Source organism: Gemmobacter aquaticus (assembly GCF_007859075.1).
Lineage (GTDB): Bacteria > Pseudomonadota > Alphaproteobacteria > Rhodobacterales > Rhodobacteraceae > Gemmobacter > Gemmobacter aquaticus.
On sequence record NZ_VOAK01000021.1, the window covers coordinates 225,349 to 281,905 of the forward strand.

Annotated in this window: 53 protein-coding genes and 5 pseudogenes (2 of these 58 running past the window's edge); 21 read left to right on the forward strand and 37 right to left on the reverse strand. The window is 63.3% G+C overall.

Annotated elements, in window-relative coordinates:
• From glnT to FQU74_RS12825, 14 genes are all read right to left on the reverse strand, one after another.
• Positions 1–13 carry the start of a type III glutamate--ammonia ligase gene (gene glnT / locus FQU74_RS12760; protein WP_146286852.1) on the reverse strand. The gene continues 1,295 nt to the left of window position 1, outside the view, so 13 of the gene's 1,308 nt are visible here — the first part of the coding sequence; it begins with the start codon at positions 11–13; its stop codon lies beyond the left edge, outside the window.
• A 29-nt stretch (positions 14–42) separates the two neighbouring features.
• A complete protein-coding gene (locus FQU74_RS12765; RefSeq protein WP_146286853.1) occupies positions 43–1,371 on the reverse strand; it encodes an FMN-binding glutamate synthase family protein in 1,329 nt (442 codons plus the stop codon).
• A 24-nt stretch (positions 1,372–1,395) separates the two neighbouring features.
• Positions 1,396–2,085: a GltB/FmdC/FwdC-like GXGXG domain-containing protein gene (locus FQU74_RS12770; protein ID WP_146286854.1), complete on the reverse strand. Its 690-nt coding sequence runs from the start codon at positions 2,083–2,085 to the stop codon at positions 1,396–1,398.
• 4 nt (positions 2,086–2,089) lie between these two features.
• On the reverse strand, positions 2,090–2,986 hold the full coding sequence (locus FQU74_RS12775) for a class II glutamine amidotransferase (RefSeq protein ID WP_146286855.1): 897 nt from the start codon (positions 2,984–2,986) through the stop codon (positions 2,090–2,092).
• A gap of 308 nt (positions 2,987–3,294) precedes the next feature.
• On the reverse strand, positions 3,295–4,734 hold the full coding sequence (locus FQU74_RS12780; protein ID WP_170246239.1) for an NAD-dependent succinate-semialdehyde dehydrogenase: 1,440 nt from the start codon (positions 4,732–4,734) through the stop codon (positions 3,295–3,297).
• Positions 4,735–4,738: 4 nt separating this feature from the next.
• Positions 4,739–5,824, reverse strand: coding sequence for an ABC transporter ATP-binding protein (locus tag FQU74_RS12785; RefSeq protein WP_146286857.1), 1,086 nt, complete (start codon positions 5,822–5,824; stop codon positions 4,739–4,741).
• Positions 5,821–6,621 (reverse strand): ABC transporter permease, encoded by an 801-nt coding sequence (locus FQU74_RS12790; RefSeq protein ID WP_146286858.1) that lies wholly within the window; start codon positions 6,619–6,621, stop codon positions 5,821–5,823. The genes FQU74_RS12785 and FQU74_RS12790 overlap by 4 nt, the downstream gene beginning before the upstream one ends.
• Positions 6,621–7,454 (reverse strand): ABC transporter permease, encoded by an 834-nt coding sequence (locus FQU74_RS12795; protein WP_146286859.1) that lies wholly within the window; start codon positions 7,452–7,454, stop codon positions 6,621–6,623. Before FQU74_RS12795 ends, FQU74_RS12790 begins: the two co-directional genes overlap by 1 nt.
• Before the next feature lie 59 nt (positions 7,455–7,513).
• Positions 7,514–8,521: an ABC transporter substrate-binding protein gene (locus FQU74_RS12800; protein ID WP_146286860.1), complete on the reverse strand. Its 1,008-nt coding sequence runs from the start codon at positions 8,519–8,521 to the stop codon at positions 7,514–7,516.
• 24 nt (positions 8,522–8,545) lie between these two features.
• The gene (locus tag FQU74_RS12805) at positions 8,546–10,009 is read right to left on the reverse strand and encodes an aldehyde dehydrogenase (RefSeq protein ID WP_146286861.1); all 1,464 of its coding nucleotides are present in this window, start codon (positions 10,007–10,009) and stop codon (positions 8,546–8,548) included.
• A gap of 11 nt (positions 10,010–10,020) precedes the next feature.
• The gene (locus FQU74_RS12810; RefSeq protein WP_146286862.1) at positions 10,021–11,058 is read right to left on the reverse strand and encodes an LLM class flavin-dependent oxidoreductase; all 1,038 of its coding nucleotides are present in this window, start codon (positions 11,056–11,058) and stop codon (positions 10,021–10,023) included.
• Entirely contained in the window at positions 11,058–12,011 is a 954-nt protein-coding gene (locus FQU74_RS12815; protein ID WP_146286863.1) for a flavin reductase family protein, read from the reverse strand. Before FQU74_RS12815 ends, FQU74_RS12810 begins: the two co-directional genes overlap by 1 nt.
• Entirely contained in the window at positions 12,008–12,805 is a 798-nt protein-coding gene (locus FQU74_RS12820) for an alpha/beta fold hydrolase (protein ID WP_146286864.1), read from the reverse strand. Before FQU74_RS12820 ends, FQU74_RS12815 begins: the two co-directional genes overlap by 4 nt.
• Positions 12,777–13,379, reverse strand: a complete 603-nt coding sequence (locus tag FQU74_RS12825) for an amino acid synthesis family protein (RefSeq protein ID WP_146286865.1) — start codon at positions 13,377–13,379, stop codon at positions 12,777–12,779. The genes FQU74_RS12820 and FQU74_RS12825 overlap by 29 nt, the downstream gene beginning before the upstream one ends.
• Positions 13,380–13,476: 97 nt before the next feature.
• On the opposite strand from FQU74_RS12825, the gene FQU74_RS12830 reads away from it, so the two are divergent.
• Both FQU74_RS12830 and FQU74_RS12835 read left to right on the forward strand, forming a co-directional pair.
• Positions 13,477–14,160 (forward strand): GntR family transcriptional regulator, encoded by a 684-nt coding sequence (locus FQU74_RS12830; RefSeq protein WP_146286866.1) that lies wholly within the window; start codon positions 13,477–13,479, stop codon positions 14,158–14,160.
• The gene (locus FQU74_RS12835; protein ID WP_146286867.1) at positions 14,157–14,453 is read left to right on the forward strand and encodes a DUF1330 domain-containing protein; all 297 of its coding nucleotides are present in this window, start codon (positions 14,157–14,159) and stop codon (positions 14,451–14,453) included. The genes FQU74_RS12830 and FQU74_RS12835 overlap by 4 nt, the downstream gene beginning before the upstream one ends.
• Before the next feature lie 52 nt (positions 14,454–14,505).
• Here the strand turns inward: FQU74_RS12835 and FQU74_RS12840 are convergent, their stop codons facing one another.
• The 3 genes from FQU74_RS12840 to FQU74_RS12850 form a co-directional block, all read right to left on the reverse strand.
• The gene (locus FQU74_RS12840; protein WP_146286868.1) at positions 14,506–14,739 is read right to left on the reverse strand and encodes a hypothetical protein; all 234 of its coding nucleotides are present in this window, start codon (positions 14,737–14,739) and stop codon (positions 14,506–14,508) included.
• Between the two features lie 49 nt (positions 14,740–14,788).
• Positions 14,789–15,436, reverse strand: coding sequence for a helix-turn-helix domain-containing protein (locus tag FQU74_RS12845; RefSeq protein ID WP_146286869.1), 648 nt, complete (start codon positions 15,434–15,436; stop codon positions 14,789–14,791).
• Between the two features lie 77 nt (positions 15,437–15,513).
• The gene (locus FQU74_RS12850) at positions 15,514–16,446 is read right to left on the reverse strand and encodes a GlxA family transcriptional regulator (RefSeq protein WP_146286923.1); all 933 of its coding nucleotides are present in this window, start codon (positions 16,444–16,446) and stop codon (positions 15,514–15,516) included.
• A 171-nt stretch (positions 16,447–16,617) separates the two neighbouring features.
• Between FQU74_RS12850 and FQU74_RS12855 the strand changes: the two genes are divergently transcribed.
• From FQU74_RS12855 to purU, 5 genes are all read left to right on the forward strand, one after another.
• Complete coding sequence (locus tag FQU74_RS12855; RefSeq protein WP_146286870.1) at positions 16,618–17,868, forward strand: sarcosine oxidase subunit beta family protein; 1,251 nt, start codon at positions 16,618–16,620, stop codon at positions 17,866–17,868.
• Positions 17,869–17,877: 9 nt separating this feature from the next.
• A complete protein-coding gene (locus FQU74_RS12860) occupies positions 17,878–18,159 on the forward strand; it encodes a sarcosine oxidase subunit delta (protein ID WP_146286871.1) in 282 nt (93 codons plus the stop codon).
• Positions 18,156–21,083 (forward strand): sarcosine oxidase subunit alpha family protein, encoded by a 2,928-nt coding sequence (locus tag FQU74_RS12865; protein ID WP_146286872.1) that lies wholly within the window; start codon positions 18,156–18,158, stop codon positions 21,081–21,083. The genes FQU74_RS12860 and FQU74_RS12865 overlap by 4 nt, the downstream gene beginning before the upstream one ends.
• A complete protein-coding gene (locus FQU74_RS12870) occupies positions 21,076–21,648 on the forward strand; it encodes a sarcosine oxidase subunit gamma (RefSeq protein ID WP_229704385.1) in 573 nt (190 codons plus the stop codon). The genes FQU74_RS12865 and FQU74_RS12870 overlap by 8 nt, the downstream gene beginning before the upstream one ends.
• A gap of 112 nt (positions 21,649–21,760) precedes the next feature.
• Complete coding sequence (purU, locus tag FQU74_RS12875) at positions 21,761–22,645, forward strand: formyltetrahydrofolate deformylase (protein ID WP_146286873.1); 885 nt, start codon at positions 21,761–21,763, stop codon at positions 22,643–22,645.
• Between the two features lie 34 nt (positions 22,646–22,679).
• Here the strand turns inward: purU and FQU74_RS12880 are convergent, their stop codons facing one another.
• Positions 22,680–24,326: a Na/Pi cotransporter family protein gene (locus FQU74_RS12880; RefSeq protein ID WP_146286874.1), complete on the reverse strand. Its 1,647-nt coding sequence runs from the start codon at positions 24,324–24,326 to the stop codon at positions 22,680–22,682.
• Positions 24,327–24,568: 242 nt separating this feature from the next.
• On the opposite strand from FQU74_RS12880, the gene FQU74_RS12885 reads away from it, so the two are divergent.
• Positions 24,569–25,585, forward strand: coding sequence for a LacI family DNA-binding transcriptional regulator (locus tag FQU74_RS12885; RefSeq protein ID WP_146286875.1), 1,017 nt, complete (start codon positions 24,569–24,571; stop codon positions 25,583–25,585).
• Here the strand turns inward: FQU74_RS12885 and FQU74_RS12890 are convergent.
• From FQU74_RS12890 to FQU74_RS12925, 8 genes are all read right to left on the reverse strand, one after another.
• Positions 25,552–27,159 (reverse strand): metallophosphoesterase family protein, encoded by a 1,608-nt coding sequence (locus FQU74_RS12890; protein WP_158635584.1) that lies wholly within the window; start codon positions 27,157–27,159, stop codon positions 25,552–25,554. The genes FQU74_RS12885 and FQU74_RS12890 overlap by 34 nt on opposite strands.
• On the reverse strand, positions 27,156–27,797 hold the full coding sequence (locus FQU74_RS12895) for a dual specificity protein phosphatase family protein (protein ID WP_146286877.1): 642 nt from the start codon (positions 27,795–27,797) through the stop codon (positions 27,156–27,158). Before FQU74_RS12895 ends, FQU74_RS12890 begins: the two co-directional genes overlap by 4 nt.
• Positions 27,794–28,639: an inositol monophosphatase family protein gene (locus FQU74_RS12900; protein ID WP_146286878.1), complete on the reverse strand. Its 846-nt coding sequence runs from the start codon at positions 28,637–28,639 to the stop codon at positions 27,794–27,796. The genes FQU74_RS12895 and FQU74_RS12900 overlap by 4 nt, the downstream gene beginning before the upstream one ends.
• 61 nt (positions 28,640–28,700) lie before the next feature.
• A complete protein-coding gene (locus FQU74_RS12905; protein WP_206665027.1) occupies positions 28,701–29,567 on the reverse strand; it encodes an inositol monophosphatase family protein in 867 nt (288 codons plus the stop codon).
• Positions 29,568–29,626: 59 nt separating this feature from the next.
• On the reverse strand, positions 29,627–30,724 hold the full coding sequence (locus FQU74_RS12910; RefSeq protein WP_146286880.1) for an ABC transporter substrate-binding protein: 1,098 nt from the start codon (positions 30,722–30,724) through the stop codon (positions 29,627–29,629).
• Positions 30,725–30,788: 64 nt separating this feature from the next.
• A complete protein-coding gene (locus FQU74_RS12915) occupies positions 30,789–31,877 on the reverse strand; it encodes an ABC transporter substrate-binding protein (RefSeq protein WP_146286881.1) in 1,089 nt (362 codons plus the stop codon).
• A 20-nt stretch (positions 31,878–31,897) separates the two neighbouring features.
• The gene (locus tag FQU74_RS12920) at positions 31,898–33,046 is read right to left on the reverse strand and encodes an ABC transporter ATP-binding protein (RefSeq protein ID WP_146286882.1); all 1,149 of its coding nucleotides are present in this window, start codon (positions 33,044–33,046) and stop codon (positions 31,898–31,900) included.
• Positions 33,046–34,869, reverse strand: a complete 1,824-nt coding sequence (locus tag FQU74_RS12925) for an ABC transporter permease (protein ID WP_146286883.1) — start codon at positions 34,867–34,869, stop codon at positions 33,046–33,048. Before FQU74_RS12925 ends, FQU74_RS12920 begins: the two co-directional genes overlap by 1 nt.
• Positions 34,870–35,161: 292 nt before the next feature.
• Here FQU74_RS12925 and FQU74_RS12930 point away from each other — a divergent pair.
• From FQU74_RS12930 to FQU74_RS19790, 4 genes and pseudogenes are all read left to right on the forward strand, one after another.
• A pseudogene (locus FQU74_RS12930) lies at positions 35,162–35,448 on the forward strand (IS3 family transposase); the annotation flags it as partial.
• Positions 35,449–35,636: 188 nt separating this feature from the next.
• Complete coding sequence (locus tag FQU74_RS19635) at positions 35,637–35,906, forward strand: dihydrofolate reductase family protein (RefSeq protein WP_229704386.1); 270 nt, start codon at positions 35,637–35,639, stop codon at positions 35,904–35,906.
• Positions 35,907–35,959: 53 nt separating this feature from the next.
• Positions 35,960–36,463, forward strand: a complete 504-nt coding sequence (locus tag FQU74_RS12940; protein ID WP_268236786.1) for a TetR/AcrR family transcriptional regulator — start codon at positions 35,960–35,962, stop codon at positions 36,461–36,463.
• Positions 36,464–36,474: 11 nt separating this feature from the next.
• Positions 36,475–36,609 (forward strand): annotated as a pseudogene (locus FQU74_RS19790) (MarR family transcriptional regulator); the annotation flags it as partial.
• 195 nt (positions 36,610–36,804) lie between these two features.
• Here the strand turns inward: FQU74_RS19790 and FQU74_RS12945 are convergent.
• The 6 genes from FQU74_RS12945 to bhcA all read right to left on the reverse strand — a co-directional run bounded on the left by FQU74_RS12945 (position 36,805) and on the right by bhcA (position 42,534).
• Positions 36,805–37,335, reverse strand: a complete 531-nt coding sequence (locus FQU74_RS12945) for a copper chaperone PCu(A)C (protein WP_146286886.1) — start codon at positions 37,333–37,335, stop codon at positions 36,805–36,807.
• Positions 37,336–37,552: 217 nt separating this feature from the next.
• Positions 37,553–37,909, reverse strand: coding sequence for a hypothetical protein (locus tag FQU74_RS12950; protein ID WP_146286887.1), 357 nt, complete (start codon positions 37,907–37,909; stop codon positions 37,553–37,555).
• Between the two features lie 249 nt (positions 37,910–38,158).
• Positions 38,159–39,121, reverse strand: a complete 963-nt coding sequence (gene bhcD / locus FQU74_RS12955; protein WP_146286888.1) for an iminosuccinate reductase BhcD — start codon at positions 39,119–39,121, stop codon at positions 38,159–38,161.
• A gap of 54 nt (positions 39,122–39,175) precedes the next feature.
• Positions 39,176–40,339, reverse strand: coding sequence for a 3-hydroxy-D-aspartate aldolase BhcC (bhcC, locus tag FQU74_RS12960; RefSeq protein ID WP_146286889.1), 1,164 nt, complete (start codon positions 40,337–40,339; stop codon positions 39,176–39,178).
• 13 nt (positions 40,340–40,352) lie between these two features.
• On the reverse strand, positions 40,353–41,318 hold the full coding sequence (bhcB, locus tag FQU74_RS12965) for a beta-hydroxyaspartate dehydratase BhcB (RefSeq protein ID WP_146286890.1): 966 nt from the start codon (positions 41,316–41,318) through the stop codon (positions 40,353–40,355).
• 31 nt (positions 41,319–41,349) lie between these two features.
• Positions 41,350–42,534 (reverse strand): L-aspartate--glyoxylate aminotransferase BhcA, encoded by a 1,185-nt coding sequence (gene bhcA / locus FQU74_RS12970; RefSeq protein ID WP_229704388.1) that lies wholly within the window; start codon positions 42,532–42,534, stop codon positions 41,350–41,352.
• Between the two features lie 196 nt (positions 42,535–42,730).
• Here bhcA and bhcR point away from each other — a divergent pair, with 196 nt between their 5' ends.
• Positions 42,731–43,552: an HTH-type transcriptional regulator BhcR gene (bhcR, locus tag FQU74_RS12975; protein ID WP_146286892.1), complete on the forward strand. Its 822-nt coding sequence runs from the start codon at positions 42,731–42,733 to the stop codon at positions 43,550–43,552.
• Between the two features lie 172 nt (positions 43,553–43,724).
• Here the strand turns inward: bhcR and FQU74_RS12980 are convergent.
• Both FQU74_RS12980 and FQU74_RS12985 read right to left on the reverse strand, forming a co-directional pair.
• Positions 43,725–44,015: pseudogene (locus FQU74_RS12980) on the reverse strand (IS66 family transposase); the annotation flags it as partial.
• Positions 44,016–44,082: 67 nt separating this feature from the next.
• Positions 44,083–44,304, reverse strand: coding sequence for an integrase core domain-containing protein (locus FQU74_RS12985; protein WP_206665029.1), 222 nt, complete (start codon positions 44,302–44,304; stop codon positions 44,083–44,085).
• Between the two features lie 187 nt (positions 44,305–44,491).
• On the opposite strand from FQU74_RS12985, the pseudogene FQU74_RS12990 reads away from it, so the two are divergent.
• Positions 44,492–45,787: pseudogene (locus tag FQU74_RS12990) on the forward strand (IS110 family RNA-guided transposase).
• A gap of 268 nt (positions 45,788–46,055) precedes the next feature.
• On the opposite strand, the pseudogene FQU74_RS12995 reads toward FQU74_RS12990, so the two are convergent.
• Together FQU74_RS12995 and FQU74_RS13000 are read right to left on the reverse strand one after the other, a co-directional pair.
• Positions 46,056–46,879 (reverse strand): annotated as a pseudogene (locus FQU74_RS12995) (IS3 family transposase); the annotation flags it as partial.
• An 81-nt stretch (positions 46,880–46,960) separates the two neighbouring features.
• Positions 46,961–47,953, reverse strand: a complete 993-nt coding sequence (locus FQU74_RS13000; RefSeq protein WP_146286893.1) for a LysR family transcriptional regulator — start codon at positions 47,951–47,953, stop codon at positions 46,961–46,963.
• A 117-nt stretch (positions 47,954–48,070) separates the two neighbouring features.
• Between FQU74_RS13000 and lysA the strand changes: the two genes are divergently transcribed.
• From lysA to FQU74_RS13015, 3 genes are read left to right on the forward strand one after another with little or no spacing between them, the layout of a single operon-like run.
• Complete coding sequence (lysA, locus tag FQU74_RS13005) at positions 48,071–49,393, forward strand: diaminopimelate decarboxylase (RefSeq protein WP_146286894.1); 1,323 nt, start codon at positions 48,071–48,073, stop codon at positions 49,391–49,393.
• 34 nt (positions 49,394–49,427) lie between these two features.
• Positions 49,428–49,940 (forward strand): L,D-transpeptidase family protein, encoded by a 513-nt coding sequence (locus FQU74_RS13010; RefSeq protein WP_146286895.1) that lies wholly within the window; start codon positions 49,428–49,430, stop codon positions 49,938–49,940.
• 5 nt (positions 49,941–49,945) lie between these two features.
• Positions 49,946–51,523, forward strand: coding sequence for a D-aminopeptidase (locus tag FQU74_RS13015; protein WP_146286896.1), 1,578 nt, complete (start codon positions 49,946–49,948; stop codon positions 51,521–51,523).
• On the opposite strand, the gene FQU74_RS13020 is transcribed toward FQU74_RS13015, so the two are convergent.
• Positions 51,520–52,446, reverse strand: coding sequence for a LysR substrate-binding domain-containing protein (locus tag FQU74_RS13020; RefSeq protein ID WP_146286897.1), 927 nt, complete (start codon positions 52,444–52,446; stop codon positions 51,520–51,522). The two genes, FQU74_RS13015 and FQU74_RS13020, sit on opposite strands and share 4 nt — an antisense overlap.
• Before the next feature lie 168 nt (positions 52,447–52,614).
• Here FQU74_RS13020 and FQU74_RS13025 point away from each other — a divergent pair, with 168 nt between their 5' ends.
• The 4 genes from FQU74_RS13025 to FQU74_RS13040 form a co-directional block, all read left to right on the forward strand.
• Positions 52,615–53,490: a serine hydrolase gene (locus FQU74_RS13025; RefSeq protein WP_158635585.1), complete on the forward strand. Its 876-nt coding sequence runs from the start codon at positions 52,615–52,617 to the stop codon at positions 53,488–53,490.
• Positions 53,491–53,537: 47 nt separating this feature from the next.
• Complete coding sequence (locus tag FQU74_RS13030; RefSeq protein WP_146286899.1) at positions 53,538–55,175, forward strand: ABC transporter substrate-binding protein; 1,638 nt, start codon at positions 53,538–53,540, stop codon at positions 55,173–55,175.
• A 70-nt stretch (positions 55,176–55,245) separates the two neighbouring features.
• Positions 55,246–56,178 carry an ABC transporter permease gene (locus tag FQU74_RS13035; protein ID WP_146286900.1) on the forward strand — a complete coding sequence of 311 codons (933 nt, stop codon included), beginning with the start codon at positions 55,246–55,248 and terminating at the stop codon, positions 56,176–56,178.
• 9 nt (positions 56,179–56,187) lie between these two features.
• Positions 56,188–56,557, forward strand: partial view of an ABC transporter permease gene (locus FQU74_RS13040; RefSeq protein WP_146286901.1) — the 5' portion only. It continues 449 nt past the right edge of the window; the window shows 370 of its 819 coding nt (coding positions 1–370); it begins with the start codon at positions 56,188–56,190; its stop codon lies beyond the right edge, outside the window.

The window sequence follows — 56,557 nt, forward strand, 5'->3', positions numbered from 1 at the left end:
GGTCTTTGACCATTTTTCATACATCCCTGTTCGTTTTCTTGTTCAGAACCCGCCGGTGCGACCGGGGATCCAGTTGGTGCCCGCAAGGGGCACGCCCGCCATCGCGGCGGCCTCGATGGTCAAGGAACACAGGTCTTCAGGTTCCAGATTGTGCAGGTGGTTCTTGCCGCAGGCGCGCGCGATGGTCTGGGCCTCTAGAGTCATCACCTTGAGGTAGTTCTTCAGCCGCCGCCCGCCGAGCACGGGGTCAAAACGGCTGGCGAGCTCCGGGTCCTGGGTGGTGATGCCGGCGGGATCGCGCCCCTCGTGCCAGTCGTCATAGGCGTCGGCGGTGGAACCAAGCGCCTGATATTCGGCCTCCCATTTCGGATCGTTGTCGCCAAGCGCGATCAGGGCAGCCGTGCCGATGGCCACCGCATCCGCGCCAAGCGCCAGAGCCTTGGCCACATCGGCGCCCGTGCGGATCCCGCCCGAGACGATCAGCTGCACCTTGCGATGCATGCCCAGATCCTGCAGCGCCTTCACCGCCTGCGGAATGCAGGCAAGGATCGGCATGCCGACATGTTCAATGAACACGTCTTGCGTGGCCGCCGTCCCGCCCTGCATGCCGTCAACCACGACCACATCGGCCCCGGCCTTCACCGCAAGCGCGGTATCGTAATAGGGTCGCGCGCCACCGACCTTCACATAGATCGGCTTTTCCCAATTGGTGATCTCGCGCAGTTCAAGGATCTTGATCTCAAGGTCGTCAGGGCCGGTCCAGTCGGGGTGACGGCAGGCCGAGCGCTGATCGATGCCCTTGGGCAGGTTGCGCATCTGGGCCACGCGGTCGCTGATCTTCTGGCCAAGCAGCATGCCGCCACCGCCGGGTTTTGCCCCCTGCCCCACCACGATCTCGATGGCATCGGCGCGGCGCAGGTCATCGGGGTTCATGCCATAACGGCTGGGAAGATACTGATAGACCAGCGTTTTGGAATGGCCGCGCTCTTCCTCGGTCATGCCTCCGTCGCCGGTGGTGGTCGAGGTTCCCGCCTCTGAAGCGCCACGCCCAAGCGCCTCTTTTGCGGGGCCGGACAATGCGCCGAACGACATGCCCGCGATCGTCACCGGGATGTCCAGATGGATCGGGTTCTTCGCAAAGCGCGTGCCCAGCCAGACATCGGTCGCGCATTTCTCGCGATACCCTTCCAGCGGATAGCGGCTGATCGAGGCGCCGAGGAACAGCAAGTCATCAAAGTGCGGCAGATGGCGTTTGGTGCCACCGCCACGAATGTCATAGATGCCCGAGGCGGCTGCGCGGCGGATCTCGGCATTGACCGCCGGGGTGAAGGTTGCCGAAAAGCGGGGCGGGGTGCGGGGAAAATCACTCATGCTGATGTCTCGATAGGTCGACGCTCAGTAGGACTGGGCATTGTCGATGTTGAAATTGTAGAGCTTGCGGGCCGAGCCATAGCGGCGGAACTCTTCGGGTCTGGCCTTCGCATCGGCCTCACCCCGCCGCAGCAGGTCTTCGACGATCAGGAAATGCTCGTCGCGCATTTCCTTCTCGATGCAGTCGGTGCCCAGCGACTTGACCTTGCCGCGCACGAAAAGGCGCGCCTCGTAAAGCGAGTCGCCAAGCGCCTCGCCTGCATCACCAAGCACCACCAGATTGCCCGATTGCGCCATGAAGCAGGACATGTGGCCGATGTTGCCATGCACCACGATGTCGATGCCCTTCATCGAAATGCCGCAGCGACTGCTGGCATTGCCCTTGATCACAAGCAGCCCGCCACGCCCGGTTGCCCCGGCATACTGGCTGGCATCCCCGTCGATGATGACGGTGCCCGACATCATGTTCTCGGCCACGCCCGGCCCGGCGCTGCCCTTGATGCGAATGGTGGCAAGCTTGTTCATCCCCGCGCAGTAGTAGCCGGTCGAACCCCGGACGGTGATCTCGACCGGAGCATCGACACCTGCGGCGATGGCATGGGCGCCCTTGGGATTGATCACCTCCCATGCCGTCATGTTGGTCTGCCCCTTCAGGGCATGTAGCGCGGAGTTCAGGGCGCGCAGCCCCTCGGCCTCCAGATCGAAGGTTTGCATGGTCTCAGCGCTCCCAGAAATAGACGGTGGCGGGCTCGGGCTCCCAGACGCGGGCGGTCTCGATGCCCGGAAGGTTGACCAGCGCGCGGTATTCGCTGCCGAAGGCGACGTATTGATCGGTTTCGGCCATGACGGCGGGCTTGCAGGCGATCGGATCACGCACCACGCCAAAGCCGTTCTTTGTGCCGACCACAAAGGTGAAGAACCCGTCAAGGTCGGTCAGCGTGGCCTCCATCGCCTCGCCCAGTTTCTTGCCCTCTTGCAGCTTGTGGCTGATGAAGGCGGCGGCGACTTCGGTATCGTTTTCGGTCTCGAAGGTCATGCCCGCCTTCTTCAGCACGCGGCGCACGCCGTTATGGTTTGACAGCGATCCGTTGTGCACAAGGCACTGATCCGCCCCGGTCGAGAACGGATGCGCGCCCATCGTCGTGACGGCGGATTCGGTTGCCATGCGGGTATGGCCGATCCCGTGGGTGCCCGACATCTTCGCCACCTCGAACCGGGCGGCGACATCCTTGGGAAGCCCGACTTCCTTGAAGATCTCGATGCTTTCGCCCGCGCTCATCACCTTGATCGCGGGACGATGCGACGCAAGCGCCTGACGGGCCGCATCAAGCTTGCCGGCGGGCAGGTCAACCACCGCATGGGTCGATTTGACCGCAACCGATACGGGGGCACCGATGGCCTTGGCCAGAGCCACGTCGAGATCTGCGAAGTCCGTCTCGGGAGAGGCAGATTGCAGGGTGAGCTTGGCCTGCCCTTCTTCCGCACCTGAATAGATCGCGATGCCCGCTGAATCCGGGCCGCGGTCGGTCATGGTGACCAGCATATCGGTCAGAAGCTGACCAAGCCGGGGTTCAAGTTTTGGGTCCTTGAGAAACAACCCAACGATTCCGCACATGGATTCGCCTTTCTGTTTGGGGATTGAGGTCAGGCTACCGACGCCACCCCCTCAATTCAACCAACAAGAAACAAATTTGACTTTTGGTGAATTTTCTTGGCGGAAATTTATGCGTGCAACACGTCCGATTGCATCGAATGCCCAAACTTTACTCAGGTGAAAATCAATTGCCGGGCAGGGGATTCGGGCGCTGCAACGCTGCGCCCGAACATGAGAAAAACCCGGACGCGCACTTGGCGAGTCCGGGGCTTCGGTTTTGGGGGCCGGTCATCTGTGCCTGGCCAAGTGGTTCCGCGATTGGTGGCGCGTCAGACCGAGAGACAGGCGTATTTCAGCTCCAGATAGTCCTCAATTCCGTGGCGCGATCCTTCGCGCCCGATCCCGGATTGCTTTACCCCGCCGAACGGGGCGACCTCGGTGCTGATCAGGCCGGTGTTGATGCCCACCATGCCATATTCCAGCCCCTCCATCACGCGCCAGACCCGGCCCATATCGCGGGTGTAGACGTAGGAGGCGAGGCCGAATTCCGTGTCATTCGCGGCGTCAATCACCTCGGCTTCGGTCTGGAACCGAAACACGGGGGCGAGGGGGCCGAATGTTTCCTCGCGGGCAACCGTCATATCGGGTGTCATCCCGGCCAGCACCGTGGGGCGGAAGAAGGTGCCCTCGATGCGCGTGCCGCCGGTCATCAGCCGTGCCCCCTTGGCGCAGGCATCCGCAATATGCGCCTCGACCTTCGCCAGCGCGGCCGGGGTGATCAGCGGACCGATCTCGGACCCGGCCTCGTCCCCCGGTCCAACGCGCAACGCGGCGACCGCCTCGGCCAGGCGGGCGATGAAGGCATCGTGGATACCCGATTGGGCATAGATGCGGTTGGTGCAGACGCAGGTCTGCCCGGCATTCCGAAACTTCGAGGCGATGCAGCCCTGAACCGCCGCCTCGAGATCGGCGTCGTCAAAGACGATGAACGGGGCGTTTCCACCAAGCTCAAGCGACAGTTTCTTGATCTGCGCGGCTCCCTGCCGCATCAGGATGCGGCCCACATTGGTCGATCCGGTGAAGCTGATCTTTGCAACCTTCGGGTTCTCGCAGAACTCGATCCCCAGGCCTACTGCATCGGTCGAGGGCAGGATCGACAGCACCCCGGCGGGCAGGCCCGCACGCTCGGCCAGCACCGCAAGGGCAAGGGCCGAGAGCGGCGTTTCGGCCGCAGGCTTCGCCACAATCGCGCAACCTGCCGCAAGGGCCGGGGCCAGCTTGCGGGCGATCATCGCATTGGGAAAGTTCCAGGGCGTGATCGCGGCCACCACACCCACCGGCTGCCGGATGACCAAGAGCCGCTTGTCGCGCTGGTGGCCGGGGATGGTCTCGCCATAGACGCGCTTTGCCTCTTCGGCGAACCATTCGATATAGCTTGCACCATAAAGAATCTCGCCCCGCGCCTCGGCCAGCGGCTTGCCCATTTCGGCGGTCAGGATCGCCGCAAGATCATCGGCATTCGCCACGACAAGATCGTGCCAGCGCCGCAGGATCGCGGCGCGCTCCTTGCCGGTCAGCGCCGCCCACCCGGGCTGCGCCGCTTTCGCGGCGGCGATGGCGGTGGCGGCATCGGTACGGCTGCAATCGGCCACCTCGGCCAGCAGCGTGCCGCGCGCAGGGTCATGCACCGTCAGGCGCGCGCTGGTCTGCACCCAGGCGCCAGCCAGATAAGCGCGGGTTTCCAGAAGGCCCGGATCATTCAGCCGCATCGCCTTAGCCCCTGACAAAGGCATGGGCCGCCTCAGGCGCCCAGCGGATATGCAACCGGTCGCCCCGCGCGATACGGGCTGACAGCGGATGGCCGAAGTTGAGCCGCACCGAAAGCGCGCCGCCCCATCCGGTACGGGCCGAAACGGTGGTGTTGTTGCCAAGGAATGTCAGGTCCTCCACCGTCACCGGCAGGCTTGCACCCTCGGGCCCTGGCTCGGGCGAAAGCTCGATCCGCTCGGGCCGCAGCATCAGCTCGGCCGCCTGCCCGGCAATGCCCCGCCCATGCAGCGGCACCGCCGCCACGGTAGAGCCATCGGCGAAGCGCAGGCCCGCGCGACCCTCGGCCACCCCGGCCAGCTCTCCTGCCAGAAAGGCGCTGTCGCCGATGAAATCAGCCACGAAATGGGTCGCGGGATTGGCGTAAAGCTCAGGCCCCGTGCCAACCTGTTCGATCTTTCCCTTGTTGAAGATCGCGATGCGGTCCGACAGGCGCAGGGCTTCTTCCTGATCGTGGGTGACATAGAGGATGGTCACGCCGGTTTCCTGATGGATGCGGCGGATTTCGAACTGGATCTCTTCGCGCAGCTTCTTGTCCAGCGCCGAAAGCGGCTCATCCATCAAAAGGACCGGCGGGTCATAGACCAGCGCACGGGCGAGGGCGACGCGCTGTTGCTGACCGCCCGACATCTTGGCGGGCATCCGGTCCTCGAACCCGTCGAGCCGCACCAGCGCCAGTGCGCGCTTCACCTTTTCGGCCACCTCGCTTTGCCCCATCCGCCGCACCCGCAGCGGGAAGGCCACGTTTTCACCCACGGTCAGATGGGGAAAGAGCGTATAGCGCTGAAACACCATACCGATGTTGCGCTTGTGCGAGGGCGTCTGAAGGATGGACTGGCCGCGCAGCTTGATGTCGCCCGATGTGGGGTCCTGAAACCCCGCGAGGATGTAAAGCGTGGTCGACTTGCCCGACCCCGAGGGGCCGAGGAAGGTCATGAATTCGCCTTCCGCGATGGAAAGCTCCACATGGTCAGTGGCCACGACATCGCCATAGGTCTTGCGGATGCCGTTGATATGCAGGAACGGGGTCATTCGGATTTACCTTTGCGAAGAACGGCGGCGGCGATCATCAGAAGCACCGTCAGCGCGACAAGCAGGGTGGAGGCTGCAGCGATCACCGGGGTCAGGTCCTGCCGCAGTGTGGTCCAGACCTTGACCGGCAGGGTCTGGAGGGTCGGCGAGGCCATGAAAATCGCCAGCACCACCTCGTCCCATGAGATCAGAAAAGAGAAGATCGCAGCCGAAAACAGGCCGTGCCGGATGCCCGGCAGGGTGACGCGCAATCGCGCCTCCCAGGGGGAGGCACCGCAGAGGATTGCGGCATCCTCGATCGCGGGATCAAAGGTTTCCAGCGCCCCGGTGATGGTGATGATTGCAAAGGGCAGCGCCACGATGACATGGGCGATGACAAAGCCCGGAAGCGTGCCGTTCAGTCCCAGCCTCAGGAAGGCTGCGTAAAGCGCCACCGCCACGATAACCACGGGAAGCACCATTGGCGTCAGGAAGAAGGCCCGCAGGACCGCCCGCCCACGGAATGTGCCGCGCACAAGTGCAAGCGAGGCAAGAAGCCCAAGGACCACCGAGATCACCATCACGATGACCCCGATTTTGGCCGAGGTGAGCGCTGCCCCGATCCAGCGTGGATCGGCGAAAAGCTCTTCATACCACTTCAGCGTCCAGCCCGGCGGCGGAAAGATCAGCCAGCGCGAATTGCCGAAAGACAGCGCGACGATGAACAGGATCGGCAGCAGCAGAAACAGGCTCATCACCGCGCAGATTGCCGTCAGAACCCAACGCCAGGCGCCCAGTTTGTGAAAATCCAGAAGCATCAGCGCCCCTCCTTCGGTTCAAAGAAGCGCAGTTGCACGGCGTAAAGGCCCAGGGTGACGAGCAGCAGCAAAAAGGCCGCAGCGCCGCCCATGCCCCAGTTCACAAGGCTTTGCACCTGTTGCGCGATCAGCTCGGCCAGCATCATGTTGGCGGTGCCGCCCAGAAGCGAGGGCGTGACGTAGTAGCCAAGCGACATCACAAAGACCATCAGCGCGCCCGAGGCGATGCCGGGTGCCGCCAGCGGAACCAGAACGCGGGTCAGCGCTTGCCATTTCGTTGCCCCACAAAGTGCTGCGGCCTGCAGGATCGCCGGGTCGATCTTCTTGATGACGCCCATCAGCGGGAGGATCATGAAGGGCAGCATGATATAGACCATGCCGATGGTCACACCGATCAGATTGTTGGTCAGCTGCAGGGGCTGGTCGATCAGACCAATCGCCTTCAGCATCCGATTGATCAGCCCGGTCTGTTGCAGAAGCACCATCCAGGCGTAGGTCCGCGCCAGAAGGTTCGTCCACATCGATAGAAGGATGATCGCAAAGACGACCGAGGCCCATCGACCTGGCATGATCGCCAGTGCCCATGCCACCGGAAAGGCGATCAGCACGGTCACCAGCGTCACGACACCGGCAACGAGGAACGTGTTGAAGAACACCTTCGCATAGGTCGTGCTGCCAACAAGTGCCGCATAGTTCTGCAGGCCCAGTTGCGGCTCTGTCACCGAGCGGGTGAGCAGGAACACGACAGGGATGACAAAGAAGGCAGCCAGCAACAGGATCGCAGACATGGCGAAGCCAAGCCCCGATCCGCGCCGGGTGGCGGCGGAAAACATGTCCGATCCTCCTCTAGACAGGACGCTCCCCGGGCCAAAGTGGCCCGGGGACGATGCGGTTACTGTGCCTGCCAGGCGTACCAGCGGTTGCCGATCTCATCGCGGTGCTCGGCCCAGTAGGCCATGTCGGCGTTCACCTGCACGGCAGTCTGCGCATCCGGCAGGGTCGCGCGGACGGCAGGATCCATCAGATCGGCCGATCCAAGATTGATCGGGGCATAGCCGGTCGCCGCGGCAAAGGCAGCCTGCCCTTCGGCGCTGGTGGCCTCGGCGATAAACTTCATCGCAGCATCCTTGTTTTTCGCGCCCTTGGGCACGACAAGCGCATCAGCCGCCGTGATGTTCTGGTCCCAGCTGACGCCGACCTCCATCCCGTCGGACTGCAGCGCAGAAATACGGCCATTCCAGAAGAAGCCGATCGGCGCCTCGCCCGAGGCGAGCAATTGCTGCGATTGCGCGCCGCCTTCCCACCAGATGATATCCGCCTTGATCGTGTCGAGCTTCTTGAACGCACGGTCGAGGTCGAGCGGATAGAGTGCATCGGGTGCCACGCCATCGGCCAGCAGCGCTGCCTCGATCACGCCCGGCGCCGACCATTTGTAGAAGGTCCGCTTGCCGGGAAATTTCGCCGTGTCGAACAGGTCCGCCAGGGTCGAAGGCTGCGCATCGGCAAAGTTCGCCGGGTTCCAGCCCAGCACGAAGGAATAGTAGAACGACCCCACCGCGAAATCCGACACAAAGCGCGGATCAAGCTTGGACTTGTCGATCACTGCAAAGTCCAGCGGCTCCAGCAGACCGGCTTTGCCCGCCTGAAGCGCCCAGTCGTATTCAACGTCGACCACATCCCAGGTGACGGCGCCGGCCTCGACCATCGCTTTGATCTTGCCATAGTCGGTGGGGCCATCCTGTACCACGGCCGGGCCACCCTTTTCGGTGAAGGGCGCGGCCCAATGCGCGGCCTGCGCATCCTGGGTGGTGCCGCCCCATGAGGTGAACACCATGTCCTGCGCCTGCGCAGCCGAGGTCAGGGCGCTGGCGAAGGCCAGCGCAATCAAGGTCTTTTTCATGTTCGTTTCCCTGTTGTCGCCTGTTCAACGCATGACGAACGGGTCCGGGATCGGATCGTCCGAAGTGCGCAACCAGACAGTTTTCACGGTCGTGTAGTCCAGTGCCGCGGCAAGGCCCCCTTCCCTGCCATGGCCAGAAAGCCCGTGCCCGCCAAAAGGCGCGATAGGGGATACGGCACGGTAAGTGTTCACCCACACGATGCCGGCGCGGATGCCCCGGATCATGCGATGGGCACGGGTCAGGCTGCGGGTGAAGACCCCCGACGCCAGTCCGTATTCGGTATCATTCGCCAGACGCAGCGCCTCTATCTCGGTGTCAAAGGTGACAACCGAGAGGACCGGACCGAAGAACTCCTCATTCAGGCAAGGCGCGGCCGGCGCATCGGAACAATCGAGGATCGTCGGCGGAAAGTAGAAGCCCGGCCCCTCTGGCACCCCACCGCCGGTGACAAGCCGCGCCCCGGCATCCAGCGACCGGGCGATCAGATCGGCGATCCGGTCGCGCTGGCGCAGGGTGCAAAGGGGTCCGACTTCGGTCTCCATCTGATCCGGTGCGCCGATGGCCACCGCTTCGGCCTTGGCCTTGATCCGGGCGAGGAAGGCATCCTTCACCCCCCGCTGCACCAGCAGGCGCGAACCCGCCACGCAACTTTGCCCGGTCGCGGCAAAGATGCCCGAGACTTGCGCATTGGCCGCGCTGTCCAGATCCGCATCATCAAAGACGATGAAGGGCGACTTGCCGCCAAGTTCAAGCGAGGTTTTCGACAGGTTCTCGGCCGAGGCGCGCACGATATGGCGCGCAGTCTCGGGTCCACCGGTGAACGCGATATGGGCGATGTGTGGATGGCTGGTCAGTGCACGCCCTGCCTCGGGTCCGCCGGTCAGGATATTGACGACACCCGGCGGAAATCCCGCCGCATGAACCAGACGGGCGAACTCCAGCAACGGGGCGGGGCCATCCTCTGACGCCTTGACGACGAGTGTGCACCCCGCCGCAAGGGCCGGGCCGATCTTCACAGCCGACAGGAACAACTGGCTGTTCCAGGGCACGATTGCCGCGACCACACCCACCGGCTCTCGGCGCAGCCAAACCTCCATATCCGGCTTGTCGATCGGCAGATGCGCGCCTTCGATCTTGTCGGCAAGGCCTGCGTAGTAGCGGTAGTATTCGGCGACATAGGCGATCTGGGCGCTGGTTTCGCGGATGATCTTGCCGGTATCGCGCGTCTCGAGTTGCGCCAGACGGGGTGCCGCTTCCTGCACCAGATCGGCAAGCCGCAGCAGAAGTTTGCCGCGCGCGGTGGCCGTCAGCCCTGCCCATTCGGGCGCATGGAACGCCCGATGCGCCGCGCGGACGGCCCGATCGACATCAGCTGCATCCGCCGCAGGCATCAGGGCCCAGGCAGCGCCGGTTGCGGGATCGAGACTTTCGAAAGCCCCGGCCCCATCCTCGAAACGGCCATCGATATAGTGCTGGAAGCGGTCCATCTGTTCCCCTGTCAGGCGAAGGCGGGCATCACATCGCGGATGAGCCGCTCCAGCGACGCCTTCTTGCGCTCAAAGCTCATGCCCGTGTCGATCCAGAAGCTGAACTCGTCATACCCAAGCGCCTCATAGCCCTTGATGCGGGCGATCACCTCTGGCGCCTCGCCGATGATCTGGTTCTTGCGCATGCCCGCCGCAGTGTAGAACGGATGGGCGGCGATTTCTTCATCCGTCAGCTGCTGGATCAGGCCCTGGGTGATCGGACGCTCGTTCTTGAACCAGGCGCCGAAGTAGCAATAAAACCTGTTGATCTCTTCAGCTGCAAGCTGGGCGTCGGCCTCGCTGTCAGCGACATAGGCGTGGCGCAGCACCATGATCTTGGGACGCGGAACCTCGGGGTGGGCCGCGCAGGCAGCATTGAAGCGGTCCATCAGGCTGACCACCTCTTCATCGCCCAGATGCAACGGCGTCACCTGCACGTTGCAGCCATTGGCGACCGCGAAATCGTGGCTGTTTGGATCGCGGGCCGCCACCCAGATCGGGGGGCCGGGCTGCTGCACGGGTTTGGGCGAAGAGGTCGTCTTTGGGAACTGCCAGTACTCGCCGGCATGCTCATAGTCGCCTTCCCACAGCTTCCTGATGGCCGGCACCAGCTCTCGCATCCGCCCGCCCGCGCCCCAGGCATCCAAACCGGGCATCAGGCGTTCATATTCAAAGTTGTAGGCACCGCGGGCAATGCCCAGATCCAGCCGCCCATCCATGATGATATCGGCCATTGCGGCCTCACCTGCGAGGCGGATCGGGTGCCAGAATGGCGCGATCACCGTGCCTGTGCCAAGGCGGACGTTCTTCGTGCGGCGCGCCAGATCAACAAGGTTCAGCAGCGGGTTCGGCGCGATGGTGAAGTTCATTCCATGATGCTCGCCCGTCCAGATGGCATGCATCCCGCCTTCGTCCGCGATACGGCACAACTCGATCATTTCATCATAGAGCTGCTTCTGGTCGTCCTCGGCCGAGACGCGCTCCATATGGATGAAAAGTGAGAATTTCATCAGTTCTGTCCTTCTGCGATACGTTGCACGCGTCCCTGTTCATGTGTGCCGAAATAGGTTCCATAGTTCCCCATGCGGGATTCCTCGGCCAGACGCTGCAACATGCTGCGCAGGGCGGGATCGGTGACATCGGCCACCCCTTCCGGCGAAAGTTCGACAAAGGCGCCTTTTGCGCATTGGTTGTTTCGGGCGGGGCAGCGCAAAGCCAAATGCTGGGTTCCCAGCCGGGCATCCTCGTAAACCGCATAGACTGACCCGGCCTCGGCCTCGACCGACAAGGTTTCCAGAAGGGCGGACAGCGCGGCCTGAACGCCCTCGCGCCCCACCCGTGTCATCGGGACCGAGAGGCCACCGCGCCCGTCATCGACCAGAAGCACCTGACCAGCAGACTGGATGATTGCCGAAAGCACCACATCAGGCCCGGCAGGCAGCTGCGCGGCCGTGGCGGCCGGGGTGACATAGGCCCCCCGATAGTAGCCAAGACCGGGATGGGCATTGGCCTCGAACGCACCGATCCGGCCCAGCAGGATCGTGTGGTCCCCCGCCGGGATCACCTGTTCCATCGTACAGTCGAACCAGCCCGAGACCTCGGCAATCAGGGGCGATCCGACCGGCCCATGGCGCCAGTAGACCGAGGCGAAACGATCCTCTGACGGCTTTGCAAAGGTGGCCGAGATGTCGCGCTGCCCCTCGGACAGAATGTTCACCGCAAATCCCTTGGCGTTGCGGAACTGTTCAAGATTGGCCGACCGGTTTGCGATCGATACCAGCAGCAGCGGCGGGTCCAGCGAAACCGACGAAAACGAGTTGGCGGTGAAGCCGAGCGGCTTGCCCTGATCATCGAGCGCGGTAACGACGGTAACGCCGGTCATGAAGCAGCCGAAGGCATCGCGCAAGGCGCGGGGATCAAGCACATTCGGGTCAGACAGACGAGGGTCAGGCGAGTTCGTCATTTCGGGACCTCCTCGGTCGCAAGCCAGCGCTTCATTTCTGCCGTGACCGCATCGGGTGCGGTCAGGTTGACCATGTGACGATGGCCCGCGATCACAACCGCGCGGCCCTGCGGTGCCATGGCTGCCATTGTCCTCGACATCGCCGGGGTCGAGTTTGCGTCGCCATCACCGGTCAGCACCAGCAACGGACAGCGCACCTGCCCCAAGCGGTCGGCATAAACCGTGTCCCCCTCGGCAAAGGCGCGATAGGCGGCGGCGTAGCCCCTGGGTGAGACGGCACGCAACCAGCCCGCGACCTGATCCCGGACGTCATCCTCATCTGTCCCGAACCAGCGGGAAAGCGGCGCCTCCACCGCGACCACGCCGGAGGCAAGTTCGTTCGCCCGGGCCATCACAGCGGCGCGGGCCGTGGCATCCCGACGGTGGACGCCATTGAGCAGCGCCGCGCGTGCAACCAGATCCGGCCGTTCAACCGCAAGCCCGCCTGCGATAAGCGACCCCATGGAGTGCCCCGCTACCGACACCGGGCCAAGGCCCAAAGCCTCGATCACGCGGGCCGCCCAGGCCACATAGTCTGGCAGTCGCGGATCACCGGGCAACGCGTCGCTTTCGCCGTGGCCTGGCATGTCCACCGCGATCACGCGATGATCCGAGGCCAGCGCCACAATCTGCGGCCCCCAGGCCTCGGCCCGCATCCCGACCCCGTGGATAAGCAGGACCGGAGCCCCCGCCGATCCGGCCTCGATCACGCGGACCGCAGCGCCATCAGACAGCCGCAGGGTTCGCGACATCATGGCCCAGATCCTTGAGATCCTGATAGCGGTCGCCGATGCGGTGATGTGGCCGCCCGCCGGTTGAGGCGCCAAGAGCCACGACGATCTCGTCGGCCGCAGGCGCGTCGGGAATCGCGAAGTGGATGGTCTGATAGTGCGACCGGCGCCCCTCATCATGCTTGTCCATAAGGGGGATCATGACAGGGGTATTCGCAGGTCCGCGCACATTCGTGAATGCAAGGTAGGTTTTGGCTCCAACCGCCTGACGGTAGTGGTTGCCAAAGCGCAAGGTGTGGATCAGGGCGTTGGCGTGCTCCAGCTCTCCGTCCAGGCCCACCACGGCTGCTTTGCCATAGCCCTCGACGTTGTCAGCGCCACCCGCAGCCTCAAGGATCATTGCGGTCAACAGGGCACCGATTTCAGGTGCGATTGCGTGGATCTCGGGCTTCAGGTCCTCGACAAAGCCACGACCAGCCCAAGGGTTCTTCAGAACGACAGCGGCCGAGATCAGCTTCAACGGCTTTGGCGCAGCGCGTCCGCCTTCGATCAGCGTTGTCTCGATATTGAGATAGGTCTTGCGAATCTGTGCAGTCACGAGCGCCTCCATTCCGGTTATCCGTAAGATGGTATACCAACATACGGCATGTCAAGAACAACTTGCATTAAACCCCGTCCACCCCTATTCTGCTCACATGGATCAGACACATGACGCCGACCTGCGCATCGCGCATCCCCCCACCACACTGCGCGAGCTCGCGGTTGAACGGCTGCGACAGGCGATCATTTCCGGGCGGTTTCCGGGCGGGGTCCGGCTGGTCGAGCGCACGCTCTGCGACCAGTTGGGCGTGTCACGATCGGTCGTGCGCGAAGCGATCCGCTACCTCGAGGCCGAGGGTCTTGTCGAAACCCTTCCCCGTAGCGGGCCAGTGGTCGCAAAGCTCGACTGGGCCCGCGCGCAACAGATCTATGATATCCGCCGCCTGCTGGAGTCCGATGCCGCCGCCGCCTGTGCACGGCTGGCCGACGATGCGGTCAAGGCGCGGCTGATCACGGCGCTTTCCCAGCTTGAGGCGGCCTTTACCGAAGCGACGCCCCCGCAGCTTTACGATGCAACGACGCGCTTCTACGAGGTCATCTTCAGCGCCGCCGGCCATGATATCGCCTGGGAGATCGTGCAGCGCCTGAACAGCCGCATCTCGCGGCTAAGGGCGCTGACGCTGGCCACGACCGATCGTCGAACCTCGGGCCCTGCCCACATGGCGCGGATCTGCGCCGCAATATGCGCAGGCGATCCCGACGCCGCTGCACAGGCCGTCCGCGAACACCTGACTGACGCCTCTGAGATCGCACGAACCCTGCTGGAGCGTGAGGGATGACCGCCTACTGGATCGCCCATGTCACTGTCACCGACCCCGAGGCATATGCCGGGTATCAGGCTCTGGCCCCGGCAGCCTTTGCGGCCCATGGCGCACGGTTTCTGGCGCGCGGCGGCACTTCCGAGGTTCTGGAAGGACCAGAGCTTTCCCGCCATGTGGTGATCGAGTTCCCATCGCTCGAGGCCGCGCGGGCCTGCTATGCCTCCGACGCCTATCAGGCCGCCAAACGCCGCCGCGACGCCGCAGCCATCGCCCATGTCGTCATCGTCGAGGGGTTGTCTAAGCCGGCTTAGCCAGTAATTGACTGCTCATTCAATTCAACCTCACGACTGATCCTTCATGAAATCAGTTATCACTATAATATCCCAGGAAAGTTCCAACCTTAACAAAAACAGGTATCACGATACCTATACCAAATCCAATTGTTAGCAAAACACCGCCAAAAAACATAAATATATGATTCCCTAAGTATAAACTGGCAACAAAAGCAATGAATGCCAATGCAAACATAGCGGCCCCAATTTTAAAATATGTAGACATTCGGGGGCTGCCTTCCCCATTCTTTGGCTTTTTGCTCATGAAAATCTTCCCTTACCGTCAATTGCGCCTGGTGTGGGCAGTCTCCATCTCAGCCCTGCGGATAGGCGATCACCGAGAGATAACGCGCAGGCAGCTTGACCAGGACCTCGGGCCCGTGGGGCGCATCGGCGTCGAAGAACAGGCTGTCGCCGGGTTTCAGCGGATAGACCTCGTCGCCGTGCCGGTAGTCGACCTCGCCCTCAAGCATGTAAAGCAACTCCAGCCCGTCATGCTGAAAGGCTGGAAAGGTGTCGCTCTCGGTCGTCAGCGTGATCAGATAGGGTTCCACCACCACGCCGGACGCGTTCGACCCGATATGGCCCAGCAGGTGATACTGGTGTCCGGCCCGCGTACCACGGCGCTCGATCTCAAGATGCTCACCCGCGCGCACATGCTGCGCCTCGCGCCGCTCTTCGTAGCTGCGAAAGAAGGCCGTCACCGGAACCGAGAACGCATGACTGAGCACCTGAAGGGTGTTGAGCGACGGAGAGGTGATGCCGTTCTCGATCTTGGAGAGCATCCCGATCGACAGGCCGGTGATTCCCGCCAGCTCCGCAACAGTCATGTTCTGCTGGCGACGAAAGTTCCTGACCTCGCGCCCGATCGCGGCCTCAAGATTGCGTTCGGCGACCTCTCGCACGCGGTGCGGGTCTTGATCGAACGAGGGCTTGCCGCGCGGAATGACGGGATCGGTCATGGGCGTCTGTTCACTGTGATGGGTTGCTTTTCACTACCGGGAAACGGGCGCCTTGGCAATCGGGCCGCCCGCTGCACCTAGGCCGCGCGACGCCGCCGCGCGGGTGGGGTTCCGAATTTCGCAGTGAAGCAGCGGGTAAAATGCGCAGCACTTGCAAAGCCGGTCATCAGCGCGATCTCAAGAACCGGCAGAGATGTCTGCTGCAGCAACTCATCCGCCTTGGCCAGCCGCAGGTCGCGGTAAAAGGCCATCATCGACATTCCGAACTGCGCCGCGAACAGCCGCTGCAACTGCCGCGCACTGCCGCCCGCGAGTGTTGAAAGCTGATCCGGCGAAAGCGGATCGCCAAGATGGCTGGTCATCAATTCGACTGCAGCCTCCAGCACAGGGTGATGCAGGTTGAACCGCTGGCCCGCGCCAGATTGCTGCGGCTCTTCGGCCGGTCGAAGGCGGGGGTGGATGAACCACTCGCTGACCTTGCGCGCGAAGGCTGCACCATGTTCGCGGGCGATCAAGGCACCCATCATGTCCATCGCCGCCACGCCGCCGGCGCAGGTATAGCGGTCACGGTCAACCACATAGAGCGCGCGCTCGATCAGCAGATCGGGGGCAGTGTCGGCCAGCGCGTCGATATGCGCCCAGTGAACGGTAAAGCGCCGCCCCTCCATCAACCCGGCCTTGGCAAGGATCGCAGATCCGCCGGATATCCCGCCGAGCCGCACCGACCGCTGGACCAACCCGCGCAGCGCCCGGATCAGTGTCGGGTCCTCATAAAGCATCGGATTGCCGCCCGCGACAACCAGAGCGAGGTCAGGCGTTCCGACTTCGGCCAACGGATGCGTCTCGAACCCGCCGCCGGAGGTTGAAGGCATGAAGCCCCCTGCAGCCGAGTAGAACAGGCAGCGATAGAGGTTCCGCCCGGCCAGATGATTGGCGGCCCGCAAGGGCTCGACCGCGGCCGCGAGCGACATCAGCGCATAGTCCGGCGTCAGCAGGAAGGCGATGGTCATCGGACGGGATGGCGCAGGCATGGGCGACATTGCGGTGATCCCTGAAAAGCACCCCGAACACCTATCAGCGATGACCGATACAGACAAGAATATGTCCGTATGGATCAAACCGCTTCCGACAGGGCGCGCTAGGCAGGAAGGAACGACGGGTCCACACAAGGATGATCGGAAATGCGCTATTCGGCGTTCCGGGTTCTGAAAGAGGCATTGACCGGCCATAAGGGCTGGCAACCGCTGTGGCGCAACCCCGATCCCAAACCGGCCTATGACTATGTCATCGTGGGCGGCGGCGGCCACGGGCTTGCCACCGCCTATTATCTGGCTCGGACCTTTCGCAAAGCCCGGATCGCGGTGCTGGAGAAATCCTGGCTCGGGTCCGGCAACATCGGGCGGAACACCACGATCATCCGATCAAACTATCTGCTGCCGGGGAACGAGCCGTTCTACGAATTCTCGATGAAGCTGTGGGAGAACCTGGAGCAGGAGTTCAATTTCAACGCGATGGTCAGCCAGCGCGGCATCCTGAACCTGATCCACACCGATGGTCAGCGCGATGCCTATCGTCGGCGCGGCAACGCGATGCTGCTGGCGGGCGCCGATGCCGAGCTGCTGGATCAGGCGCAGGTCCGCGATATGGCGCCCTTCCTGAACTTTGACAATGCGCGCTTCCCGATCAAGGGCGGGCTCTTGCAGCGGCGCGCGGGCACGGCGCGGCATGACGGCGTGGCCTGGGGTTACGCACGGGGGGCCGATCTGGCCGGGGTCGACCTGATCCAGAATTGCGAAGTGACAGGCTTTCGCATCGCGGGTGGCCGGGTGCAGGGCGTCGAAACCTCGCGCGGCTACATAGGGGCGGGCAAGGTTGGCGTAGCGGTCGCGGGATCGACAAGCCGGGTCATGGCACAGGCCGGCATGCGCCTGCCAATCGAAAGCCATGTCCTGCAGGCCTTCGTCTCTGAGGGGTTGAAGCCCACCATCCCCGGCGTGATCACCTTTGGCGCAGGTCACTTCTATGTCAGCCAGTCTGACAAGGGCGGCCTCGTCTTTGGCGGTGACATCGACGGCTACAACTCGTACGCACAGCGCGGAAACATGCCCGTGATCGAGGACGTGGCCGAGGGTGGCATGGCGTTGATGCCGATGATCGGCCGGGCGCGCCTGCTGCGCATCTGGGGCGGCATCATGGACATGTCGATGGACGGCTCGCCCATCATCGACCGGACGCCGGTCGAAGGGCTCTATCTGAATGCAGGCTGGTGCTACGGCGGGTTCAAGGCAACCCCGGCCTCGGGCTACGCCTTCGCGCATCTGCTGGCGACCGACACGCCACATGATACCGCCCGCGCCTATCGGCTCGACCGGTTCAACCGTGGCTATGTGATCGACGAAAAGGGCATGGGCGCCCAACCGAACCTGCATTGAGGTGATGCGATGCTGATCCCCCACCCGCTTCTGGGCCTGCGCGACGCACAGGAGTTCACATATCTGGGCGATGCGGCCTTGCTGAACCGCCCGGATGGCCTGACCGCTCCCGAAGCCTTCAACGACTATGTTTACCTGCGCGACAATCCGGCGGGTGTGCATCGTGAACTATGGTTCCACGAACAGGGTGATCGCAGCTGGCTGATCGTGACCCGCAACACCCTGACCCATGACATTCTGGGCGTAGAGCTTGCCCGCGATGTGGCGCTTGGCGCAAAAGGTGCGAAATGAGACTGCAGGGCGGCTTGATCGACCGCAGCAAGACGCTGCGCTTCACCTTTGACGGCAAATCCTATCAGGGTCATCCGGGCGATACGCTGGCCTCGGCCCTTCTCGCGAATGGTGTGCGGCTGATGGGGCGCAGCTTCAAGTACCATCGCCCGCGCGGCCCGCTCTCTGCCGGATCGGAAGAGCCGAATGCGCTGGTTGAATTGCGCAGTGGCGCGCGGCAGGAGCCCAATACCCGCGCAACGGTGGTCGAGCTTTTCGACGGGCTGGAGGCCGCAAGTCAGAACCGCTGGCCCTCGCTTGCGTTCGATGCGATGGCGGTCAACGACCTCTTGGCCGATTTCCTGACGGCGGGCTTTTACTACAAGACCTTCATGTGGCCGCGCGCCTTCTGGGAAAAGCTTTACGAGCCCGCGATCCGCAACGCAGCCGGCCTTGGGCGCCTGTCCATGGAGGCCGACCCGGATGCCTATGACAAGGGCTTTCTGCATTGCGATCTTCTGGTCGTGGGTGGCGGGGCGGCGGGTCTGGCGGCCGCGCTGACGGCCGCGCGGGCCGGGGCATCCGTCATCCTGGCCGATGAGGACCACAGGTTGGGGGGGCGCCTGCTGGCAGAAAGCGACCTGTTGGACGATCAGCCCGCAACGACCTGGATCGCGGATGTCGAGTCGGAATTCGCCAGCCTGCCGAACCTGCGGATCATGCGCCGCACCACCGTCTGGGGGGCGTTCGACCATGGCGTCTATGGGGCTGTGGAGCGTGTGGCAGACCACCTGCCCACCCCCGCAAGTGCCGTGCGCCAGACCCTGTGGCGCATCACCGCGCGGCGGATGATCCTTGCGGCGGGTGCAACCGAGCGCCACATCCCATTTGCCAACAACGACCGGCCCGGCATCATGCTGGCGGGGGCCATGCGCGCCTATGCCAATCGCTGGGCGGCAAGCCCTGCAGACCGCGTGGCCGTCTTTACCAACAACGATGATGGCCACCACAGCGCGCTGGACATGAAGGCAAAGGGTGTCAGCGTGGCAGCCGTGATTGACGCGCGGCCAGATGCCAAGGCGTTCGGCGATTACCGCTTGATTGCCGGGGCGCATGTGACGAGCAGCCGCGGACGCCTGGGGCTTCGGTCCGTTCAGGTGACCCATGATCGGGGGCGCGAATGGATCGACTGCGGCGCGCTTGGCGTGGCCGGGGGGTGGAACCCGAACCTGCAACTTGCCTCCCATCAGCGTGGTCGCCCGGTCTGGGACGACACGCTGCACGCCTTCCTGCCCGGTGATCTGCCCGCGGGGATGACCGTCGCAGGGGCTGCGGCAGGTCACGGCAGCACGCAGGCTGCACTGGCCTCGGGCACCAAGGCGGCGGTCGAGGCGCTGGCGGCCCTTGGCATGACGGCCCTGCCCGCCACACTTCCACGTGCCGAGGATCGCGCCTCGGGGCTGCACCCCCTGTGGCATGTACCCGGCAAGGGACGTGCCTGGGTCGATTTCCAGAATGATGTCACGGTCAAGGATATCCGGCTCGCCCATAAAGAGAACATGCGTCCGGTCGAACATCTGAAGCGCTGGACCACGCTCGGCATGGCAACCGATCAGGGCAAGACCTCGAACGTGACTGCGCTTGCGGTCATGGCCGAACTGACCGGGCAGTCGATCGCCGCGACCGGCACCACCATCTTCCGCCCACCCTATACGCCGGTTTCGCTCTCGGTTCTGGGTGGGGGCGACACCGGCACCCATTTCCGGCCCCGGCGCCTGACGCCCAGCCATGAATGGGCCCGCGCGCATGGCGCGGTCTTCGTCGAGGTCGGGCAATGGATGCGCGCGCAGTATTTCGTCCAGCCCGGCGAGACGCACTGGCGCCAGTCGGTCGACCGTGAGGTTCTGGCAACCCGCAAGGGTGTGGGCATTTGCGACGTGACCACGCTGGGCAAGATCGATGTTCAGGGCGCGGATGCGGGCGCGTTTCTGGATCGGCTTTACGCCAATCCCATGGCGTCGCTGAAAGTGGGTATGGTCCGCTATGGGCTGATGCTGCGCGAGGATGGTCATGCTTATGACGATGGCACCTGCGCCAGATTGACCGAGGACCATTTTGTCGTGACCACCACCACCGCACAGGCGGGGCCTGTCTACCGCCACATGGAGTTCGCACGCCAATGCCTCTGGCCCGAGCTTGATGTGCAGCTGATTTCGACCACCGACGCCTGGGCGCAATTCTCTGTCGCGGGGCCGAACGCACGCAAACTGCTGGAGCGTATCGTGGACGGGTTCGATCTGTCGAACGCCGCCTTCCCCTTCATGGCCTGCGCCAGTCTGACGGTCTGCGGCGGACTTCGGGCCCGGCTCTTCCGCATCTCTTTTTCGGGCGAACTGGCCTATGAGATCGCGGTTCCGGCACGCTACGGACATGCGTTGATCGCCCGGATGATCGAACTCGGCGCAGATCTGGGGGTCACGCCCTATGGAACCGAGGCGCTTGGCGTCCTGCGGATCGAGAAGGGTCACCCGGCCGGGAACGAGTTGAACGGCCAGACCACGGCGCAGATGCTGGGCATGGGGCAGATGGTCTCTGCCAAAAAGGATGCGATCGGCGCGGTCATGTCGCGCCGCGAAGGCCTGCTTGCCGAGCCCAGGGTATTGGTCGGCCTTCTGCCGGTAAACCCTGCCGACCCGGTTGTCGCGGGCTCGCACCTTTTCACCAAGGATGCAGAGCAACGAACCGAGACGGATGAGGGCTGGATCACTTCGGCCGCCTTCTCACCCCACATCGGCTCGGCGATCGGGCTGGGTTTTCTTGCCAATGGTCGCGCGCGGTTGGGGGAAGTGATCACCGCCGCCAATCCGCTGCAGGGTCAGCAGATCGCGCTGCGTGTCGTATCCGCCCATTTCGTCGATCCGGAAGGAGAACGTCTCCGTGCCTGAAGCCGCAGTTCAACCGCTCTTGGCCCTGACCGCACTTGGCGGCGCCACCCCGCGCAAGGCTGTGCATGGCGTACTGACGCTTGAAGAAAATCCCGGCCTCGCGCTCGCCTCGCTGGCCCTGCGCCGTGGCACATCGAGGCCCACGCCCTTTGGCATACCCCTGCCCGATGCCGGGGGCTGGACAGGCCGCGACGGCGTCTCGATCTTCTGGACCGCGCCGGACCAGTGGTTGGTCGCAGCCGAGGCCCGCGCGGACTCCGACTTTGCGGCAACCGTTGCGGCCGAGGCTCCGGGATGTTCCGTCACCGAGCAGACAGACGGCTTTGCCGCGTTCGAGATCACCGCATCAACCGGCGAGGCCCCGATCCTGTCGCTTATGGCAAAGCTCGTGAACCTCGATCCCCGGCGATACGGCCCCGGCACGGCAACCCGGACCGGGTTGGAGCATATGAGTGTCTTTGTCATCCGACCCGCTCCCGGCCGGCTGTCGGTCTTGGGGATGCGATCGGCGGCCGGATCGCTGTGGCATGCGCTGGAAACCGCCGTTGCGCGGATAGCTCCCTGACACGGGTGGCGGACCGGGGTTGCCCCCCGCTTGCATCGCGAAACCCAAGACCATCGGCGCCGCCTCGCTCGGGCGGCTCTGTTGACCTGACACTTCAACCAAGAGAACGCCCATGAACCGTTATGCCCTGCGCGTCATCTGCACCTCCACCCGCGGGATCGTCGCCGCAATCACCGGCTATCTGGCCGACCGCGGTTGCAACATCACCGACAGCGCGCAGTTTGACGATATCCATACCGGCCGTTTTTTTATGAGGGTGAGCTTCCGATCGGAAGAAGGGGTCTCGCTCGACTCATTGCGCGAGGGCTTTGCCAGCATCGCCACCGACTTTGGGATGGAGGTCGAATTCCTTGACGAGGCGAAAAAGCGCAAGGTCGTGCTGATGGTTTCGCGTTTCGGCCATTGTCTGAACGACCTGCTCTACCGCTGGCGCATCGGGGCGCTGCCGATCGATATCGTCGCAGTGATCTCGAACCATATGGACTATCAGAAGGTCGTGGTGAACCACGACATCCCATTCCATTGCATCAAGGTCACCAAAGAGAACAAGCCGCAGGCCGAGGCCGAGCAAATGCGCATCCTACGCGAGACCGGGGCCGAGTTGGTCGTGCTGGCACGCTATATGCAGGTGCTGTCGGATCAGATGTGCAAGGAAATGTCGGGGCGGATCATCAACATCCACCACTCGTTCCTGCCGTCATTCAAGGGCGCCAACCCCTACAAACAGGCCTATGAGCGCGGGGTGAAGCTGATCGGGGCAACCTCGCATTACGTTACCGCCGATCTGGACGAGGGCCCGATTATCGAACAGGACACGGTCCGGATCACGCATGCACAATCGCCCGAGGATTATGTCTCGCTTGGCCGCGATGTCGAGGCTGCGGTCCTGTCGCGCGCCATCCACGCCCATGTCAACGGACGCGTCTTCCTGAATGGCGAAAAGACTGACGTCTTCCCCGCCTCGCCGGGGTCCTATGCAAGCGAGCGCATGGGCTGACGCTGCACCCGACGCAGGCCACCAGCGCAAACAATCATGCCGTGCGAAGGCGGCTTTCCCGCAGCAAGCCGAGATGGTCAAGGATCGGATAGGCGACCGAGGCGAGATGGGCGTTCACCCGTTTCAGATCGCGCAGCAGATCAAGATGGATCGTGCTGGTCTCGATCGTCTCACGCCGCCCGGCCTTCATCCGCTCCAGATGGGCCTCTGCCGACTTTGCCTCAAGCTTGCGGCTGACGATCTTCTGATCAACCAGACGCCGTGCAAGCTCGGGGTCGCGCGAGAGGAAGATCGCTTGCGCCATCCGCAGGTTCTCGCGCGTGTGCTGGTAAAAGTCCGCGATCTCTGCCTGCCCCTCGGGCGAAAGGGTCAGCCGCTTGCGGGCCTTCTTGATCGCGATCTCGGCCAGACCGGTCTCGATGATGTCGCCGATATGCTCAAGGTTGATCGCGTATGAGATGATCTCGTTTGCGCGACGGGCGTCATTCTCGTCCAGTTCGGCCCGGCTCAGACGCGCGACATAGAGCTTGATCGCCTCGTGCAGCCGATCCACCTCGGACTCCAGCCGTCCCACCTCGGCGCAGGGGGCCTCATCCGCGCTGGTCAGGCTGTCGAGCGTGCGATCCAGCATTTCGCCCACCAGATCGCCAAGTCGCAGCGTCTCGCGTGCCGCAACGGCTAGCGCCATGTCCGGCATGGGCAGAAGCCCGTCATCCAGATAGCTGGGCGTCACGCTTCCGGCTTCAGCGCTGTCGGGCAGGATCATTTCGGCCAACCGCCCCACCGGACCGATCAGTGGCATGAAGATCACCAGAAGCCCGAAGTTGAAGGCCAGATGCGCCCCCACCACCAGATCGCTTGGATCGGGCAGCAGGCGCATCAAGAGGTCGGTGACCGGGCCGGCCATGATCAGCACAAGCACCGTGCCCGCCCCGCGGACCAGAAGGTTTGACAGCGCAAGCCGCCGTGCAGCAGGCCCGTCGCTCTGGACAGCCATCAAGGGCGGAATCGCGCCACCCAGGTTGGCCCCGGCAACCAGAAGAAGCGACAGTTCCGGACCGACGACGCCGCCGGCGGCCATCAGCATCACCAGCATCACCACCGCCAGACTTGATGATCCCAGGACTGCCAGACCGGCAGCCAGCAGCACTGCAAAGACCGGCGCCTGATCAAGCGCGCGAAGGACCACCACCATGGTCGGCGACTCGCGCATCGGTTCGGTCACACCGCTCAGCAGTTGCAGCGCCAGCATCATGAGCCCCAAGCCAAGGATCGCCCGTGCAAGATTGCGGCCGCGCGTTGCCCGTGCCATGCCGAAACCTGCCACACCGACAAAGATCAGAACGCTTCCCAGCCAGGACACCTCGGCCGACAGGATCAGTGCAACGACCGCTGTCCCAAGATTGGCGCCCAGCATCATGGCCTGCCCCATCCTCGGCTGAATCATGTCGCGCGCCGCGAATGAGCCGATGATCACAGCCGTCGCCGTGCTGGACTGCAGACCCAGGGTCGCGACAAATCCCCAGAATGCCGCCGCCAGACGATTGCCGGTGCCACGACCGATCCACTGTCGCAGGACTGCGCCGTAGGCCCTGAGGATACCTGTCTTGATCAGGCGCAATCCCCAGAGGAGCAGCGCCGCCGCACCAAGAAGATCGATGAGCTGGATGGTCGCGTCCAATTTCTATCCCCAAGCGCCGGACTGAAATGCCGCGCAGGATTCAGCCTGCCATCAATTGCACAGCCTTGCAACAAAACTGTTACAATTGTGCGTTATGCTTGCCATGCAATGTTCACAAGCCACAGTATCCACGTCGGATTCTTCTGGTTTTCTGTTAGTTTTCACTGAAATGCGCAGGGGCCGTTTCTACCGTGGCCAAACTGTGCAATATTGCAACAGCAGTGCAAGGATCGGGGTGGGTCTTGGCCAAGTCGAAGCGAAAACCGAAGAAGGCGTCGGTCAGCGCCAACCGGGTGGCCGAACTTGCAGGCGTGTCACGCTCGGCCGTGTCACGCACATTTACCGATGGGGCAAGCGTATCGGCAGAGACGCGGGCCAAGGTTCTCGCCGCGGCCGAACGCCTTGGCTACCACGTCAACCATCTGGCGCGCGGGCTGATCCATCATCGATCGGGCATCATCTGCCTGATCGTGGCCGAGATGCAGACCCCCTATCAGGCCGCTTTTGTCGACATGGCGACCCGACGCCTGCAGGCCATCGGCAAGGTGGTCATGGTCCTGAACGCGACCGGCCAGCCCGCCAATGTCGAGGCCGCGCTGCGGCAGACCCTGAACTACCGCGCCGATGCAACTGTCGTCGTGTCCGGCAGCCCGCCCGCGTCATTGATCGAGACCTGTATCGAGAACGGTCAGCGGGTGATCCTCATCAACCGCGACGATGCCGCTGCTGGCCCGCATGTGGTGATGGTCGACAACGACACCGCCGCACGCGAAGCCATGCTGATGCTGCGCCGGGCCGGTTGCGTGCGACTGGCCGTCATAAGCTCTACCGCAGGCACGCCAAGCATCATCGCCCGCGAGCGGGCATTCGCGGCGGCCGCGCAGGAACAGGGGCTTGAGGTGCAGATCGTACGCGCCGGTCCCACCGGATATGCCGCCGGCGCGGATGGCGCACGTCAGGTTCTGGCGCTGTCATCCCGACCCGAAGGCGTGTTCTGCACCACAGACCTTCTGGCACTCGGCTTCATGGATGCGGCCCGTCAGGAGTTCTGCCTGCGCGTGCCCGAGGACCTCTGCGTCATCGGATTTGACGATATCCCCGAGGCCGGATGGCTGGGCTACAACCTGACAACCTTCCGCCAGCCGATCGAAGAGATCGTGAGCCAGATCGCGCAAATTCTTGAAACTGAGGACGAAGAAGATACTGGCCCGCGCTGCCTTCCCGTTCAGGTGGTCTGGCGGCGCACGGTCCGCCCCTGAAGCGCAGCCACCCCCAGGTCATCGTCCAGACGAAAATCGCGGTTGGGAAGGCGGTAGAGATAGGCGTGCAGGATGCGCAGCAGAGCGGCAAAACCGCCAACAAGACCGCTCGGATCCGCATCCGGTCGTCGCAGCGTCAGCGTACGATAGAATGCCAGCCTTGGAGCGGCAATGTACGGCAGCGCCATCTCACCGCCCTTGCGCAGCCGGTACCAATCGCAGGCGAAGTCGACCATAGAGCCGTCGGGGGCGGCCGCAGGTGAATGCCCCAGAAGCACTGCAAGATCCGCCAATCGCCCTTGCCGCACAAAGGCTGCCATGCCCTCGGGCCATTCGCGCGGCAGATAGCGTCCCATGACGATATCGGCGAGATGATGGTCAAGAAAGGCCGCATGATCGGTCGCGCGGCTGGCTGCCGGCGGCTGGCGCCCCTCGCACATGGCCTCGGCACGATAAGCGCCAAAGGCACCATCATGTCCAGGCACGTCGGTCAGGGGCAGTGTGCGAAAAGTCATGCCGCAGGCATCCGCATCAAGCATCTTTAGCGCCGGAGGAAACCCGACGGGCGAAGGCACGGCGATGTTCACCAATCCGCTCTGATCCTGCGCGGTGTCGTTCACATGCAGATGCCCCGAGAAATGCACCCGAACGCCTGTCGCTGCAAAGGCCTGAGCAACCTCGGGCGGCGGGGCGCGGCGGGCGAGTCCGGTCGCGCCGAAAAGCGCCACCTCATCAGCCGAGGCACCACCGAGCGGGTCAAGCACCGGATAATGTGAAAAGGCGATCAGCCGCTTCCCGCCCTTGCGCGCCCGCTCTGCCACATCGGTCATCCACTGCAACAGGTGGGGCCGATGGCGCAGGACTGCCGACCATCCGGTGTTTGACGGATCATGAAAACTGGCAGGGTCGGCAAGATCGCGCGCCCCGTTGCGCGGCACACAGACATTGGCATCGAGCGACAGGACCCACAGGCCCTCGATCGGCTCAACCAGATATGAGGCGTCGATTATCGCACAGGACGACAGGCCATCGGCGCTGACAACATCATGGCGACGCGCTGACCAGTCCGGGTCGGGGCCAAAGGGCGTTTCCCAATGCAGATCGCCAGGTGCGGGAAGATAGCCCAACCCCTCCATCATCCGCAAAGCAGGTTCCGCGCCAAGGGTCGCCGCATCTAACAAAGTTGCGCTATCCACGATCACGGCGCCGCCCATTGCGTCAACAAAGCCCTTGATCTGCGGCCGACCTGCGACGGCAAAGAAATCGTGGTTCCCCGGCGTTGCAAGAAACCGCATGCCGTACCGTGTGCGGTATTCATCCAGCAGCGCAAGGGCCGCGCGAATGTTGGGCGCCTGACCGTCATCCGTCAGATCGCCCAAAAGCAGCACAAGCCGCGCATCCTCTCGCGCCGCACGGTCAAGCGCAGCACGGAACGCCGGCAGGCTTTCATTGAATACCCGCGTCGAGGCTGACGTCTCGGCGTAGCTGCGCACGGCCAGCCGCAGCCCCGACCCAGATGGCGACCAGTCACAGTCATGCACATGCGGATCGGCGATCAACGCAATCCGTGTCACGCCCGCAGCGCCCCGGCCGCAGGCTGCCCAGCCCGATCTGCCTCGATCAGTCGCACCCAATGGGCGGTGCGTTCGGCAGCGGCGACAAGCATGGGCTTTGGCGTCTCGTGCCATTCGTCCGGGCGCAACTCGCGCCTGATGCGCAGCAGGTCTATCGCATCAGACAGCGCCGGAAACTCTTGCGGAATATGCAGGTGCAGGAACAGCGCGGTCAGCACGACCGAACGCGAGCGCCCGGCGCGACAATTGACCAGAAGATTGCCACGGTCGCGGATCGGATAGCTGGGCTTTTCCGGCATCACCTGATCTAGCGCGCCGCGCAACTGGTAGAAGCCCGCCAGCATCATCGTGTCAGGATTGCCCGGCCCGTCGACGATGCCCAGCTTGTAATAGCGGATCGGCGCAGGCCCATAGCCGACACGGCTGTCATGCGAAACCTCATCGGGCGTGGCAACATAGTTGAAATCGAGATTGACCGCGCAGTTCAGCACGGTCGTGATCCCATGGGACCGCAAGAGCCGCACGTCCGACGCTCCCTCGCGCCCGCCCACGTAAAGATCGACGCCATAGCCCGGCAGGTTTTCATAGACCTTGCTGATGAAAGGCCGGTCATATCGAGGGGTGGATTTTTCGGTCATGCGCTTTTCAGGATCGGATCAGAGGGTTGCGTCAGAAGATCGGGGCCAGTCAGCAGTGGAATGCCGGTCGCATCGGCCAGCACCCCGGCGACAGCAGGGGTTGCAGCCAGCACCGCCCCGCCACGGAGCAAGCCGCCCTCCGAAAGGAAAGGCCCGGTTACGCCACCCGCCTCGCGCACCAGCAGCAAGCCCGCCAGGCAATCCCAGGGGTTCATGTGCAGTTCGGCATAGCCGTCGCTGCGCCCGTCCGCCACATAGGCAAGCCCCATCGCCCCCGATGCTGCCCGCCGCACATTGCTGCCCGCGCGGAACAGTCCTTCAAGTGCCGCGATATAGCGCTCCAGCGGTTCGCGGTTGGACCAGCCCATCTCGAACGACGTGGCTGCGATGTCGTTCGTATTCGACACGCGGATGGCAAGCCCGTTGCGCCGCGCGCCCCGGCCGTGGCGGGCCAGATAAGTCTCATCCAGCGCAGGGTTCACGATGGCGCCCAGCTGAACCTCTCCATTCGCGACAAAGGCAATCGAGACACAGAAATGTGGAATGGCACGGGCAAAATTCGCAGTGCCGTCGATTGGATCGACAACCCAGGCCTGCGCGCCCGGCAAGCCGCCGGTTTCCTCGCCCAGGAATCCGTCCTCGGGAAAGGTTTCGGCAATCCGGCTACGAATATGCGCCTCAACTGCGCCATCGGTCTCGGTCAGGAAGTCCTGCGGCCCCTTCATGCTGGCGGACTGCCCGGTCTGGCGCGAGAACCCGTCAAGCGCAAGGGCCGCCGCGCTGGCGGCAAGGCCATGCAGGAAGGCTTCCCGCGTATCTATGTCATGCTCTGTCAGGCTCATTCGTCTTTCCCTTCGAAGGCAGGTTCTTGCCCCTGATTGCACACCAGTGCAACCGTGTTCTTTAACTCTGGATGGCGGCTGTCTCGACAGCGTGCAAAGCCGTGCGGCTCTGCTCCCGCCTCGCTGAAATCTCTTGGCAGATGCGCTGCAGCGTGGGGTAATCGGCACCCGTGCCCAATGCCAGATAGCCCGGATGCTGGTGGTCAGGATCACCCGCAGCGCGCTGGCCCAGCCCGAATGGGTGATAGCGCCCCCCGGCTTGCCTGAGGATAAGGATCGCCGCCGTCACGTCCCAGGCGTTGACTCCGAAGCCCGCAGCCGCGTCGACCCAGCCAGCGGCGACATGGGCGATCGACAGGGCCGCGCTGCCCGGGCGGCGCAGGGTCGCGACCGTCTCCAGCAGTTGTCCCTGATGCTCCAGCGCGGCCGCTCGTCCGTCAGCCCGAAAGTCGCGCGGAACCGGATAGCCGCAAATCAGCACCGCCTCCGACTCATCGGCGACGGCCTTCGACTGCAACGGTTGCCCGTTGAGCCACGCACCGCCATCTGCCGATGCCGCGAACAGCGTCCCCGCAACCGGATCATAGATTGCCCCGGCGACGATGCGGTCGCCGATGACTGCGCCGACCGATGTGCACCAGAAGGCCATGCCGCGCGCAAAGTTCGCCGTGCCATCAATGGGATCGACGAACCACTGCACCTCACCCGAGCCAGTCAGCCCACTCTCCTCACCCACGAAAACCGAGTCGGGAACCTCGCGAAAGATCAGGTCGCGGATTGCCGCCTCGGCCCTGCGGTCATGTTCGGTCACCGGGTCGTGGCGGTCGCGCTTGTAGTCCACCTGCATTTGCCCGCGGAATGCCGCAAGCAACTCGGGCGCGGCAACCTGTGCGGCAGCCATGGCGGTGCGAAGAAGTTGATCGGACATCGAGGCTTTCCTGAAGTTACAAGGCGGAGGGCGGCAGAGGATGCGCCCCCCGCAGGCAGTCATCTCTGGTGGTGGAGTCGCCAGAAATCCTGCCAGTCCTGACGGGTATCCCAGTCATCAAGCCCGGTTGCCGGGTTGTAGGTCAGCACCTCGGCCATATGCGCAGAGATGCCCGAGGGCTCATCCGCGGGCAGACCCACGGTCCGGTTCGACGAAAGTTTTCCATCTTCGGCCTGCGGCGCGATGCCTTCGGCGGTCATCACATAATGGATGAAGAGACGCGCCGCATTCGGGCTGTCGGTCCCCTTGACGATCAAGCCTACGGTGGCATTGGCAAAGCCGATGAAGGGGTCGATGCCGCTGCAGAGACCAAGCGTGAAACCGGCGCCCGCGTTGTCGCGGAACTTGGCCGCGCTCACCAGACCGATAAACGGCTCGGTCTGGCCGGGAGCGGCCACTGCCTCAGCCGCAGCCGAGTCGCTGTCGGTCAGCAGCGGGCCGTTTGCGGCAAGCGCCGCCACAAACGCCTCTGTTGCGCTACCCTTGTCGGTTTCCAGCGGCTTGCCGTAGTGGGCCTCGTAGGCCGCGCGCAGTCGATCATCCGCATGCGCACGCATCTGGTTGAACCAATCGGTATAGGACGGCTTGCCCAGCGGGTCTTGCATGGCAACCTTGCCCTTCCATTCGGGCTCAGTCAGTTGCCAGATATTGGTGATCGGGCAAGCCTCGTAAAGCGCGGTGTTGAAGGCAAGCACGTTCGGGCTGGAGACCACCAGAAGGGGGTTCTGCGCCATGGGTTCGATATCGGCGGCCAGATCCGGCGGCACCCAGCTTTCGGCAAATCCACCCGGCAGAAGCTGACCGATGGCGGCCGGCACGTCGGAAATCAGCGAGACGTCGCCCTGCACATTGCCTGACTGCGCCTCGCGGATGATGGTTTCCAGCTGCGCGGTGGCCTTGGTCTTGGTGCCTGTGGCCTGCACGCCGTATTTGGCGGTAAAGGCCTCGGCCATATCGACGATCTTGCCGGTGCTGTCGAAAACGGTGATCGGCGGTTCAGCCTTTGCCGCCGCGATCAGCGCTTCGATGTCGAAGTCTTCGGCCCGCGCCACCCCGGTGAATCCGAGCGTCAGCGCGAGAAGCACTCCTGTCTTCATCTTTCTTTCCTCCCTGTCCTTGTGTGATCCGCGCCCGCCCCTCCCCGGACGGGCGCGTTGGCGGTCAACGCACGAGGCTGGTCTGCCAGAGGTCCTGCCAATCCTGCCGGCGGTCGATGTCGCTTACCGATCCTGCGGTGTTCCAGACCATCAGTTCGTCCAGATGGGCAGCAATGCCCGATGCCTCATCGGCGGGCAGGCCGATGCGTGGATCAGACGGCAGCTTTCCGTCCACGGTCTGCGGCGCGATCCCCTCTGCGGTCAGCAGATAGTGAATGAACAGCCGCGCAGTGTTCGGTGAAGGAGTTCCCTTGGCAATGACGCCCAGGCCGGGGTAGAGCCAGCCGCTGAAGGGCTCTATTCCCGAACACAGGGCAAGCTTGTAGCCCTTGTCGGCATTGTCGCGGAACTTGGCGGTGGAGAGCATCCCGAAGAAGGGCTGTGCCTGACCGGGGGCGCCGATCGCCTCGGCCACGCCCGAGCTGTCGGCGACCAGCGGGCCGTTCGCCGCAAAGGCCTTGACCCAGGCCGCCGTTGCACTTTCCCCTTCAAAAGGCTTGCCGTAATGCGCGGCATAGGCGGCAGCCATCTCGGCATCGTGACCTTCAGCAAGCTGGTTGAACCAGTCGGCGTAGGCCGGCTTTTCCAGCGGGTCCATCAGGCTGACGCGGCGGTTCCATTCCCGATCAACCAACTGCCAGACATTGGTCACGGGGCAACTGTCATGGACCTCGGAGTTATAGGCCCAGACATGCGGATCGCTGACCACAACCAGCGGATCGCGGGCACCTTCGGCCAGATGCGGGACGATATCTTCGGGAACCCAGCTTTCAACGATACCTTGCGACATCAGATCGGCCACAATCGCGGCCACATCGGATGCAAGTGATACCGAGCCGGTCACCGAGCCCGCCTGGTGTTCCCGGATCAGCAGATCGACCTGCCCCGCCTCGTTCACCTTCTTGCCGGTGACTTGCAAGCCATACTTCGCATTGAACGCCTCGGCCGTGTCCACGATCTTGCCGGTCACCGCATAGACGGTTGTCGGTGGCTCGGTCCGGGCTGCGGCGACCAGCGCATCAAGATCAAGCTCTTGCGCCGGGGCGCCACCTGCCGCCAGCACCAGCGGCATCGCCAGAATTGAACGTCTCATTCTTTCCTCCCTTTGAACCTTCATGCCTGGCGCACGGCGGCCATCCCCGCCGCCGCGCGCGCAAGGGCCTCGTCCGCGCCTGCAAGCCTCTGCCGGTCCTGGCCGAAGACATGCAGCGATGTGGGACGGGCATGCAGCCAGACCTCTTCTCCACCCCTCAGGGCAGGGCTTTCGGTCGTCGTCAGAAAGACCACGCGGCCCTCACAATTCACCTCGATGATCCAGCTGCCGCCTGTGGGCAGGATGCCGGTCACCACTGCCGGATGGCGGAAGCTGCCGGCGGGCACATTGCCCTCGGTCATCGCCACCTGAAGTGCTTCGGGGCGCAGTCCGGCCGAGCCCAGATCGGCCCGCTCGCCCAGCCGGGTACGCAGCCAATCGCGCGCGGCGATGTCCAGCGGGTGATCCGAGCCCAGATCGAGAATGTTGATCGGTGGGCTGCCGACAAACTCGGCCACGAAACGGTTCGCAGGGCGATCGTAGATATCGTTCGGCGTGCCTATCTGCTGCAACGTGCCCTCATTCATCACCGCGATACGGGTGGCCAGCGTCATCGCTTCCCACTGGTCATGGGTGACGAAAACGATGGTGGTGCGGAACTCGGCATGGATGCGCTTCAGCTCGGCCCGCATCTCCAGTCGCAGACGGGCATCGAGGTTCGACAGCGGCTCATCCAGAAGCAGGACGCCGGGATTGACCGCCAGCATCCGCGCCAGAGCCACGCGTTGCTGCTGGCCGCCCGACAGCTGGCTGGGATAGCGGTCGCGGTACTTCTCGATGTCCAGCGCCTTCATCACCTTTGCCACGCGCGCCTCGCGCTCGGCCTTGGGCACCTTGCGCAGCCGCAGGCCAAAGTCGGTGTTCCGCTCGATCGTCAGGTGCGGCCAGAGCGCATAGGACTGGAACACCAACCCCATCCCGCGCTTTTCAGGGCCGAGGAAGCGACCTTTCGCCGGGCAGTCAACCACCTGATCGCCCACGCGGATCTCGCCGCTGGTCAGGCCCTCAAGCCCCGCGATCATGCGCAGCGTCGTGGTCTTTCCGCAGCCCGAGGGGCCCAGCAGGCACATGAACTCGCCGTCGCCGATCTGCAGGTTCAGGTTGTTCACGGCCAAGGGCGATGCACCGCCGTAGGATTTCTGCACATTGCTGAGAGTGATGTCAGGCATCAGGTTCCGAGTCCTTCGGCAAGATTGGTGCGTGTCAGCTTCTGGGCCAGCAGTGTGCCCAGGTAGGCGATCCCCGCGATGATCAGCACCACGGCATTCGCGGCCTGCGTGTAGTTGTAATCGACCAGCCGCAGCGAGAACGTGGTCAGTACGTCCGTCGCCGGCACTGCCAGGATGACAAAGAGGCTGAGCCCCTTGATGCCCGAGATGAAGGGCAACATGATCCCGGTCACAAGCGAGCCCTTCTGGATTGGGATGACCACCGAGGTCATGCGCCGCAGCCAGCCGGCACCCAGGACCTGCGCGGCCTCTTCCGGGTCTTTGCCGAGCTGCATCATCGCCGAGATTCCGGCGCGCGAGGCATAGGGCATCTGATCGGCCATCAGGGCAAGGATGAGGATCGCCGTGGTGCCATACAGTGCCGGAATCGGACCCCGCGCCACCGCAAAGAGCGAGAGATAGGCCGCCGCAAAGGCGATCCCCGGCACCAGATAGGGCATGAAGGTCACTTGCCGCAGAAAGACCGACAGAGGACGATACGGTGTGCGGACCACGACGTAACCCGTCAGGATACCGAGGATGCCCGAACAGATCGACGCCGAGCCCACGATCAGGATCGTATTCGACGCCGCCTGCCACAGATCGGGGCTGAGCAGAACGCCGGTTCGCATCGCCACTGTGGGCAGATCGGTTCCGATCCAGTAGTCCAGTGTGAAGTTCGACAGCTGAAAGCTTCCGGGCCGGCGCATGACGGTCGACAAAAAGAGCGTCATCAAGGGCAGCCCTACGCTGATCAGGAAGATCCCGCCGGCAAACCCCGACGCTGGCAGCCGCCAGCGCTTGAGCCGCGAGGCGCGGTTCATCGAGCCTTTGGAGCCGACCGTTACAAAGCGGCGCGCCTCACGCGCAAGATAGGCGTCGACCAGAATGGCGATCATCCCGATGAGCATGATCGCCCCGGCAAGAACCCCCGCCACGCCAGTCTGGCGCGACCCGATAGAGCGATAGAGCGAGGTCGCCAGCACATCGAAGTTTACCGGCAAGCCGAGAACATAGGGCACACCAAACTCGCCAAGGCATTTCGCAAAGATCAGCACCACCGCTGACATCAGCGCCGGGCGCATCAGCGGCAGGATCACTTGCCGGGCGACCGTCATCCCCGATGCCCCCAGAATGCGCGCCGAGTCCTCCAACTGGCTGTCGAACCGCTTGAGCGCCGACCCGAAGAGCAAGATCACAAAGGGTGTGTAATGCAGGGCAAGGATCACCGTGATCGGGAACTGGCCATAGGCAACCCAGTCGGGCGGCGTCAGACCGATGGCCTCAAGCCAACCCTGCTGACCGCCAATCGTGCGGTTCTTGAACAATGTGGTCCAGGCCAGCGCAAAGGTCCACGCAGGCAGCATGTAAGGCACAATCAGCGCGGTCGCGAACCAGCGCCGCCCTAACATGTCGGTCCGCGCGATCAGCCAGGCCAGAATGCCGCCCACGACCAGAGATATCGAGATCGCGCCCGCCGCCACTTTCAGCGTGTTCATGAGTGGCTGCCAGAACAGGTCTTGCGCCACGGACGAGGTGAAGGTGCGCGTGAGATAATAGAGCGTGAAGCTGCCAAGGTCGTCCTTCACACGGCGCTCGTCGCCAAACTGCACGGTCGCCGCATCACCCAGGATGGAAAGGATCGGCACCACGATCAGATAAAGGAACAAGGCGGCCATCAGAATGCCGATTACTGTCGTCGGCTCTCTCAGCGCCATGCGCAGGCGATAGGCCCGGCTTGCGTGATCACCCGTACCGGGCGACGCCAGATCAGGATGTGACATGGCCGTATCCTGCTGGCATGCATGCCGAAGCGGCATTTGTCGCAATGCAGTGCAAATTGTCCTCCCCACCAGCGGGCGCAGCAGGCCCTCTGGAATTGTTTTGCTTACAAAGGAATCCTCCTTCGAAAGCCTCTCCCTGCCAGCGATACTTCTGTGTGATCGATCATCTGTCAATCATTTTTTGCACACCTGTGCATTGATTGAGAAACGGAACCCTACAGACTTGGAGCTCCCCCCGCGAAGTGGTCCACCGACGGGGATATGATGATCCCAGTTGGTGGAGGTTGCGAAGCTGGCTGGAAAGCGAGAGCAGCCGGGGGACATCGTCTCGAAGCTGCGGCAGGGTCAGGGCAAGTCGGTGCAGTCCGATTATCGATCGCGCAAGGAGTATGGCGGGATGAACCGCGATCAGTTGAACCGACTGAAGGAGCTTGAGGCCGAGAACCAGCGGCTGCGGCGCGCCGTGTCCGATCTGACCTTGGACAAGCTGATCCTGATCGAGGGCGCACGGGGAAACTTCTGAGCCCTTCGCGTCGCAGGCATTGCATCGGCCATGTGCGGCAGACCCTTGGCATAGCTGCTTGAACGCGACGACCCACCGAAGACCACGGTTATGACGCCTTCATCGCAGACAAGGACGTGATCGTGATGGGGCGCGGAAGCTTTGACAGGATCCGCCGCGTCACGCCCTGGCCCTATAACCGTCCGGTTCTGGTCCTTTCAGCAAGCCTCAGTGAAAGCGATCTGCCCAAGAACTTTCAGGCAAGGTGCGCATCAGCGCCAGGTCCCCAGCCGACGCCATGGCGATGCTGCAGGCCGAAGGACGACGCCGGGCCTATGTCGACGGCAGGCAGATCGTTCAGGCATTCCTGCGTGCGGGACTGATTGCCGATATGGTCATCACCCAAGTCCCGGTCCTGCTGGGTACTGGTCGAAGGCTGTTTGGCACCATCCCTTCGGATATCCCGCTGATCCATCAGGCGACCCGCACTTTCCCCTCGGGCCTTGTTCAGTCGAAGTATCGGGTTGGGCCGTGAAGCGGCCAAGGGGGCGCCCAGCCGGAGAGGTCCCTGCGCTGGCGGCCCGTGACATGCTCTCGGACGCGCTGCGCTTGCTGGACACTCAGGGGGTCGAGGGATTCACGATGCGGTCCCTCGCGCACAGCTTGGGCGTAACCCCGATGACGATCTATCATCATTTCGGGGATCGTGATGCCCTGATCGCAGCCATGGCAGATCGCGTCTATGGCGCGGTCACTGAGCCCACCGAGGGCCCGCCCCTACAGCGCGTCGATGCGCTGCTTCGGTCCTACCACGCAACGGTTCAGCTCCATCCGGGGTTGACCTTGCTGATCTTTCGCCACCCCACAGCCTCCCCTGAACAGGCAAGACGGATTACCGAACACTTGACCCGCCTGTTGCTGGCGACCGGGTTGGGCGAACGCCGTACTTCGATCTGGGTCGGTATACTCGTGGACTTCACCCATGGCGCCGCAGTCGCCGCCGCGCTGGCCGGTCGCGCCACCCCGGAACATTCATCGGACGACGCGGAATTCGGCGCGGCGCTCAAGGAACTCCTTGCTGTAATCGGGTAACGCAATCCCACATACGGGCTCTCTATGACGAAAATACCGTAGCGCCGATCGCTCTGGCTTACCGGATGGGGATGACCCGTGGTGCCAGCAGCAAGCTTGCCGACCGGATGGAGGCCAAAGGGCTGGTAACGCGCGCCGAAAGTGCGACAGGCGGGCGCGGCCAGATCCTTTCCGTAACACCATCCGGCCGGCCCCTGGTGCCCGTTCTGGCGCGTCTGGCCAATGCCAATAATGCCGAGCACGCTGATTTAGGCCAGCTCGGCGCGACACTTCACTGCAGACGGCTGGGCGGCATCAATGCGACTGCCCCAGCACCTCGGTATTGGCGACGTCAACGTCTGTCATGGTGCCCCATGGTTAAGACCATGACCGCCCGCTGGCTGGTCAGCACCATGCCCCATTGCCGTGTGATCCATGGTCGAATGATCAATGCCACCGCGCGGATCGATCATGAACTCGATCTCGACCCGGCCCGCATGTTCAAAGACCAGCACGCCCGGCACCATCTGGCCCTCGACCAAGGGCTGGGTCAGCCCCATCAGCATGATGTGATAGCCGCCCGGTTCCAGCATGACGGTGTCAACGGCCGGAACCTCGATGCCGTCGACATGGGACATCGTCGCCACCCCATCGGCATTGACCGTGCTTTGGTGCAGCATGGCACTTTTGGCAACTGGCGTTTCAACCGCGATCAGCCTGTCTGGGCGATCACCTTCGTTGGAAATGCCCATATAGCCTGCGGCAGCCTTTGCTCCAACGGCAGGCTGTGGAATGTTGGGGTGGATGATCTCGATATCGCCCTCCCTCACGCTATGGGCATAAAGCGGCGTGGATATCATCAAGGCAGCCAAGAGGCCAAAGGCACGGGTCATCTGGGGTTCCTTCAGGTTCGTCAGGTGTCACTTCGCGCAGAAAAAGCCTCCTGCGCGGCCAATCTGGAAAAGAGCGTCATCCGGCCCGGTCATGGCGGTCAGCCGGCCCAGACACGGCAGTAAAAGCAGCTTGGGCTGCGCATACGATACGGTTCATGGACTGGTTCTCTGGCCTTGGGCAGCAAGGGCTGCCAGCACGGATCAGCGATAAACGCGATCAGGCCCGAGGGGGCGCGCGCATCCCGAGCGCAGGGTCAAGCACACCCCGGACAGCGCGGCTTTCACGCGGCGCCGCGATGGTTGCGACAACGATCAGATCGGCATCCAGAATGGACGTGCTGATCGAAGGTAAATCGGCGCTACCCACGATCTGACAGGCAGGGCATTTTCCGTGATCGGGCAGGCCATCACCATCGGCATCGCCACACAGATCGCCACCGGCCCGAACATACGCCTGAAGTGCCACATCATCCATAGCAGGAGCGCGATGCGCAAAGCCCGTCGCCACAAGGGCAACGGTCAGAACGGCGAGAAGAAGCATCTGCCGCAATATGGTCGCGGTTGCGCGGATCATTCCGACCACATGCACCAGCTAAATCTTGCGGACAACACCTTTTGGCGGGACGAGATCGACCTGAAGAGGGCCCGCCAACCTTTTGACGGTTGGCAAGCGGCATAGATGTACTTGCGGTAAGGATTATCACACGTCAGATGACGGCAGGTCGCGCCCTTTGTCAGCGGCGCTCCGCTCTATCCTGACCGGCCCTGCATCTATCCGGCGTCGATGATGACGCCGGGCATAGACGCGCAGGCAAAGGTGGGATCAGCCCAGCTTTATCGCGCTCCCGTTCTTGATGGCTTTGATCAAGACGGCATTTGCGACGGCAAGATCCTGAAGCCCGACACCTGTACCATCGAAAAGGGTGATCTCGGTTTCGTCCTGCCGTCCTGGCTGCTGGCCGGCGATGACAGCGCCCAGCGGGGTGATTGCTTCGGGGGAAACCAGGCCCTGCGCGACGGCATGCTGACATTCACCGATGGATACAGCCTGCGCCACCTCATCGGTAAAGAGGCGTGCACGGGCCAGAAGTTCGGGCTCCACCTCCTGCTTGCCTCGGGTATCGGTACCCATGCAGGCGATATGCGTACCCGGACGCACCTGCGCCGACATCAGCACCGGCGCGAAAGAGGACAGGATCGTCACGATCACATCCGCCTCAGCCCCCAGCCTGTCAAGCGTGACGGATTCGAAGGGCACCCCGACTTCCTCTGCCACGGCTGCAAGGCGATCAAGCATCGATGGCTCGCGGTTCCAGGCCACAACCCGACGGAACTTGCGCTGCTCCAGCGCCGCACGCATCTGAAAGGTCGACTGGTGGCCCGCACCGATCATCCCCAGCACTTCGGCATCCGGTCGGGCAAGATGGTGGATCGAGACGGCCGAGGCCGCCGCCGTACGCAGGGCCGTCAGCAGATTGCCCCCGATCACTGCCTTGATTTGTCCGGTATCGGCATCGAACAGAAAGATCGTCGACTGATGGTTCGTCAGCCCCCTTTCGGCATTGCCCGGCCAGAAGCCACCGGATTTTAGGCCAAGCGCCAGCGATTCACGATCAAAGCCGGATTTGAACCCGTAAAGCGCGTCGGCATGACCGATGGCCTCGCGGATCACCGGAAAGTTGCGCGCGGCCCCCCGCGCCATCGAGGCGAAGACAGCCTCGACTGCCTGGAAACTGTCCGCGCGCGTCAGCAGCCCGTCGATGACGGCCTCAGGGACGATATACATCTGGTTCGCTCCACCGGAAAAACTGGGGGCGGCGGGCCGCCCCCGTCAGCCGTTTCAATAGGCACGCCCACGCGCCGAGACCGGCCAGACAACCTCGACCTTGCCACCGCGTACGCCCACGTACCAGTCGTGGACGTTGCAGGTGGGGTCGCAATGACCCGGCACCAGACGCAGCTTGTCGTTCGGCTTCAGAACAGCGCCCGGATCGTCGACCACGCCATGCTCGTCCGAGCATTTGACATACTTTACGTCGGTCCGCCCAAAGACCACGGGCAATCCGCTGTCCACCGACTGCGCCTTGAGCCCGGCATCGACCACGGCCTTGTCGGCCTTGGCGTGGCTCATCACGCTGGTCAGGATGAACAGCGCATTCTGGAACTCGCCCTGATCGATGCGGTTGCCGTCCTTGTCACGGATGCGGCCGTAGTCGGCATCCATGAAGGCATAAGAGCCACATTGCAGCTCGTTATAGACGCCGGAGTTGCTTTCAAAATAGTAAGATCCGGTTCCCCCACCCGACACCAGCTGCGGCTTCAGTCCCACAGCCTCCAGCCCCGTGACGGCCGCCTTCACCATCGCGATGGCCGCATCCAGCTTGGCGCGACGCTCCTCGTACTGCTCCATGTGCTGCATCGCCCCCTGATAGGCCTGCAGCCCCTTGAAGTTGAGGCCGGGTGCCCCGTCGATCGCTTGCGCAATCTGCACCACTGCCTCGGTGGTCGTCACGCCACAGCGGCCTGCACCACAGTCAATCTCGACAAAGCAGTCCAGTGTCGTACCGTGACGTTGCGCGGCTTCGGACAGTTCTGGCACGTTGGTCAGGTCATCGACGCAGACGATGACGCTGGCGCCCAGTTTCGGAAGGCGGGCCAGCCGGTCGATCTTGGCCGGATCTCGCACCTCGTTTGACACGAGAATGTCCTTTATGCCGCCTCGGGCGAATACCTCGGCCTCGGACACCTTCTGGCAGCAGACACCGATGGCATTGCCGATGCGCATCTGCAGCTTGGCCACATCCACCGATTTGTGCATCTTGCCATGCACGCGCAACCGCATGCCATGGCTGCGGGCATAGTCGCCCATCTTGCGGATGTTCGCCTCCAGCGCATCAAGGTCGAGGATCAGGCAAGGGGTCTGGATATCCTGCTCGCGCATTCCGGGCAGCGCCGGAACATCGAAGCCAACCTCCAGATCGGTCAGTCTGGTTTCCATGTTCATCTTTTATCTCCCCTTACATCCAAGGCAGTTTTTTCAGATCGACGTTGCCGCCAGTGATGATGATGCCGACGCGCTGGCCCGCAAACAGCTCTGGGTTCTTCAGAACGGCGGCCAGCGGAACCGCGCTGGATGGCTCCATCACAATCTTCAGGCGCTTCCAGATGAGCTCCATCGCCGCGATGATCTCTGCCTCGGACACCGTAAGGATATCGGCCACATGGTTGCGCACGAAGTGCCAGGTAAGGTCTTTCAGCGGTACCTTCAGCCCGTCGGCGATCGTCTCGGGCGCGTCATCGGCGATGATGTAACCAGCCTTGAGGCTACGCGCCGCGTCATCGGCCTGTTCCGGCTCGCCCGCATACATGCGCACCCTCGGCGCGATCTGCGACAGCGTGAGGCAGGTGCCCGACACCATGCCACCACCACCGATGGGCGCGATCACCGCATCCAGACCTTCAACCTGATCCGCAAGCTCGAGCGCGCAGGTGCCCTGCCCGGCGATCACGCGCCGGTCGTTGTAGGGGTGCACGAACTCCGCGCCGGTCTCGGCCACAACCTCCGCAAACACCGCTTCGCGTGATGAGGTCGAGGGTTCGCATTCCACGACACGGCCGCCGTAACCCATGACGGCGTCCTTTTTCGCCTGCGGGGCCGTCCGCGGCATCACCACGGTGCAGGGAATGCCACGCCGCCCCGCCGCATAAGAAAGGCACGTGCCATGGTTGCCGCTGGAATGGGTCGCCACACCCCGCGCGGCCTGATCATCGCTCAAGCCAAAGACCGCATTCGACGCGCCACGCGCCTTGAAGGCACCGGCCTTCTGCAGGTTCTCGCATTTGAAGAACAACTCGGCTCCCGCCATCTCGTTCAGCATGCGTGACGTCAGGACCGGCGTGCGGTGGATATGCATGGCGATCCGGTCACGGGCAGCCAGAACATCTGCGAATGTCGGGATGTCGGGCGGCGTCTCGTCCTTCATCTTGTCCTCCTCAGGTCATGTGTCGCGGCGATCAGGCCGCCCGTTGCAAAGTCCGCTCCGCCGTTGCGCGGTAGATTTCCTGTGCCGCGGCCACGCCACTGCCCAGACGAATGGGCAGCCCAAGATCGGCCATGCACATCTCCAGAACCGAAAGCCCGGACAGCGCCATCAAGTCGCTCATCTGCCCAAGATGGCCAAAGCGGAACACCTTGCCCGCCAACTCTCCAAGACCGGTCCCGAAGGCCGTGTCATAGACGCGGGCCGCGCGGGTGACGATTTCGGTCGCGTTGAATCCGGCAGGTGTGCGGATCGCGCTGACGGTCTGCGAGTAGAGGTCTGGCGACTGCGCGCAGAGACTGAGCCCCCATGCCGAGGCCGCAGCCCGAACACCGCTCGCAATGCGGGTGTGGCGGGCAAACACCGCATCCAGCCCCTCGGCCAGAAGGGCGTCCGAGGCAAGCTTCAGCCCATGGATAAGCCCAACCGGAGGCGTGTAGGGATAGAGCCCGGCAGCGTTGGTCTTTGCCATGTCCCGGATATCAAAGAAGCAACGCGGCAGACGCGCGCTTTCCGTCGCAGCCATGGCACGGGGTGAAAAGGCCACGATCGCAAGACCCGGTGGCAGCATGAAGCCCTTTTGCGAGCCGGTGACCGCAATGTCGATCCCCCATTCGTCAAAGCGGAAGTCCATCGAGCCGATGGAACTGACCCCGTCGACGAGCAGCAGCGCCGGATGACCTGCGGCATCGAGTGCGCGGCGGACGGCGGCAATGTCAGAGACGACGCCTGTGGCGGTCTCGTTATGGGTGGCCAGAACGGCCTTGATCCGGTGAGATTTGTCGGCGGTCAGGATCGCCTCGTAGCGATCCGCAGGCAGGCCTGCCCCCCATGGTGCCTCGACGATTTCGACATCGAGACCATGGCGCTGGCACAGATCAATCCAGCGATGGCTGAACATGCCGTGACGCGCGGCCAGCACCTGGTCGCCCGGCGACAGCGTGTTGCTGATCGCGACCTCCCAACCACCTGTCCCGGTGGAGGGAAACAGGAACACCTCAGACGTGGCAGCCTTGAGAACGGCCCGAACCCCTGCCATCGCAGGTGCCAGCATCTCGGCAAAGGCGCTGGACCGGTGGTCAAGCGTCGGAATATCCACCGCCCGGCGCAAGTACTCGGGCATATTGGTAGGTCCGGGGATGAAGACGGGGTTCTGCATGGTTGCTCCTCCTCGATCAGCCATTGGGGGCAACGTAGCAGTCGTTCTGATCGATGGATATTTTTTTGAAAAATATTTTCATCAGACGATAAATGCTATTTACTATATATATTTCAATGCGTTGGATTTTTCATTAGGTGAACATGTTTTTCGCAAATACAATGAAGGTGCTTCGCTACGATTGGAATCTTCCCGGATGTCCCAGCCTCCTGCCCGTCGCGGCCGCCCCAAGGCCATGTTTCCCGTAGAGGGCCAGAGCACTATTCAGGCACTCGACCGTGCACTGGAAGTGATCCAGTTGCTGGCCACGCGGGACGGCATGACCCTGAGTGCGATCGCCGCAGCACTTGACCAGTCCGTCGCCACCATGCACCGCGTTCTGGCGACGCTCGAGGCTCGGGATTTCGTCGAACTGTCGGTTGACCGGCATGAATGGCACATCGGCCCAGGCACCTTCCGCGCCGGATCAGCCTTCCTTCGTCGCACCAATGTCGTCGAACGTGCGCGGCCGGAGATGCATGCCCTGATGGCTGAAAGTGGCGAGACGTCCAATCTTGGCGTTGAGTGGAAGGGGCAGGTGTTGTTTCTGGGTCAGGTGGAGACGCACGAGATGATCCGCGCCTTCTTCCCGCCGGGAACGGTCTCTGCCAAACACGCCTCGGGAATAGGTAAGGCGCTCCTCAGCCGCTATGATCCCGGACGGCTGCAGTCCTTTCTTTCAAACGGCCCGCTGGAGCGGTTCACCGCCCGCACCGTCACCGAACCCGGAGCACTTCTTGCGCAGCTTCAGCGAGCAAGAGACGAGGGGTATGCGGTGGACGACGAGGAGCGCACGCTTGGCATGCGCTGTGTTGCGGCACCGATCCTCAACATTCATGGCGAGGCGATTGCCGGCATTTCGGTCTCTGGGCCGACGCAACGGATGACAGATGACCGGATCGCCGCGATCGGATCGATGGTGCGCAAGGCCGCCACGCGGATCGGCAAGCAGATAGGGGCAGCTCCATCGCCGGAGTGAGATCTGCAGCACCGGACGAGTTGTTTGTAACCTGCCGGTTGTTACGCCGGTGACTGTTGCTTGATACGGGCGACGCGTTCTGCGTCATCGACGAAGTCATCAAGGGTGCAGGCATGGGTAACGGTTGCCATCAGGCGGCCTCGGGTAACGTTGCAGGACGCAGGGACCAGTTCTAGGGCAGCAGGTCATCAAGGCGGTTGATCTTGTGGTTGTTGATGCGGGCCAGGATGTCTGCGGGGTAGGCCTGCGGATCGAGGCCATTCAGTTTGGCCGTTTCGATGATGGTCATCGCGCGGGCCAGCGTTTCGGCACCGGTGTCCGCCCCGGCAAAGAGCCAGTTCCTCCTTCCGATGCCAATTGGGCGCAGGGCGCGCTCGGCTGGATTGTTGTCGATGGCCACCCGACCGTCAGACAGGAACAGGCTGAAGGCGACCTTTCGGCTGAGTTCGTAACGGAAGGCCTGCCCCCATCGAGTGTTCCAGGTTGAATGTTAGCGCATGTTTGTATTTATCCAGCGGAATCTGCACAGATTAAGCCGCTAAAGCGAATGCCTCAGCAGGGGTTTTCATGTCCAGCGCCTGATGCGGGCGTCGGTTGTTGTAGAAGCTGATCCAGTCGCCGATGGCGCGCGTCGCGTGCTGGATGCTATCGAAGCGCTGGCGATGGATGCATTGCTCTTTCATTGTCTGGATCACGCGTTCGACCATGCCGTTCTTCTGCGGACAGTGGGGCGTGATGAACTCCTGCTTCAAGCCGTAGCTTCGAACCAGCGCGGTATAGCGCCGCGAGGTGAACTCGGTGCCGTAGCATGATGGGAATCACGCGCCGTTGAGGGTTATGGGCGCCTGCGCAGCCTCCAAGATTGCGCTGCGGGCGGCCATAACCGGGTTTCGGATCTCTATGGTGGTTTTGCGAACCACACCACGGAGGAGACTGGCTATGGCCAAGGTTGAGCATACTTCGGATGCCCGCGTTCTGGTAGGCATCGACATTTCCAAACACCGGCACGAGGTGCTGATCGCCGTGCCCGGCAAGTCGCGTCGGCGCCGGAGGACGGTGCTGAACACCGCCGAGGATTATCACCGTCTGATCGCTGCTTTGCTTGAATATGGCCTACCGGTCACGATCGGCTTCGCGGGCCAAGCCATGGGCTTGGCGGCAACTATCACCAGGCGCTGATGTTCGCCCTCGGGGCCGCGGGATTCGATCTCAAGCTCGTGTCGTCCGTCGCTCTCGCCCGCCCGCGGGAAGCGCTGCACAACAGCTGGGACAAGAACGATCCCAAGGATGCGCAGGTCATTCTGCACATGCTGGAGATCGGTGCGGTCCAGGTCTTTCACGACCCGCTGGTCGCCGGCACTTGCGACATCCAGGAACTGTCGAAGACCTACGAGATGGTCGCGCGGTCGAAGACGGAACTGTGGCATCGTATCTTGACCCATTACCTGCCACTGTATTTTCCCGAGGCGGACCGGTTCCATCGCAGTTCTCGAGGAGACTGGTTCTTGGCGTTCCTTGAGGCCTTTCCGTCTCCTCACATGATCACCGCCATGGACAAGGACGCCTTCATAGAGTCCGCTTGGCCAGTGATTGGCCGCCGCGTCGGCAAGGCGGCGCTATTGGCGGATCTCTACGAGACATCCAAGACTTCCCTAGGTTTGCCCGTCGCGCCAGACTCCGATGCAATCCGGATGTTCCGCCTCGTTTTGGCACAGGGACGCAGCCTTGTTCAGCAGCGCAACGCCATCGAGGATCGTTCAGCAGAGCTGCTGGCCGACCATCCGGATTATCAGCTGCTGCGCACGATACCCGGGATGGGGCCTGCCAATGCGCTGACCATTCTGGCCGAGACTGGCGATCTGCGCCGATTCCACCATCACCGTCAGTTTCTGAAGTTTTGTGGCATGGATCTGGCCACCGTCCAGTCCGGCGCGTTCCGCAGTCGAAGCAAGATCTCCAAATATGGCAATGCCCGCCTGCGTCGCACACTCTGGGCTGGCCAGTCAGGCGGCCGTGTTGAAGCCCTCCAACAGCTTCCGCGACAAGTTCGAGCGCTACATCGCGCAGGATCGCCACAACCCGGATTTGCGCCGCAAGGCCGACACTGCCATCGCAGCCAAGATGGCCCGCACCATTCATGCCGTGATCAAGTCCGGCGAACCCTATCGCCCCTTCTTCGAGGGGGTGAGCCCAGGCGGAAGGACCTCTCTCACACCTGGCCGTGGAGGCGCATGACGCGACCTCGTAGATAATGTTCGCCATCGTCGGGGGAACGATCCCCCGGATCGTTCCCTGATCCTCCTCTGTCCGCTTGGGATTTTGGATCTCGTCTTAAGGACGGTGAGGGCGGCAACCAGGCCGACCCTGTATTTGCTATGGAAGAGACCACTTCTTGACGGCGGAGCCCGTCTGGGCAACTATTCCAAAGGCATCCAGTCGCTCGGATGCACAGTGATCTGATGCCTCAAACGGCAAATCGTTCCCGACATAGGACGTTGTCTTAGCGTATGTGCTCGGGAACACCGCGCAGGATGAACAGATCGGACAGCACGTCGATGACGTCGGTCGATCGGAGCCTCCTGTCGATCCGGATTGCCAGGCACTCCCGGCTGAACTCGTCGATGAGGTTGAGCATGCGGAACTTCCTTCCATCGTGGATCCGGCTTTCAACGAAGTCGTAAGACCAGACGTGGTTCGGGCGCTCGGGCTGCAGACGGATGCAGGACCCATCATTCAGCCAGAGCCGGCCCTTCTTAGGTTGCTTTGCAGGCACCTTCAGCCCCTCCCGCCGCCAGATCCGCTCGACCCGCTTCACATTCACCGCCCAACCGGCCTCGCGTAGAAGAGCCGTAATCCGGCGGTAGCCGTAGCGACCAAACTGGCTGGCGAGCGCGATGATGTCCGCGGTGAGAGCCTGCTCGTCGGCCCGGCCCTGCGGCATCTTCCGCTGTGTCGAGCGATGCTGCCCGAGCACGCGACAGGCGAGGCGTTCCGAGATCCGGAACCGCTGCCTGACATGCTCGATGCAAGCACGGCGGCGGGCGGGGCTCAGAAGTTTCCCGATGCTGCCTCCCGCAGTATGAGCTTCTCTAGCGTCAGGTCGGAGACGGCCTTCCGAAGCCGCTCGTTCTCCTTCTCGAGCTCCTTCAGCCGCTTCACCTGGTCGGTCTTCAGCCCGCCGAACTCCTTGCGCCACCGATAGTAAGTGAACTGCGTCACGCCGATCGAGCGCACGGCTTCGGCCACAGACTGGCCTTGCGATACCAACACGTCGACCTGCCGCAGCTTGGCGAGGATCTCCTCAGGCTTGTGCTTCTTCTGGGGCATTCCCGCATCCTCCAAATGGCTCAAAAGCCATACCTCACGGAGGACCACTTTTCAGGGGGCAGACCAGAACGACGAGAGAAATTATACGCAACCGGTTGCGCCTGAAGAAAGCCGTTCCGCGCCGCCGACGTCTTCAGCAGCCCGCCAGGACATCGGCTGTGCAAGATGGCTTTCCAGTTCGGCTGCCATAACGCTGGCCGTTTCGTGCAGCGCGGCGATGAAACGACGGATAGGGGCCTGGCGCGTGCTGCGCACCGGGGACCACAGCGCAAGCTGATAGGGCAGCGCGACCGAGAAGCGCCGGAACACCACTGGCCCGCCGCACTGGCTGGCCGCAGTCAGCGGGTTGATGATCGCGATGCCCAACCCAGCGGCCACCATGGCACAGACACTGGCGGCGGTAGTGGTCTCCCCAGCATAGGTGCGCGTCACATCGGCCTCGTGGAACACGGCATCCAGTTTGTGTCTGTAGGGGTCATTCTGATTAAAGAAGATATTTGGCTGGCCCGCGAAATCCTCGGGCCTTAGCACGGCCCGCGCTGTGAGCGGATGCCCCTGCGGCAGGGCGCAAACCATGTTGCCCGTCACGATCACTTCGCTGCCCGCCGCGTCGGGGTCGAGCAGGTTTTCGGCCAGACAAAGGTCGAAGACCTGCGTGGTCATCTCATGCCGCAGCGCGCTTTCCTCTTGCGAGTGGATTGAGAAATTGATGGCCGGGCGCTGGCCCTGCACGCGCTGGATCACGCGCGGAATTATGGAATCGGCATGGGCAGGAATGCAGGCTACGCGAAAACTTGCCGCGTTGCGGCTGCGGATCGCAGCGGCGGCGCGGCTGATTTCGTCCAGACCGATGAAGGAACGCAGCACCACATCATGCAGCATCAGCGCCTGTTCGGTTGGGGTCAGCCTCCTGCCGAAACGCAGGAAGAGGTCGAAGCCTAGGCGGTTTTCGATTTCACGCAGTTCGCGGCTGAGCGTGGGCTGCGAACTGCCCAGCCGGGCGGCCGCGGCGGTGATACTCTTGTTCTGCATGACCGCATGGAACACCTCGATCTGGCGCTGGTTCAGCTTCATTCTTGGTTCCCCCCGCATCTTATCATATCAAGGGTGAATGAACGACGCCAAGTAAGTATTTCAATTGCATGAAAGACGACTGTTAGCCTTGGCCCCGCAACCATGCCAGAGGCCGCCATGACTGTTTTCGCCCCGCCCCCCCAGATGATCCCCGATAGCTGGCTGACGCGCCGGGAGGGCACGGTTTATGCCGAGGAGGTGCCGCTGGCAGTCGTGGCCGGCGCAATTGGTACTCCTTTCTATGCCTATTCGGCGTTGGCGCTGCGCTCCAACTACGCGGCGCTGGAACAGGTGCTGTCACCGCTTGGCGTCTCGATCTGCTTTGCGGTCAAGGCCAACAGTAATGTGAATGTGCTGGCCGAGTTTGCCGCGCTCGGCTGCGGCATGGATATCGTCTCGGGCGGAGAAATGGCGCGCGCGCTGGCCGCTGGCACACCGCCGGGGCGCATCATCTTCTCGGGCGTGGGCAAGACCAGGCCTGAGATCACCGCTGCGCTGCGGGCCGGGCTGCATCAGATCAATGTTGAAAGCGCGGCTGAGCTGGAGGCCGTGGCCGCCGCCGCGCGGGATCTGGGCCTGCGCGCACCGGTGGTGCTGCGGGTAAACCCGGATGTGGATGCGAAGACCCATGCCAAGATCACTACCGCGCGCAGGGACAGCAAATTCGGCATCGCGGCGACCGACGTGCCCGGGCTCTACGCCGCCGGCGCGACCCGGCCGGAACTGGAGATGCTGGGGCTGGCGGTCCATATCGGCTCGCAAGTGCTGGACCTCGCGCCCTTCCGTCAGGCCTGGGCGGCGCTGGCGCAGATGGTGCGCGGGCTGCGCGCGGCTGGGCACAGCGTCGCGCGGCTGGATCTGGGCGGCGGGCTGGGCATTGGCGACGCAGACCATCCGGGACCGGATCTGGTCGGCTATGCACGCGCAATTCGAGAGACGGTCGGGGATCTGGATCTGGCACTGACGGTAGAGCCGGGGCGCTGGCTCTGTGGCAGGGCTGGAGCATTGGTGACGGAGGTCGTTTACCTGAAGCCCGGCGCGCATGGCGATCTAGCCATTGTCGATGCGGCGATGAACGATCTGATGCGCCCGGCCCTTTATGAAGCGCGCCATCCGGTGCTGACGCTGCACCCGCCACGCGGTGCGGTGGACGCGCAACCCTGCCGTCTGGTCGGACCGATCTGCGAAAGCTCGGACGATTTTGGCAGCTATCAGGGGCTGGGCAGGCTGGCGCCCGCCGATCTGCTCGCTTTCACGCATGCCGGGGCCTATGGCGCCACCATGTCCTCTACCTATAACTCGCGCGACCTGATCCCAGAGGTGCTGGTCATGGGGGAGCGGTTCCGGGTAATCCGGGCACGAGCGGGGATCGAGACGGCGCTGCGGCTAGAGACGCCCGGCGCCTGGCAGAGCATTGGCGAGGGCAGTCTTTCGGTTTGATTTGGCGGCGGGCGCAAAAAGACAAGGTGGGGCGATGGATCTGATCGTGACGGAAGCGGGGACAGGCTGGCAAGCCAGCTATGGTGACCAGATCTGGCGCGCAGCAGTCGGGCGCGGTGGCATTGCCGAAAAACGCGCCGAGGGCGATGGCATCAGCCCGCTCGGCTGCTGGCCCATCCGCCGGGTGCTCTATCGCGCCGACCGACTGGACGGACCGCCTGCCTCGCCCTTTCCCACGACCGCCATCGAACCGATGGATGGCTGGTGCGATGCGCCTGCCCATCCCGAATACAACCGCCCGGTCAAGTGTCCCTTCTCCGCCAGCCACGAGGAGATGTGGCGCGAGGATGGGCTATACGACATCGTTGTTGTGCTGGGACATAATGACGATCCGGTGGTTCCGGGCGCGGGCAGCGCGGTATTTTTGCATATCGCCCGGCCCGACTACAGCCCGACTGCCGGATGCGCCGCGCTCAGCCGGGCAGACCTGCTGGAGTTTCTGGCGCAGGCCGGGCCGGATACCCGGCTCTGTTTTCAGGCGGGCTAAGACGGATGGCCCTGCCGGATCTCAAGGCGCTGGCCGCGGCCCTTGACTTGCTGCCCGACCAGTTCCGGGGGCCGGGCGGCGTGGCGGGCGTGGTGCATGAGGGCCGGGTGATTGCCCGGCGCGCATGGGGCCATGCCGATGTTGCGGCCCGCCTGCCGATGACTTCCACGCGGCGCATGCCGATATGTTCGATCTCAAAGCAGATGACCTGCGCGCTGCTGCTGGATCAATGCGGAAGCCCCGAGGTGCTGAACCCGCTGCTGCCCGATCTTCTGCCAAAGCTGCAGGGCCCGCGCCCGACAGTTGCGCAATTGTGTCATAACCAGTCGGGGCTTCGGGACTACTGGGCGCTGACCGTGCTGCATGGCGCCGCACCGGAGGGACGCCTGACGGCCGAGCAAGGGCTTGAGCTGATCTCAGGAGCGCGCTCGACCCACTTTCATCCGGGCACGGCCTATTCCTATAGCAACGGCAACTACCGCCTGCTGGCCGAGTTGATCCAGCGTGCAACCGGCAAGGCCTTCGGGCCGCTTCTGACCGAGCGCATCCTGCGCCCGGCAGGCATGACGACGGCAGAGCTTTCGCCCGATACCAGCCAGCAGGTCGATGGGGTGATCGGCTATGAAGGCAATGACGATGTCGGCTTTCTGCCCGCAGAATCTGCGATCACATGGATCGGCGATGCCGGGGTAGTCGCCTCACTGGAGGATATGCTGGCTTGGGAGGTCTGGATCGACACGACCCGCAACGATCCGGCGGGACTTTATTCGAGATTGTCGGCGCCGGTGACCTTTGCGGACGGGGCGCCAGCGGCCTATGCCTATGGGTTGCGCCGCTATGAGTTGGCCGGGCAGGTAGTAACTGGCCATGGCGGAGGACTACGGGGCTTCTGCTCGTTCCGGCTGCATGTCGCGGCGGCGCGGCTGTCGGTGGTGGTGATCTTCAACCACGAGGCCAGCGCGATGGGTGCCGCCGAGGGGCTTATGCAGGCCGCCCTCAGCCTGCCCATCCCGCCTTCCCTGCCTGCACAGGGATGGACCGGGCTTTGGTACGAGCCACAGACCGACCTGTTCCTGCGCTGCCGCGATACGCCCGACGGCGTCCGGCTGAACTTTTCCGTCTCGTCGGTGACCCTGCGCCCAGTCACCCCGGTGCGTGCCGAAGGACCGGGCGGGCTGGTGCTTGAACGGGAGGGCGCGGCGCTGGTGATGCGGCGCCCGGCCGAGAACCTGATCCTGCACGCCCTGCCCGTGCGACCGCTGGCGCGCGCCGATGCAGCAGCGATTGCCGGGCGTTACTGGTCGGAAGAGATCGGGGCCGCGCTGTTGATCGAAGCCCGCGACGGGGCTGCCAGCATCAGCTTCGAGGGCATGCTGGGAGCCGGGCCGGTAGAGCGGATGTATCCGCTGGCGCCCGATCTCTGGACGGTGACCAGCCGCCGGGCGATGGATGCAGCGCCGCCCGGGGAGTGGAGCCTGCGGATCTGTCGTGACGCGCTTGGCCGGGTGGAGGGGCTGGTGCTTGGCTGCTGGCTGGCCCGCAGCATCCACTATTGCGGCCCACAGGCGGACCAAGGTCGTTAAGAAAGCCGGAGCGCCTGCAGGCGTTGCTGGGTTTCGGCGCAGACCGCCCTCAGATGCCCGGCCAACCGTCCGGCGCTGTCCACCCAGGGACGATCCGCAGGATGCAGCGCCGAGACCACAAAGCCCGGAGCCTGCGCAAAGCCGCGCAACACCACGCGATCACCCAGATAGCCGAGCGCGGTCAGGGGATTGAGGATGCTGACCCCGAGACCACTGCGCACCATCTCGCACACAGCATTCGCCGATTGCATGGTCACGGGCAGGCGCCGCGTTACCCCGGCTTCGTCAAACATCCGGTCCAGGATCATCCGGTAGGGATCTTTAGGGCCGAGCGAGACAAAGGCATGATCCTCGAAATCCTGCAACTTCAGCGGCCCCTCGCCGCTGGCCAACGGATGCCCGGCGGGGATCAGGCAGACCTGCCGGAACCGACCCAATGGGATCACCTCGGTCGTGGGATCGTCATATTCCCCCTCGATCAGGCCCAGATCGAAGTTGAAGCCAGAGATCGGCGACTGGTTGCGCGGATCGCCATTGTCGATTTCAATCGTAAGGCCGGGCGCCTCGCGGTGCAGCCGCGCCACTGCCTCGGGCAGCAGGCTTTGCGCGAAGGTGGGAAGGGTGGAAACCTGCAGAATCTCGCCATAGGCCGCACGCATGCGCAGGAGAGATGCGTTGATCTTGTCGAGACCGGAATAGGCCTCCTCTATGGCGTGATAGAGTTTCAGCGCGCGCGCGGTCGGGTGCAGTCGCTGGCGGCGCCGCTCGAAAAGCTGAAAGCCCACCGTTGCCTCGAGCCGCAGCAACTCACGCGTCAGCGTGGGCTGCGACGAGCCGAGAGCGGCTGCCGCCGCAGTGACGGTGCCGAATTTTACGATGGCGCGGAACACATCCACCTGCCGCAGGGTCAGTCCCGGCCGCATCTTTGCCCCCCATCCGGTTTGCCTTGCCACTTCATATCGAAAATGAATGAAGTCAAATAGGCTTTTCTGTATCCTGTAGTGGCGATGCAGGCTTAGTCTTTTGCGAGGATCTCTGCCTTTGTCGGATGGAAGCGCCTCTTGCACCTGTCAGCCAATCCCGCCCCTTCCGTGCTGAACCGTGCCGCACAGGCAGGGCTCGAAGCGCTGATGCATGCAGCGGGGGGCAATATTGGCGCCGATCAGGTGGCAGTCTGCGCGCTGCTCCATGACCGACCACTAATTGAGGCCGACCCCGGCCCCTTTGCCGCGCAGCCCATGTGGCAACATCGCGGCGACCGGCAGATCTACCCTGCTTCGGTCTGCAAGATGGTCTATCTGGCGGCTCTCGCCGCGTTCCAGGCAGAGGGCCGCATTACGATGGATGAAGAGGATCACCGTGCCACAAAGGCGATGATCGGAATTTCATCAAACGATGCAACCACCTACCTGCTGGGTCGCCTGACGGGCGCCTTTGACGGGCCAATGCTGGACGCGGCCGCGCTCGAAGCCTGGGTGGCCGCACGCCGTCAGGTGCAGGATTGGCTGGAGACACTGAATATTCCGGCGCTGGAGGGGGTTCACCTGATCCATTCCACCTATGAGGACAGCCCCTATGGCCGCGCCCGGCAGGCGCGGCTGGTCCGGCCTGCCAACCAGCTTTCGGCGCGGGCCTGCGCCGCCCTTTTGCATGAGATGCTGCGAGGCGCCCTGCCCGGTCGCGACTGGATGGCGGGGCATCTCGCGCGGGACTGGCAGCGCAGCGCCGGTCCAGACCCGGAGGGCGACCAGATCACAGGATTTCTGACCGAGGGCATTCCAGAGAGCTTTCGCGTCTGGTCCAAAGCCGGGCATACCTCCTGGACGCGCCATGACGTCGCCGCGATCTCGGCCCCGGATGGCCGCTCTGCCACGCTGGCGGTGCTGACGGAAGGCCCGGCTGCCGCAGCCCACACGGGCACCCTGCCCGCCTTTGCCCGCGCCTTCGTCGCCGAAGCCTTCGGCTGACGCAGCCCTAAAGACAAGAAACAAGACCAACCAACAGGAAGCTGAACATGACCCATTTGCCCGCCTCCCTCGTCCTCAGCCGCCGCCGCGTGCTGGCGGCGATGCTTGCCAGCACCGCAGCGGCCGCCACCGGCTTTGCCCCCTTTGCCGCCCGCGCACAGGATGCGGGCACGCCGCGCCCCGGCGGCACCCTGCAGATGGTGGCGCCCTTCGGTTCCGCCCTGCAAAGCCTTGATCCGCACGCCACCTATGAATCGCAGGACATGGCTGTATCGAAGGCCTTCCACCGCTCACTCTACAACTGGGATTCGGCGACAAATTCGGTGGTGCCGGAACTGGCCGCAGACGTGACGCGCAGCGAGGATGGCAAGACCTTCACCTACCGACTGCATGACAACATCTTTTTCCACAATGGCCGTCAGCTGGTGGCAGATGACGTAATCTGGTCCTACTCGCGCATTCTGGCGCCGGGCAGTAGCCTTTCGGCCATTTCCAACCTGCAGAACATTCTGGGCGCGCAGGATTACATGGATGGCAAGGCCGATCACGTGGCGGGTCTGGTCAAGATTGACGATCTGACATTCTCGATCACCTTCGACGGCTTTGTCGAGCCCGGCTATCTGCTGTTCGAGGCAGTGACCGCTATTCTGCCGCGCGAGGCAGTGGAGGGCGGCACCTTCCTGTCGAACCCGGTCGGCTGCGGCCCGTTCACTTTTGTGGAGCATATCGAGGGCTCGCGCATCTCGGGCAAGAAGTTCGACAAGTATTTCAAGGCTGGCAAGCCCTACGCCGATGCCATCGCCTTTACCATCACCGACGACTACTCGGCGCTGGATGTGGCCTTCCGTGCGGGTGAGATCGACGCGACCGTGCTGTCGGAAAACGGCTATGTGATGTATTCACAGGACCCGGAACTGTCGAAAGGTCTGATCGAGATTGCCGAGATGTTCACCCGTCACATGGGGATGAACCTTGACATGAAACCCTTTGATGATGTGCGGGTTCGGCAGGCGATCAACTATGCAGTGGATCGCGACATCATCATTGAGAAACTTCTGAAAAACAAGGCGTTCAAGGCCGTTGGCTGGCTGCCCACGCCCTCTTCCGGCTTCGATCCCGACCGCAAGCCCTATGCGTTCGACCCCGAAAAGGCCAAGGCACTGCTGGCCGAGGCCGGGATGGCCGATGGGATCAGCTTCGAGGCTTGGGTGACCGATGCGACCTCGTCACTTGGCGTGCTGCAAGCCATGACCCCCTTCCTTGCTGCTGTGGGCATCACTGTGACGCCAAAGGTGGTCGAAGCGGGTGTGCTGGTCGAGGCGATCAACAAGGGCGAAGCGCCGGCCTGGTTCCGGTCCAACGGCACCGGCCCCGATCCGATCTCGGCGCTGCGCAGCTTTGACAGCCGTCGGCCGCGCTCCACCAACCGGGCAGGGTTCAAGGATCCGGCCTTCGATGCCATCCTGGACGAGGCCGTGGCCACGCTGGACGCCACCAAGCGGGTGGAACTGGTGCGCAAGGCCGATACCTATATCTTTGAACAGGCGCCGGTCTGGTTCCACAATTACAACAAGGCAGTGCTGGCCACCCAGCCTTGGGTGCATGGCGTGGACGCCAACGTGACCGAAGCCGCGATCATCGAGGTCGATCAGGTCTGGCTGGACGAAAACGCGCCCGCGCGTTGATCCACCCGCCGAGGGGAGGCGGACTGTTGCCGCCCCCCCATGCCAGCCCCCGTCAGCCCGTGGATGCGCAATGCTGAATGTCCTGCTCAGACGGCTGCTTCAGGCGGCCCTGACCGTCCTTGTCGTCGTCACCCTTGTTTTCCTGCTGTTCAGCGTAATTCCGGGCACCTACGCCTCTTCGCTGCAGGCTGACAAACGGGATGTCTCTGCCGAAGTGCTGGAACGCATCGAGACCGAACTCGGCCTGAACGATCCGCTGCCGCAGCGCTTTGGCCGCTACATGGCGGGGCTGGCGCAGGGCGACCTGGGCACATCCTATGCCACCAAGCGCCCGGTGGCCGATATGTTGGCGGGGCGGATCTGGGCCTCGTTCCGGCTTGCCTGCGCGGCGATCCTCTTTGCAGTCTGCATCGGCCTTCCGCTGGGCTTTTTCGCCGCGATGCGCCAAGGCAGCTGGCTGGACACCGCCACCATGACGCTGGCAGTTTCGGGCCTGTCAATCCCGGCCTTCTGGGCCGGGCTGGTGCTGATGTATCTCTTCTCGCTAAAGCTGCACTGGTTGCCAACCTTTGGCTATGGCTCGGGCGGGTTGAGCCACCTTATCCTTCCGGCAATTACGCTTGGCATCGCGCCCATGGCTCTTTTGGCCCGCACCACCCGCGCGGCAGTGCTGGAGACGCTCAACTCGGACTTCATTCGCACCGCACGTTCCAAGGGCATGTCCGAGCGACGTCTGGTGCTGCGCCATCTGGCGCGCAATGCCTTTGTGCTGGTCCTGACCACGATCGGTTTGCAGTTCGGCTCCATGCTGGGCGGATCCGTGGTGATCGAGAAGCTCTTCGCCTGGCCAGGGGTGGGGTCGCTCCTGATCGATTCAGTCGGGCTGCGCGACATTCCGGCCGTTCAGGGCGCGATTCTGGTGATCGTGCTCTTCTTCCTACTGATCAATACGCTGGTCGATCTTGCCTATCTGGTGGTCGATCCCCGCATCCGCTACCGCTGAGGAGGCACCATGAAAGCCGGAGCCAACCTGTATGTCGGCGGCGGGATCATCCTACTGATCTTTCTGCTCGCCGTCTTCGCCCCGTTGATCGCGCCCTATCATCCCATCACCTCGGCCAATCTGATGTATGCCGAAGAGCCGCCGAGCGCCCAGTTCTGGCTGGGAACGGACGAGCAGGGCCGCGACATCTTTTCCCGTATTGCCTATGGCGCGCGCATCTCGCTTTTCATCGGACTCGCGGTGCAGGTCATGAACACCGCAATAGGCGTCTCGCTGGGTCTGTCGGCCGGCTATATCGGCGGCTGGTGGGACGAGATCGTGCAGGGCCTGACCAATCTCATGCTCTCTATCCCCACGATCGTCTTTGCGCTGGCCTTGA

Excerpts from the sequence above, each read along its gene's own strand:
- FQU74_RS12765 (WP_146286853.1), bottom strand. The coding sequence starts at position 1,371 with ATGAGTGATTTTCCCCGCACCCCGCCCCGCTTTTCGGCAACCTTCACC.
- FQU74_RS12770 (WP_146286854.1), bottom strand. The coding sequence starts at position 2,085 with ATGCAAACCTTCGATCTGGAGGCCGAGGGGCTGCGCGCCCTGAACTCC.
- FQU74_RS12775 (WP_146286855.1), bottom strand. The coding sequence starts at position 2,986 with ATGTGCGGAATCGTTGGGTTGTTTCTCAAGGACCCAAAACTTGAACCC.
- FQU74_RS12780 (WP_170246239.1), bottom strand. The coding sequence starts at position 4,734 with ATGCGGCTGAATGATCCGGGCCTTCTGGAAACCCGCGCTTATCTGGCT.
- FQU74_RS12785 (WP_146286857.1), bottom strand. The coding sequence starts at position 5,824 with ATGACCCCGTTCCTGCATATCAACGGCATCCGCAAGACCTATGGCGAT.
- FQU74_RS12790 (WP_146286858.1), bottom strand. The coding sequence starts at position 6,621 with ATGCTTCTGGATTTTCACAAACTGGGCGCCTGGCGTTGGGTTCTGACG.
- FQU74_RS12795 (WP_146286859.1), bottom strand. The coding sequence starts at position 7,454 with ATGTTTTCCGCCGCCACCCGGCGCGGATCGGGGCTTGGCTTCGCCATG.
- FQU74_RS12800 (WP_146286860.1), bottom strand. The coding sequence starts at position 8,521 with ATGAAAAAGACCTTGATTGCGCTGGCCTTCGCCAGCGCCCTGACCTCG.
- FQU74_RS12805 (WP_146286861.1), bottom strand. The coding sequence starts at position 10,009 with ATGGACCGCTTCCAGCACTATATCGATGGCCGTTTCGAGGATGGGGCC.
- FQU74_RS12810 (WP_146286862.1), bottom strand. The coding sequence starts at position 11,058 with ATGAAATTCTCACTTTTCATCCATATGGAGCGCGTCTCGGCCGAGGAC.
- FQU74_RS12815 (WP_146286863.1), bottom strand. The coding sequence starts at position 12,011 with ATGACGAACTCGCCTGACCCTCGTCTGTCTGACCCGAATGTGCTTGAT.
- FQU74_RS12820 (WP_146286864.1), bottom strand. The coding sequence starts at position 12,805 with ATGATGTCGCGAACCCTGCGGCTGTCTGATGGCGCTGCGGTCCGCGTG.
- FQU74_RS12830 (WP_146286866.1), top strand. The coding sequence starts at position 13,477 with ATGGATCAGACACATGACGCCGACCTGCGCATCGCGCATCCCCCCACC.
- FQU74_RS12835 (WP_146286867.1), top strand. The coding sequence starts at position 14,157 with ATGACCGCCTACTGGATCGCCCATGTCACTGTCACCGACCCCGAGGCA.
- FQU74_RS12840 (WP_146286868.1), bottom strand. The coding sequence starts at position 14,739 with ATGAGCAAAAAGCCAAAGAATGGGGAAGGCAGCCCCCGAATGTCTACA.
- FQU74_RS12845 (WP_146286869.1), bottom strand. The coding sequence starts at position 15,436 with ATGACCGATCCCGTCATTCCGCGCGGCAAGCCCTCGTTCGATCAAGAC.
- FQU74_RS12850 (WP_146286923.1), bottom strand. The coding sequence starts at position 16,446 with ATGACCATCGCCTTCCTGCTGACGCCGGACTATGCGCTGATGTCGCTC.
- FQU74_RS12855 (WP_146286870.1), top strand. The coding sequence starts at position 16,618 with ATGCGCTATTCGGCGTTCCGGGTTCTGAAAGAGGCATTGACCGGCCAT.
- FQU74_RS12860 (WP_146286871.1), top strand. The coding sequence starts at position 17,878 with ATGCTGATCCCCCACCCGCTTCTGGGCCTGCGCGACGCACAGGAGTTC.
- FQU74_RS12865 (WP_146286872.1), top strand. The coding sequence starts at position 18,156 with ATGAGACTGCAGGGCGGCTTGATCGACCGCAGCAAGACGCTGCGCTTC.
- purU (WP_146286873.1), top strand. The coding sequence starts at position 21,761 with ATGAACCGTTATGCCCTGCGCGTCATCTGCACCTCCACCCGCGGGATC.
- FQU74_RS12895 (WP_146286877.1), bottom strand. The coding sequence starts at position 27,797 with ATGACCGAAAAATCCACCCCTCGATATGACCGGCCTTTCATCAGCAAG.
- FQU74_RS12900 (WP_146286878.1), bottom strand. The coding sequence starts at position 28,639 with ATGAGCCTGACAGAGCATGACATAGATACGCGGGAAGCCTTCCTGCAT.
- FQU74_RS12905 (WP_206665027.1), bottom strand. The coding sequence starts at position 29,567 with ATGTCCGATCAACTTCTTCGCACCGCCATGGCTGCCGCACAGGTTGCC.
- FQU74_RS12910 (WP_146286880.1), bottom strand. The coding sequence starts at position 30,724 with ATGAAGACAGGAGTGCTTCTCGCGCTGACGCTCGGATTCACCGGGGTG.
- FQU74_RS12915 (WP_146286881.1), bottom strand. The coding sequence starts at position 31,877 with ATGAGACGTTCAATTCTGGCGATGCCGCTGGTGCTGGCGGCAGGTGGC.
- FQU74_RS12920 (WP_146286882.1), bottom strand. The coding sequence starts at position 33,046 with ATGCCTGACATCACTCTCAGCAATGTGCAGAAATCCTACGGCGGTGCA.
- FQU74_RS12925 (WP_146286883.1), bottom strand. The coding sequence starts at position 34,869 with ATGTCACATCCTGATCTGGCGTCGCCCGGTACGGGTGATCACGCAAGC.
- FQU74_RS12940 (WP_268236786.1), top strand. The coding sequence starts at position 35,960 with ATGCTCTCGGACGCGCTGCGCTTGCTGGACACTCAGGGGGTCGAGGGA.
- FQU74_RS12945 (WP_146286886.1), bottom strand. The coding sequence starts at position 37,335 with ATGACCCGTGCCTTTGGCCTCTTGGCTGCCTTGATGATATCCACGCCG.
- FQU74_RS12950 (WP_146286887.1), bottom strand. The coding sequence starts at position 37,909 with ATGATCCGCGCAACCGCGACCATATTGCGGCAGATGCTTCTTCTCGCC.
- bhcD (WP_146286888.1), bottom strand. The coding sequence starts at position 39,121 with ATGTATATCGTCCCTGAGGCCGTCATCGACGGGCTGCTGACGCGCGCG.
- bhcC (WP_146286889.1), bottom strand. The coding sequence starts at position 40,339 with ATGAACATGGAAACCAGACTGACCGATCTGGAGGTTGGCTTCGATGTT.
- bhcB (WP_146286890.1), bottom strand. The coding sequence starts at position 41,318 with ATGAAGGACGAGACGCCGCCCGACATCCCGACATTCGCAGATGTTCTG.
- bhcA (WP_229704388.1), bottom strand. The coding sequence starts at position 42,534 with ATGCAGAACCCCGTCTTCATCCCCGGACCTACCAATATGCCCGAGTAC.
- bhcR (WP_146286892.1), top strand. The coding sequence starts at position 42,731 with ATGTCCCAGCCTCCTGCCCGTCGCGGCCGCCCCAAGGCCATGTTTCCC.
- FQU74_RS13000 (WP_146286893.1), bottom strand. The coding sequence starts at position 47,953 with ATGAAGCTGAACCAGCGCCAGATCGAGGTGTTCCATGCGGTCATGCAG.
- lysA (WP_146286894.1), top strand. The coding sequence starts at position 48,071 with ATGACTGTTTTCGCCCCGCCCCCCCAGATGATCCCCGATAGCTGGCTG.
- FQU74_RS13010 (WP_146286895.1), top strand. The coding sequence starts at position 49,428 with ATGGATCTGATCGTGACGGAAGCGGGGACAGGCTGGCAAGCCAGCTAT.
- FQU74_RS13015 (WP_146286896.1), top strand. The coding sequence starts at position 49,946 with ATGGCCCTGCCGGATCTCAAGGCGCTGGCCGCGGCCCTTGACTTGCTG.
- FQU74_RS13020 (WP_146286897.1), bottom strand. The coding sequence starts at position 52,446 with ATGCGGCCGGGACTGACCCTGCGGCAGGTGGATGTGTTCCGCGCCATC.
- FQU74_RS13030 (WP_146286899.1), top strand. The coding sequence starts at position 53,538 with ATGACCCATTTGCCCGCCTCCCTCGTCCTCAGCCGCCGCCGCGTGCTG.
- FQU74_RS13035 (WP_146286900.1), top strand. The coding sequence starts at position 55,246 with ATGCTGAATGTCCTGCTCAGACGGCTGCTTCAGGCGGCCCTGACCGTC.